The 57,671-nt window shown below is 33.3% G+C and carries 55 protein-coding genes and 1 tRNA gene (2 of these 56 running past the window's edge); 35 read left to right on the forward strand and 21 right to left on the reverse strand.

Annotation, left to right across the window (positions count from 1 at the left end; all coding sequences use genetic code 11):
* The 15 genes from H6622_03365 to H6622_03435 form a co-directional block, all read left to right on the forward strand.
* A protein-coding gene (locus tag H6622_03365; protein MCB9060543.1) for a membrane protein insertase YidC crosses the window boundary here: on the forward strand, nucleotides 1-373 show its end. 1,112 nt of this gene lie to the left of the window's left edge; the window shows 373 of its 1,485 coding nt (coding positions 1,113-1,485); its start codon lies off the left edge, out of view; the stop codon is at nucleotides 371-373.
* A 1-nt stretch (nucleotide 374) separates the two neighbouring features.
* Complete coding sequence (locus H6622_03370) at nucleotides 375-1,826, forward strand: 50S ribosome-binding GTPase (GenBank protein ID MCB9060544.1); 1,452 nt, start codon at nucleotides 375-377, stop codon at nucleotides 1,824-1,826.
* Between the two features lie 87 nt (nucleotides 1,827-1,913).
* On the forward strand, nucleotides 1,914-3,731 hold the full coding sequence (gene mnmG, locus H6622_03375; protein MCB9060545.1) for a tRNA uridine-5-carboxymethylaminomethyl(34) synthesis enzyme MnmG: 1,818 nt from the start codon (nucleotides 1,914-1,916) through the stop codon (nucleotides 3,729-3,731).
* Nucleotides 3,728-4,363, forward strand: coding sequence for a class I SAM-dependent methyltransferase (locus H6622_03380; GenBank protein ID MCB9060546.1), 636 nt, complete (start codon nucleotides 3,728-3,730; stop codon nucleotides 4,361-4,363). The genes mnmG and H6622_03380 overlap by 4 nt, the downstream gene beginning before the upstream one ends.
* 197 nt (nucleotides 4,364-4,560) lie before the next feature.
* A complete protein-coding gene (locus H6622_03385) occupies nucleotides 4,561-5,370 on the forward strand; it encodes a ParA family protein (protein ID MCB9060547.1) in 810 nt (269 codons plus the stop codon).
* Nucleotides 5,371-5,384: 14 nt separating this feature from the next.
* On the forward strand, nucleotides 5,385-6,326 hold the full coding sequence (locus H6622_03390) for a ParB/RepB/Spo0J family partition protein (GenBank protein ID MCB9060548.1): 942 nt from the start codon (nucleotides 5,385-5,387) through the stop codon (nucleotides 6,324-6,326).
* Nucleotides 6,326-6,670 carry a polymer-forming cytoskeletal protein gene (locus tag H6622_03395; GenBank protein MCB9060549.1) on the forward strand — a complete coding sequence of 115 codons (345 nt, stop codon included), beginning with the start codon at nucleotides 6,326-6,328 and terminating at the stop codon, nucleotides 6,668-6,670. The genes H6622_03390 and H6622_03395 overlap by 1 nt, the downstream gene beginning before the upstream one ends.
* Before the next feature lie 156 nt (nucleotides 6,671-6,826).
* Nucleotides 6,827-7,273 (forward strand): hypothetical protein, encoded by a 447-nt coding sequence (locus H6622_03400; GenBank protein MCB9060550.1) that lies wholly within the window; start codon nucleotides 6,827-6,829, stop codon nucleotides 7,271-7,273.
* Between the two features lie 15 nt (nucleotides 7,274-7,288).
* Entirely contained in the window at nucleotides 7,289-7,822 is a 534-nt protein-coding gene (locus tag H6622_03405; protein MCB9060551.1) for a hypothetical protein, read from the forward strand.
* A gap of 10 nt (nucleotides 7,823-7,832) precedes the next feature.
* Complete coding sequence (locus H6622_03410) at nucleotides 7,833-8,372, forward strand: F0F1 ATP synthase subunit delta (GenBank protein ID MCB9060552.1); 540 nt, start codon at nucleotides 7,833-7,835, stop codon at nucleotides 8,370-8,372.
* A 21-nt stretch (nucleotides 8,373-8,393) separates the two neighbouring features.
* Nucleotides 8,394-9,902, forward strand: a complete 1,509-nt coding sequence (locus tag H6622_03415; GenBank protein ID MCB9060553.1) for a F0F1 ATP synthase subunit alpha — start codon at nucleotides 8,394-8,396, stop codon at nucleotides 9,900-9,902.
* A gap of 11 nt (nucleotides 9,903-9,913) precedes the next feature.
* Entirely contained in the window at nucleotides 9,914-10,783 is an 870-nt protein-coding gene (gene atpG / locus H6622_03420) for an ATP synthase F1 subunit gamma (GenBank protein MCB9060554.1), read from the forward strand.
* Nucleotides 10,784-10,793: 10 nt separating this feature from the next.
* Entirely contained in the window at nucleotides 10,794-12,209 is a 1,416-nt protein-coding gene (gene atpD, locus H6622_03425) for a F0F1 ATP synthase subunit beta (GenBank protein MCB9060555.1), read from the forward strand.
* A complete protein-coding gene (atpC, locus tag H6622_03430; GenBank protein MCB9060556.1) occupies nucleotides 12,210-12,632 on the forward strand; it encodes an ATP synthase F1 subunit epsilon in 423 nt (140 codons plus the stop codon). It begins immediately after the preceding gene.
* 198 nt (nucleotides 12,633-12,830) lie between these two features.
* Nucleotides 12,831-14,951: a hypothetical protein gene (locus H6622_03435; protein ID MCB9060557.1), complete on the forward strand. Its 2,121-nt coding sequence runs from the start codon at nucleotides 12,831-12,833 to the stop codon at nucleotides 14,949-14,951.
* Here the strand turns inward: H6622_03435 and H6622_03440 are convergent.
* From H6622_03440 to H6622_03450, 3 genes are read right to left on the reverse strand one after another with little or no spacing between them, the layout of a single operon-like run.
* On the reverse strand, nucleotides 14,948-16,141 hold the full coding sequence (locus H6622_03440; protein MCB9060558.1) for a hypothetical protein: 1,194 nt from the start codon (nucleotides 16,139-16,141) through the stop codon (nucleotides 14,948-14,950). The genes H6622_03435 and H6622_03440 overlap by 4 nt on opposite strands.
* A gap of 60 nt (nucleotides 16,142-16,201) precedes the next feature.
* Nucleotides 16,202-17,527 (reverse strand): lytic transglycosylase domain-containing protein, encoded by a 1,326-nt coding sequence (locus H6622_03445; protein ID MCB9060559.1) that lies wholly within the window; start codon nucleotides 17,525-17,527, stop codon nucleotides 16,202-16,204.
* Nucleotides 17,515-18,696: a patatin-like phospholipase family protein gene (locus H6622_03450; GenBank protein ID MCB9060560.1), complete on the reverse strand. Its 1,182-nt coding sequence runs from the start codon at nucleotides 18,694-18,696 to the stop codon at nucleotides 17,515-17,517. The genes H6622_03445 and H6622_03450 overlap by 13 nt, the downstream gene beginning before the upstream one ends.
* A gap of 130 nt (nucleotides 18,697-18,826) precedes the next feature.
* Here H6622_03450 and H6622_03455 point away from each other — a divergent pair, with 130 nt between their 5' ends.
* The 3 genes from H6622_03455 to ligA are packed head-to-tail and all read left to right on the forward strand — an operon-like array spanning nucleotide 18,827 to nucleotide 22,543.
* Nucleotides 18,827-19,183, forward strand: a complete 357-nt coding sequence (locus H6622_03455) for a hypothetical protein (protein MCB9060561.1) — start codon at nucleotides 18,827-18,829, stop codon at nucleotides 19,181-19,183.
* Nucleotides 19,183-20,649: a hypothetical protein gene (locus H6622_03460; protein ID MCB9060562.1), complete on the forward strand. Its 1,467-nt coding sequence runs from the start codon at nucleotides 19,183-19,185 to the stop codon at nucleotides 20,647-20,649. The genes H6622_03455 and H6622_03460 overlap by 1 nt, the downstream gene beginning before the upstream one ends.
* A gap of 7 nt (nucleotides 20,650-20,656) precedes the next feature.
* Nucleotides 20,657-22,543, forward strand: a complete 1,887-nt coding sequence (ligA, locus tag H6622_03465; GenBank protein ID MCB9060563.1) for an NAD-dependent DNA ligase LigA — start codon at nucleotides 20,657-20,659, stop codon at nucleotides 22,541-22,543.
* 75 nt (nucleotides 22,544-22,618) lie between these two features.
* Here ligA and glpK read toward each other — a convergent pair whose 3' ends face one another.
* A complete protein-coding gene (gene glpK / locus H6622_03470) occupies nucleotides 22,619-24,109 on the reverse strand; it encodes a glycerol kinase GlpK (protein MCB9060564.1) in 1,491 nt (496 codons plus the stop codon).
* A gap of 429 nt (nucleotides 24,110-24,538) precedes the next feature.
* On the opposite strand from glpK, the gene H6622_03475 reads away from it, so the two are divergent.
* The 3 genes from H6622_03475 to H6622_03485 are packed head-to-tail and all read left to right on the forward strand — an operon-like array spanning nucleotide 24,539 to nucleotide 26,194.
* The gene (locus H6622_03475; protein MCB9060565.1) at nucleotides 24,539-24,994 is read left to right on the forward strand and encodes a TlpA family protein disulfide reductase; all 456 of its coding nucleotides are present in this window, start codon (nucleotides 24,539-24,541) and stop codon (nucleotides 24,992-24,994) included.
* Nucleotides 24,995-25,037: 43 nt separating this feature from the next.
* Entirely contained in the window at nucleotides 25,038-25,439 is a 402-nt protein-coding gene (locus tag H6622_03480) for a response regulator (protein MCB9060566.1), read from the forward strand.
* A 41-nt stretch (nucleotides 25,440-25,480) separates the two neighbouring features.
* Entirely contained in the window at nucleotides 25,481-26,194 is a 714-nt protein-coding gene (locus H6622_03485) for a transporter substrate-binding domain-containing protein (GenBank protein MCB9060567.1), read from the forward strand.
* Here the strand turns inward: H6622_03485 and hutI are convergent.
* The 9 genes from hutI to H6622_03530 are packed head-to-tail and all read right to left on the reverse strand — an operon-like array spanning nucleotide 26,191 to nucleotide 35,606.
* Nucleotides 26,191-27,402, reverse strand: a complete 1,212-nt coding sequence (gene hutI, locus H6622_03490) for an imidazolonepropionase (protein ID MCB9060568.1) — start codon at nucleotides 27,400-27,402, stop codon at nucleotides 26,191-26,193. The two genes, H6622_03485 and hutI, sit on opposite strands and share 4 nt — an antisense overlap.
* Nucleotides 27,402-29,066, reverse strand: coding sequence for a urocanate hydratase (hutU, locus tag H6622_03495; protein MCB9060569.1), 1,665 nt, complete (start codon nucleotides 29,064-29,066; stop codon nucleotides 27,402-27,404). Before hutU ends, hutI begins: the two co-directional genes overlap by 1 nt.
* Nucleotides 29,063-30,601, reverse strand: coding sequence for a histidine ammonia-lyase (gene hutH / locus H6622_03500; GenBank protein MCB9060570.1), 1,539 nt, complete (start codon nucleotides 30,599-30,601; stop codon nucleotides 29,063-29,065). The genes hutU and hutH overlap by 4 nt, the downstream gene beginning before the upstream one ends.
* A 4-nt stretch (nucleotides 30,602-30,605) precedes the next feature.
* Nucleotides 30,606-31,268 (reverse strand): ribulose-phosphate 3-epimerase, encoded by a 663-nt coding sequence (gene rpe / locus H6622_03505; protein MCB9060571.1) that lies wholly within the window; start codon nucleotides 31,266-31,268, stop codon nucleotides 30,606-30,608.
* 23 nt (nucleotides 31,269-31,291) lie between these two features.
* Nucleotides 31,292-32,242, reverse strand: a complete 951-nt coding sequence (locus H6622_03510) for a methionyl-tRNA formyltransferase (protein MCB9060572.1) — start codon at nucleotides 32,240-32,242, stop codon at nucleotides 31,292-31,294.
* Entirely contained in the window at nucleotides 32,229-32,828 is a 600-nt protein-coding gene (def, locus tag H6622_03515) for a peptide deformylase (GenBank protein ID MCB9060573.1), read from the reverse strand. The genes H6622_03510 and def overlap by 14 nt, the downstream gene beginning before the upstream one ends.
* Before the next feature lie 33 nt (nucleotides 32,829-32,861).
* Nucleotides 32,862-33,968 (reverse strand): LptF/LptG family permease, encoded by a 1,107-nt coding sequence (locus H6622_03520; GenBank protein ID MCB9060574.1) that lies wholly within the window; start codon nucleotides 33,966-33,968, stop codon nucleotides 32,862-32,864.
* Entirely contained in the window at nucleotides 33,965-34,681 is a 717-nt protein-coding gene (locus tag H6622_03525) for a hypothetical protein (GenBank protein ID MCB9060575.1), read from the reverse strand. The genes H6622_03520 and H6622_03525 overlap by 4 nt, the downstream gene beginning before the upstream one ends.
* A 49-nt stretch (nucleotides 34,682-34,730) precedes the next feature.
* Nucleotides 34,731-35,606, reverse strand: a complete 876-nt coding sequence (locus H6622_03530; GenBank protein ID MCB9060576.1) for a hypothetical protein — start codon at nucleotides 35,604-35,606, stop codon at nucleotides 34,731-34,733.
* 50 nt (nucleotides 35,607-35,656) lie between these two features.
* Between H6622_03530 and galU the strand changes: the two genes are divergently transcribed.
* The 3 genes from galU (at nucleotide 35,657) to H6622_03545 (ending at nucleotide 40,007) form a co-directional block, all read left to right on the forward strand.
* Nucleotides 35,657-36,535 carry a UTP--glucose-1-phosphate uridylyltransferase GalU gene (galU, locus tag H6622_03535; protein MCB9060577.1) on the forward strand — a complete coding sequence of 293 codons (879 nt, stop codon included), beginning with the start codon at nucleotides 35,657-35,659 and terminating at the stop codon, nucleotides 36,533-36,535.
* Entirely contained in the window at nucleotides 36,532-37,557 is a 1,026-nt protein-coding gene (locus H6622_03540; protein MCB9060578.1) for a hypothetical protein, read from the forward strand. The genes galU and H6622_03540 overlap by 4 nt, the downstream gene beginning before the upstream one ends.
* 104 nt (nucleotides 37,558-37,661) lie before the next feature.
* Nucleotides 37,662-40,007, forward strand: a complete 2,346-nt coding sequence (locus tag H6622_03545; GenBank protein MCB9060579.1) for a hypothetical protein — start codon at nucleotides 37,662-37,664, stop codon at nucleotides 40,005-40,007.
* Here the strand turns inward: H6622_03545 and H6622_03550 are convergent.
* On the reverse strand, nucleotides 40,004-41,491 hold the full coding sequence (locus H6622_03550) for a hypothetical protein (GenBank protein ID MCB9060580.1): 1,488 nt from the start codon (nucleotides 41,489-41,491) through the stop codon (nucleotides 40,004-40,006). The genes H6622_03545 and H6622_03550 overlap by 4 nt on opposite strands.
* A 110-nt stretch (nucleotides 41,492-41,601) precedes the next feature.
* Between H6622_03550 and H6622_03555 the strand changes: the two genes are divergently transcribed.
* The 5 genes from H6622_03555 to ychF all read left to right on the forward strand — a co-directional run bounded on the left by H6622_03555 (nucleotide 41,602) and on the right by ychF (nucleotide 46,269).
* The gene (locus H6622_03555; protein ID MCB9060581.1) at nucleotides 41,602-43,464 is read left to right on the forward strand and encodes a penicillin-binding protein; all 1,863 of its coding nucleotides are present in this window, start codon (nucleotides 41,602-41,604) and stop codon (nucleotides 43,462-43,464) included.
* Nucleotides 43,465-43,538: 74 nt separating this feature from the next.
* Nucleotides 43,539-43,613, forward strand: a tRNA-Gln gene (locus H6622_03560).
* Nucleotides 43,614-43,634: 21 nt separating this feature from the next.
* On the forward strand, nucleotides 43,635-44,579 hold the full coding sequence (locus H6622_03565; protein ID MCB9060582.1) for a ribose-phosphate pyrophosphokinase: 945 nt from the start codon (nucleotides 43,635-43,637) through the stop codon (nucleotides 44,577-44,579).
* Between the two features lie 3 nt (nucleotides 44,580-44,582).
* Nucleotides 44,583-45,149 (forward strand): aminoacyl-tRNA hydrolase, encoded by a 567-nt coding sequence (locus H6622_03570; protein MCB9060583.1) that lies wholly within the window; start codon nucleotides 44,583-44,585, stop codon nucleotides 45,147-45,149.
* A 10-nt stretch (nucleotides 45,150-45,159) separates the two neighbouring features.
* A complete protein-coding gene (gene ychF, locus H6622_03575) occupies nucleotides 45,160-46,269 on the forward strand; it encodes a redox-regulated ATPase YchF (protein MCB9060584.1) in 1,110 nt (369 codons plus the stop codon).
* Here ychF and H6622_03580 read toward each other — a convergent pair.
* A complete protein-coding gene (locus H6622_03580; GenBank protein ID MCB9060585.1) occupies nucleotides 46,259-48,286 on the reverse strand; it encodes a lytic transglycosylase domain-containing protein in 2,028 nt (675 codons plus the stop codon). The two genes, ychF and H6622_03580, sit on opposite strands and share 11 nt — an antisense overlap.
* A 32-nt stretch (nucleotides 48,287-48,318) precedes the next feature.
* Nucleotides 48,319-48,732 (reverse strand): hypothetical protein, encoded by a 414-nt coding sequence (locus H6622_03585; GenBank protein ID MCB9060586.1) that lies wholly within the window; start codon nucleotides 48,730-48,732, stop codon nucleotides 48,319-48,321.
* Between the two features lie 294 nt (nucleotides 48,733-49,026).
* Here H6622_03585 and H6622_03590 point away from each other — a divergent pair, with 294 nt between their 5' ends.
* The 6 genes from H6622_03590 (at nucleotide 49,027) to H6622_03615 (ending at nucleotide 54,139) form a co-directional block, all read left to right on the forward strand.
* On the forward strand, nucleotides 49,027-50,124 hold the full coding sequence (locus H6622_03590; protein MCB9060587.1) for a P-loop NTPase: 1,098 nt from the start codon (nucleotides 49,027-49,029) through the stop codon (nucleotides 50,122-50,124).
* A gap of 9 nt (nucleotides 50,125-50,133) precedes the next feature.
* On the forward strand, nucleotides 50,134-50,664 hold the full coding sequence (locus H6622_03595) for a hypothetical protein (GenBank protein ID MCB9060588.1): 531 nt from the start codon (nucleotides 50,134-50,136) through the stop codon (nucleotides 50,662-50,664).
* Nucleotides 50,665-50,674: 10 nt separating this feature from the next.
* Nucleotides 50,675-50,866 carry a hypothetical protein gene (locus H6622_03600; protein MCB9060589.1) on the forward strand — a complete coding sequence of 64 codons (192 nt, stop codon included), beginning with the start codon at nucleotides 50,675-50,677 and terminating at the stop codon, nucleotides 50,864-50,866.
* 158 nt (nucleotides 50,867-51,024) lie between these two features.
* A complete protein-coding gene (locus H6622_03605; GenBank protein ID MCB9060590.1) occupies nucleotides 51,025-52,020 on the forward strand; it encodes a hypothetical protein in 996 nt (331 codons plus the stop codon).
* A 45-nt stretch (nucleotides 52,021-52,065) separates the two neighbouring features.
* Nucleotides 52,066-52,785, forward strand: coding sequence for a hypothetical protein (locus H6622_03610; GenBank protein ID MCB9060591.1), 720 nt, complete (start codon nucleotides 52,066-52,068; stop codon nucleotides 52,783-52,785).
* A 139-nt stretch (nucleotides 52,786-52,924) separates the two neighbouring features.
* Complete coding sequence (locus H6622_03615) at nucleotides 52,925-54,139, forward strand: hypothetical protein (GenBank protein ID MCB9060592.1); 1,215 nt, start codon at nucleotides 52,925-52,927, stop codon at nucleotides 54,137-54,139.
* A 49-nt stretch (nucleotides 54,140-54,188) separates the two neighbouring features.
* On the opposite strand, the gene H6622_03620 is transcribed toward H6622_03615, so the two are convergent.
* The 5 genes from H6622_03620 to H6622_03640 form a co-directional block, all read right to left on the reverse strand.
* Nucleotides 54,189-55,148, reverse strand: a complete 960-nt coding sequence (locus tag H6622_03620; GenBank protein MCB9060593.1) for an electron transfer flavoprotein subunit alpha/FixB family protein — start codon at nucleotides 55,146-55,148, stop codon at nucleotides 54,189-54,191.
* A 10-nt stretch (nucleotides 55,149-55,158) separates the two neighbouring features.
* Nucleotides 55,159-55,941, reverse strand: a complete 783-nt coding sequence (locus H6622_03625; protein ID MCB9060594.1) for an electron transfer flavoprotein subunit beta/FixA family protein — start codon at nucleotides 55,939-55,941, stop codon at nucleotides 55,159-55,161.
* An 11-nt stretch (nucleotides 55,942-55,952) separates the two neighbouring features.
* Nucleotides 55,953-57,113 carry an acyl-CoA dehydrogenase family protein gene (locus tag H6622_03630; protein ID MCB9060595.1) on the reverse strand — a complete coding sequence of 387 codons (1,161 nt, stop codon included), beginning with the start codon at nucleotides 57,111-57,113 and terminating at the stop codon, nucleotides 55,953-55,955.
* 88 nt (nucleotides 57,114-57,201) lie between these two features.
* Nucleotides 57,202-57,669 carry a 2-amino-4-hydroxy-6-hydroxymethyldihydropteridine diphosphokinase gene (gene folK / locus H6622_03635; protein ID MCB9060596.1) on the reverse strand — a complete coding sequence of 156 codons (468 nt, stop codon included), beginning with the start codon at nucleotides 57,667-57,669 and terminating at the stop codon, nucleotides 57,202-57,204.
* A protein-coding gene (locus H6622_03640) for a hypothetical protein (protein ID MCB9060597.1) crosses the window boundary here: on the reverse strand, nucleotides 57,666-57,671 show its end. 159 nt of this gene lie beyond the right edge of the window; only the last 6 of its 165 coding nucleotides appear in the window; the start codon falls outside the window, past its right edge; it ends in the stop codon at nucleotides 57,666-57,668. Before H6622_03640 ends, folK begins: the two co-directional genes overlap by 4 nt.

Raw genomic sequence — 57,671 nt, forward strand, 5'->3', positions numbered from 1 at the left:
AAAAACAGGTGCAAACCCTATCGGAGGTTGTCTTCCTTTAATTCTACAGATGCCTGTATTCTTTGCATTCTACAAGGTTCTTTACGCTGCAGTAGAGTTGGTTGGAGCTCCGTTTATTTTTTGGATTCACGATTTAAGTATAAAAGATCCATACTATATTTTACCTGTTCTTATGGGAATTGCTTTCTTTGTTCAACAACGAGTAACACCATCAACAACAACTGATCCTACACAGAAAAAGATTATGATGTTTATGCCAATAATATTCTGCTTTTTCATGGTGAACTTACCGGCCGGTTTAGTACTCTATATTTTTGTTTCAACTTTATTTGGTATTGCTCAACAGATGATTGTCTACAGAGTAATAGATTGACATGGATGCGTTACTTAGTTCTGGGCCAATAATTGCTTGTAGTACTAGTAACGCAACAAATGCTGCGATCTCATTGATTAGAATTTCAGGTTTTGAAGACCTCTCAATTTTTGATCCTTATTTATCTATTGATATAAAAAAAATTGTTCCACGTTATGCGCATTTTTGTAATATACTTTCTAGTTCAAAAGAAGTTTTAGACGAAGTCGTTCTCACTTTTTATAAAGCACCTAACAGTTATAATGGTGAAAATATTTTAGAGCTTGCTGTTCATGGAAATATTTTGAATGTAGACAGAATAACAAGGGAGTTGAGTAGCGAGTTGAATATTTCTCTAGCTAAACCAGGTGAGTTTTCATTACGCGCTTACCTTAATAAAAAGCTCAGTCTTTCGCAAATAGAGGGACTAGACCTTTTACTTAACGCAAAATCTGAATACTCTCTCAAACATGGACTATCAATACTTAACGGGAAACTTCATAAAATATACAACGACTTATATGAAAAATTACTAGATCTTAAAAGCTCTGTAGAGCTTTCAATAGATTTCTTAGAGGATATTGGTGAACAGCAGGCAGAAGAGCTTTTTGAAGCAAGATTTTCAAATTTTTATAATTTAATTAAAAATTTGAATGAGAAATGTTTAAATAATGACCAAAATTTTTTAAATCCAAAAATCGGAATTTTTGGCCCTCCAAACGCCGGAAAAAGTACTCTCTTCAATAATATTTTAGAACAAGATCGCTCTATTGTGACCAATTTGCCAGGTACAACAAGAGACTTCATAAGTGAGTCTGTTAAACTCAATGGTTTGAGTTTTCAAATGATCGATACTGCAGGTGTTAGAGAGAGCAGTAATATTATTGAAAAAGAGGGGATTAATCGCTCGAAAAAACTTGTTGATGAGTGTTTCTTTAAAATTTTATTAATAAATTCAACAGAAGAATTTAGTGAAGCTAATTTTTTTGAGAAATTTGATTTTGACTATATTATTTTTACTCATGCTTCCAAGCTTAATAGCGAAGTTCATTTTTCAAAATATTTATTTCGATTGAATTTTAAAAAAATTATTTTAGCTGAGCAATTAGATGATATTGGTCCCATAGGACCAACAAGTGTATTTGAAAATTTTGGTCCTATAGGACCTAAGTTATTCAAAAATGGTCCCATAGGACCAATCGAGCTACGTAAAACAGTTCTTGATTCAATTAGTCGGAAATATGATGAGCTTACAAAAAATGACCCCATGCTTATCGAAAGGCATAAGTTGTTGATATTACAGTGTTTTAAACAGGTTTTGTCTCTAAAAGAGTTTATTAAATACGAAAGAGATATTGCAATTATCTCACATAAAATAGAGGAGATTGCTCATTCAACAGAAGAGCTTATAGGATTAGTAACTCCAGATGATGTTCTAAATAATATTTTTAGCAATTTCTGCATTGGGAAATAATTATATTAACGCTGGATAATAAAAGCAATTTCACTAAATATTTTATAAAAGAATATATGTTCCACGTGGAACTTTTTTGGATAATGTATGAAAAATTTTGATATATCGATAATAGGTGGCGGGCACGCAGGAGTTGAAGCCGCTTGGATTGCATCACAATTTGATTTGCAAATTTCAGTTTTTATCATTCCTGGTGTTTCTCTAGCATCTGCACCATGTAATCCCGCAATCGGTGGAGTCGGTAAAGGGCAAGTCGTAAGAGAACTTGATGCTCTTGGTGGTCTTATGGGGAAATTGGCAGACCTATCAGCAATTCAATATAGAACACTAAATGATTCCAAGGGATATGCAGTACGCTCAACTAGAGCACAGATTGACAAAGAAATCTATTCATCGATGGCCGAAAAAATAATCAATAATAAACAAAATATTTCAGTTATTCGCCATAAAGTTATTTCCGTAAAAAAACAGTTGAATGGTTTTGAGATTTATACTGAGTCTGGGGAGTTGTTCACTTCTTCGAAAGTAATAGTTACTACAGGAACATTTCTAGATGGAAAACTTCACTGTGGTGAAGAAATATCAGCTGGAGGCAGATTTGGTAATCAGTCTGCTCCATCTTTGAATGATATCTTTTCTAATGTTAAAACATTAGGAGTTCGTTTTAAAACAGGAACTCCGCCTAGACTATTGAAGGAAACAATAGACTTTACTAAAATGGAAGAGCAACCATCTGATAAAAGTGCCAGAAATTTTCATGCACTTAGAGATCCTTTTGAAAGAGAGCAAGAGCAGCGGAGTTGTTTTTTAACAAGAACAGCACCTGAAACTTTAAAAATCATAAGAGAAAACAGAGATAAATCTCCAATTTTCAATGGACAAATTAAAGGTATAGGTCCTAGATATTGTCCAAGTATTGAGGATAAGGCCTATCGGTATCCTGATAGAGATTCTCATCACGTGTTTATTGAACCAGAAGGTCTAAGTCTAGATACATTTTATCCAAATGGCGTTTCAACATCTTTACCAAAATCTGTTCAGAAAGAGTTTTTACAAACAATGCCTGGGTTAGAAAACGTTGAAATTGCTATTTATGGTTATGCTGTAGAATACGATGTCGTTGATACATCTCAACTTAATGAAACTCTCGAATATGCAGATATTTCCGGATTATATTTTGCCGGACAAGTTAATGGTACTTCTGGGTACGAAGAAGCAGCAGGGCAAGGTTTTGTTGCTGGATTAAATGCGTCCCTTTCGGCGCAAGGAAGAGATGCATTTGTTTTGGATCGAAATGATTCTTATATTGGTGTTATGGTTGAAGACTTAATAACTTCCCAAAGAGATGAGCCTTACAGACTTTTTACTGCAAGATCAGAAAATAGACTAAAGATACGGGAAGATAACGTATTCGATAGGATGTTTAAGTATAGACAGTCTTTAAAATTGAAAAGTGAGATTGATGATTTTTATGGCGTATATATGCTTGAAAAAAAAATACTAGAAAAAATAATCAAAGAGTATTCATTTGATGGTCAAAATTGTTTTAATGTACTCAAAAACACAAAACTAGAAGAAGTATTAAAAAGACCGGACTTAGATCCTGTTGATGTGTTGGAGAAGATCCTAAAAAATGAAAATTTAGCTTTCAATCACCATGTAGTATATAGTGTTGCAATTTCAGCTAAATATGACGGATACATTAAAAGGGGAGAAACTGCAAATAGTAAGTTGAGTCGATATGATAAACGATCTATTGATTGGGAAAAAATCTGTAGTAGTAAAAATATTTCAAATGAATGTAAGCAAAGAATTCAGAAAATTCGACCAACAACTTTTTTGCAACTTAAAAAAATTGAAGGACTTAGACCAGCAACTCTTGTTTACGTGGCAGGACAGCTATGAATTTAGAAGAATTTTCGTTGGACTATTTGAATATTTTAAAAACTGATTTTTCTGGCATAAATCTCACTCGAATTCTTGATGATAACGAATTTTACAATAAGCAAATTCTTGATTCCATCGCACCTTTTGAACAGATTAAAATGTTTAAAGATGAACTGTGTAATTCTGAAGTGTGTATAGATATTGGCTTCGGTGGAGGATTTCCACTTTTACCACTGGCCTTAATAAATCCTCATAAAAAATTTTTAGGCCTTGAGGCCAGAAACAAAAAGTCTCTGGCCGTTCAAAAGATTGCAAACCTTCTTAAAATAACTAATGTTAAAACGTTTCATCAAAGAGTAGAGTCTATAGAATTCGATAGTGAAGCATTCATCACATTAAAAGCAGTTGGAAAAACACAAGATTTTTTACCTAAAATAAATTGCACAAAAAGGGTCATTGTTGCTTTTTACAAGGGCCCTTCCTTTGAACAGGAAGATGAAATTAATAATATTCCAAAAGGATGGAAGTTTCTTGGAGCAAAACCAGTATTTGTTATGAACGAAATTACGAGATATATTCTATTTTTTGAATTTGTTCCACATGGAACAAATTCAAAAAAAATATTGAAAAAAATTTCTACGTTATTGTAAATTCTAGACAAAAAAACTCAATTAATATGCGGTCCTATGGGACCACAATATTTTGTACATTTTGGTCCCATAGGACCGCATAAAGTCGAATGAATTTTCTTGTCAAATAAAGTGATTTTTTGATAATTTTGTACGTGTTTTCTACCTACGAAAAAAAGATTCAAAGCTCTGAAATTTAAGGGATAAAGTGAGGATATATGGCCCGTATTATTGCAATGGCAAACCAAAAAGGTGGAGTTGGCAAAACGACTTCATCAGTAAACCTTGCAGCTTGCTTAGCAGTCGCTGAAAAGAAAACACTCATAGTCGACCTTGATCCTCAGGGAAATGCATCTTCTGCAATCGGTTTAGATCAGTCAGCTCATATAAATAGTAATATCTACCATGCGCTTATTGGTGTGAAGAAAATTAAAGAGTGTATCTACAAAACTGAATTACCCTTTTTGGATATTTGCCCTTCTGATAATTCACTTGTTGGAGCAGAAATAGAGCTTGTAAGTGTATTTGCACGAGAGGCCAAGTTGAAACATTCATTAGCAGAAGTTTCAGATATCTATGATTATATTATAATAGATTGTCCACCTTCTCTTGGACTATTAACTGTTAATTCATTTAATGCTGCAGGTAGTTATATAGTCCCCTTGCAAACTGAATATTTTGCAATGGAAGGACTTGCACAATTACTAAACACTATCAGACTTATACGTTCTTCCTTAAATCCAAATTTAGAAATGGATGGAATCTTATTAACTATGTTTGATGGAAGAAATAATCTTCATAAACAAGTATCAAGTGAAATTAGAAAACATTTTGCAGGGAAAGTATTCGAATCAGTTATTCCTAGAAATGTGAAATTATCTGAATGTCCTAGTTTTGGAAAACCTATTATTTTATATGACATTGAATCCAAGGGGAGTGAGGCCTACTTAAACCTTGCAAAAGAATTGATTGCAAGACATTCAATAAGAGATAGTCAAAAATCTACATCTATAGAATCTAATGCTTAAATATTGAGGTTGATATGGCAAAAAAAGTTGCACTCGGAAAAGGAATTGCATCATTAATTGGAACTCCTACTTCTCAAGAAGTAATTGATAATTCACTTGAAAATTTAAATAGAGAAGATAATCAGCAGAAAGAAGTTATTAGAGAGATCATTAAAGAAAAAGTCGTTATTGAAAATACGCCTTTAATGGTATCTGTTGAATCTATTACTGCTAATACCGATCAACCTAGAAAAATATTTAAAGAAAAAGAATTAGAGGAATTAAGTGATTCTATTAAAGAAAACGGTATAATTCAGCCTCTCATTGTTATTGAAAAAGAAATGGGTCTCTTTGAATTGATTGCCGGCGAAAGAAGATTAAGGGCCGCTAAGTTGGCCGGTCTTGAACAAGTTCCAGTTTTTGTAAAAAGAGCAACTGACCGAGAAAAAATGATTTATGCCATCATTGAAAACGTGCAAAGATCAGATTTGAATTGTGTTGAGGAGGCACTAGCTTATTTCCAATTAATGGAAGACTATAAATTAACTCAAGACGAAGTTGCTAAAAAACTTGGAAAAGAAAGATCTACGGTTGCCAACTTTTTAAGGATATTAAAACTTCCAAGAAAAGTATTAGACATGGCCCAAAAAGAAACAATTTCATTTGGACATGCAAAAATTTTAGCGAGCGTTAAGGATAGAGATTTATGTTTTAGATATGCAAACCAAGTTATCTCACAAAATCTGTCTGTAAGAGAACTTGAAAAACTAATTAAGACAAATCCAAAAAGTATTAACAAAGAAAGAGAAAATCCATTTTATGAAGATAAAATGGAACAATTTAAAGAACAGTTAGAAAGAAAAACAGGTTTTCATTTTGCTATTAAATCAAAGGAAAATGGTTCAGGTCACCTTATTCTGAAATTTTCTAACGAAGCAGAATTTAACGATATATTTGAATATTTAGTCGAGAGGTAATTTTGGTTAAAAAAAGTGATATATCTGCCATCATTGAGGAAGGTTGTAAATTCGAAGGAAATCTTTCTTTTAACGGAGTGTCTAGAATTGCAGGTATTGTCAACGGCAGTATTTTTTCAAATGATACTGTAATAATCTCTGAAGGTGCAGTTATAAATGCTGATATAAATGCTAACATTATTTTAATTTCAGGAACTGTAAAGGGTAATATAAATGCAAGTTCTCGTGTTGAAATTATAAAACCTGCTCGTTTTGAAGGAACTATTGCGACTCCAAGTTTAGTTGTAGAAGAAGGTGTTATCTTTCATGGAACAACTAAAATGAGTGAAAATGATATCGAGTAGTTTTTTTTCTTAAATCAAATGTAAAGTGTTTTTGTGCATAGCAATTCATGAAGTGAATATTTCTTTTCTGTGTTGTTTCAACTTGACTAATTTCTCTACAAAGAATATTCATAAACGGCCTATTTTGAAATTTTATTTTGAAGGAAAGTTCGACTTATGGAAGCTATAGCTGCTATTTTCAAAAGACTTGAAATTGATAATTCTTTCTATTTTCAATTTGCAATTTTTATTATTTTATTTTTCGTTTTGGATTTTCTGTTATTTTCAAAGTTGAAATTTGTTTTAGAGCAAAGAGAGGCCAAGACGACAAAACTTAAATCAAAGGCCGAGAATAAATTCAACTTAGCAGATGAAATTGCAATCAAATATAAGGATAAGTTGGATGTAGTTCATAAAAGAGTTCAAGACTCTCAGACAAAAGCTAAAGCTGATTTTCTTAAAGAAATTGATCAAAAAATTAAAAATGAACAAGATCAAATAAATTCCGAGATAAACACTAAACGTAAAGAACTTATTGCAGAATTAGATACGAAAAAAACAGAAGTATTTAAAGAAATTGGACCTCTAGGTACAGAGTTAATAAATAAACTAGAGAATGCTTAAAAAGGGTAATATTACATGATTAAATTTATAAGTATGTTATTTCTGACTACAAGTTTATACTCAAGTGCAGGAGCACCACATGAACCATCTATAAAGGATTTGATCTATCCTTCAATCAACGCTGTAATATTTTTTAGTGTTGTTATTTTTTCTCTAAAGGGTGCACTTAGAAATCTATTTAACAAAATGTCACTTGAGGTTTCTGCACTGATTGATGAAGCTGCTGTGAAAGACAAAGAAGCTGATATTAAACTTAAAAAGTATCAAGAGAAATTAGACAATTTTGATAATGAAGTTATTAAAATTGAAAAAGAGTCTGCGGATCAAATCGTTACTTTTAAAAATAAAACATCAAATGAGGCAGAAGAATCAATTTTGAGATATAAAAAGGATTCAATGGCCAGACTCGATGGCGAGATTCAATCTTTGGAAAATGAATTTGCAGAGCAATTTGTAGATAAACTTATTGATGTTGCAAAAGAAAAAGTTTCTAGCAACAAAGACATCGGTTCATCTGTAACAAAAAATCTCGTAAGCAGTTTAAATTAGGGGTTAAGAAGTGAAAGTTGAAAATGTAACGAAGGCCTATGCAAAGTCTTTGTACGAATTGGGAAAGGAAGCAACCATCGATGTTGCAAAAGAACTGACAGAGCTTACAGAAATCATTAATGAAAATAATGATCTTGAAACTGCTTTATTTCTAGATTTATTTACAATCGAAGAAAAATCTGGCGTCTTAAATGACGTTTGCAAAAAACTGAATTTATCTACACTTACTACTAATTTTCTGAGCTTTCTCAATCAAGAAAAACGACTTGGTATTTTACCAATGATCTATAAAAATCTCATCGTGATAGATGATCATCACCGAGGATTTTTAAAGGGTGTTATAGAAGGCAATTCAGAGGGTGTCGAATCTGAGTTTCAGCAAAAAATAACTTCTTATCTCTCTAAAGAATTAGGAAAATCAATTGAATTAAGTTATCAAAAATCAGACAAAATTACTGCTGGCTATAGGGTGACAGTTGAAGATCTTCAATTAGATGCTTCTATAGATAATCAATTAAAACAATTTAAGAAAACAGTATTGAATTCGTAATAAAACAATATGAGGTAGAGGATGTCGATAAGACCTGAAGAAATTACAAGTATTATAAAACAAAGAATTTCTAACTTTGAATCGAAGCTCCAAGTTGATGAAGTTGGAACCGTTTTAACAATTGGAGATGGTGTTGCTAGAGTTTTCGGTTTGAAAAATGCAATGGCCGGAGAGCTCGTTGAATTTGATACAGGTACAAAGGGAATGGTTCTAAACCTTGAAACAAGTAACGTAGGTGTTGCTGTACTTGCAGATGATCATAAAATTAAAGAAGGTTCTACTGTTAAAAGAACTAATGAAATTGTTTCTGTTCCAGTTGGTGATGCATTACTTGGTAGAACAGTTAATGCTATTGGTGAGCCGATTGATGGTCTTGGTGAAATTAAATCAGACAAATCTGCACAAGTTGAAGTTAAGGCCCCGGGAATTATTGCTAGAAAATCAGTTCACGAACCCTTACAAACAGGTATTAAGGCAATCGATTCTATGATTCCGATTGGTAGAGGACAGCGTGAACTTATCATCGGGGATAGAAAAACTGGAAAAACAGCAATTGCAATAGATACAATTATTAATCAAAAAGGCAAAGATGTCGTTTGCGTATACGTTGCTGTTGGACAGAAAAACTCCACAGTTAGACTCGTTCAGCAAAGATTGAAAGAGGCCGGAGCTTTAGATTATACGATAATTGTAAATGCTTCAGCATCTCAACCTGCTCCTCTTCAGTTTATAGCTCCCTATACAGGTTGTGCAATGGCAGAATATTATAGAGATAACGGTAAACACGCATTGATAATCTATGATGACTTAACAAAACAGGCCCAGGCCTATAGACAGATGTCACTTCTTCTTAGAAGACCTCCAGGTCGTGAAGCATTCCCTGGTGACGTATTTTACCTTCACTCTAGACTACTGGAAAGAGCGGCTAAACTTTCTGATAAACTCGGAGCTGGTTCACTCACTGCTCTGCCAGTAATTGAAACTCAAGAAGGCGATGTTTCCGCTTATATACCTACAAACGTTATCTCAATTACTGATGGACAAATTTTCCTTGAGTCAGATTTATTTTATTCTGGTATTCGACCAGCTGTAAACGTTGGTCTTTCTGTTTCAAGAGTTGGTGGTTCTGCACAAATTAAAGCAATGAAAAAAGTAGCTGGTACTCTCAGACTAGATCTTGCTCAATATAGAGAGCTTCAAGCATTTGCTGCATTTGGTTCAGATTTAGATGATGCTACTCGAAAAACTTTGGCCAGAGGAGAGAGACTTGTTGAATTGCTAAAACAAGGTCAGTACAAACCAGTTGATGTTATTGATCAAGTTGTTGCAATTTTTGCAGCTACTAATGGTTTCTTTGATATTGTTCCTACTTCTGAAATCAGAAAAGTGGAAGCAGATCTGTTAGAATTACTCAACAGTAAACATTCTTCGCTAATGGAAGTTCTACGTGCAGAGAAAGCAATATCAGATACTACAAAAGCTCAGCTAGAAGAAGTAATTAAGAATTTTCTTGCAACGAAATCATTTTAGTGAGGCCGTAGATGGCAAATATTAAGGAACTAAAAAAGAAAATAAAGAGTACGAAAGGCACGCTTAAAATTACAATGGCCATGAAACTTGTTTCTGGTGCAAAACTTAATCGGGCCCAACATGCTATTACAAGCTCAAGGCCATACGCTAATGAGTTAGAAGATTTGATAAAGACTGTTTCTGCACTTGTGCAAAATTATCGGCATGACTACCTTGAAGAAAATGAAGAAAATAAAAGATCTGCTCTTTTAGTTGTTTCTTCGGATAAAGGCCTGTGTGGTTCTTATAACTCTGGCCTTATAAAAAAAGTAAAGGCCTTCATAAACGAAATTGATGAGGATTTTAAAGTCTATTTTATTGGAAAAAAGGCAAAAGATATCCTTGGCAAAGATGTTAATACCGGTAAGTATTTTACTTTTGAAAAAAATGAAGCCTCTTTTCTTGAAATACAAAAAGTAGGTCAAGAGCTTGGAAATTTATTCAAAACAGGTGAATTCGGAAAAGTATATGTCGCGTATAATATTTTTCATTCTGCAATTAGTTTTGAATCAACTGTGAAGAAAATATTACCTATGACTGTAAATTTGGATGAAAAAATCAAATTAAAAGAAAAATTTCCATTTGATTTTAAATATGAACCAAATCCAAAAACTATCCTTGATCACCTCATACCAGAAACCTTCATCAGTACACTTTGGACATGTGTTCTGGATGCACGTGCAGCTGAACATGGTTCTAGAATGACGGCCATGGATAGTGCTTCTGGTAATTGTAAAGAAGCTATACGAACTTTAACTTTAAAAATGAATAAATTGAGACAGGCCGCAATTACTACTGAGTTGATAGAAGTAGTTTCAGGCGCGGAATCTCTCAATGGATAAGGAGTCAAAAATGTCACAAAACGTAGGAGTTATCCGTCAGGTTATGGGACCTGTTGTTGATGTTGAGTTTGAAAACGGTGTTTTGCCGGAGATATACAATGCACTCACAGTTACCAACAAAGTTATATCTGATGAAGAGGGAAATCTGGTCCTTGAGGTTGCTCAACACTTAGGGGATAACATTGTTAGAACAATTGCAATGGACTCATCTGAAGGGTTAAGCCGAGGTCAAAAAGTTATCGATACAGGAGATTCAATTAAGGCCCCTGTTGGTGCAGAGGCTTTAGGTAGAATTATCAACGTTGTAGGAAAACCTGTTGATGAAGCAGGGCCAGTGAATGCAAAAAAATATTATCCTATTCATAGAGAACCCCCAAAGTTTGAAAAACAATCAACTAAACTTGAGCCTTTCTACACAGGGATTAAGGTTATTGACCTACTTGCACCCTATTTGAAAGGTGGAAAAATTGGTTTATTCGGTGGGGCCGGTGTTGGGAAGACAGTTCTCATTATGGAGCTCATTAACAATATTGCTACTCACCATGGTGGATATTCAGTTTTTGCTGGAGTAGGTGAACGTACACGTGAAGGAAATGACCTTTATTATGAAATGAAAGAGTCTGGCGTTCTCGAGAAAACTGCACTTGTTTATGGGCAGATGAATGAACCTCCGGGCGCTCGTGCTAGAGTTGCTCTCACAGGACTTTCAATTGCTGAATATTTTAGAGATGAAGAAAACAGAGATGTTCTTTTCTTTGTTGATAATATTTTTAGATTTACTCAAGCTGGTTCTGAAGTTTCGGCCCTTCTTGGTCGTATTCCTTCTGCCGTTGGTTATCAGCCAACACTCGGTACAGAAATGGGTGCCATGCAAGAAAGAATTACATCTACAAGTGATGGCTCAATTACTTCTATTCAAGCAGTTTACGTTCCAGCAGATGACTATACTGACCCAGCGCCTGCAACAACATTCGCGCACCTTGATGCTACGACTGAGCTATCAAGATCTATTGCTGAGCTTGGTATTTATCCAGCGGTTGATCCACTTTCTTCATCTTCAACAATCTTATCTCCTGATATTCTCGGACAGGATCACTACGATGTTGCTCGAGGAGTTCAGGCCATACTTCAAAAATATAAGGAATTACAAGATATTATTGCAATTCTAGGTATGGATGAATTATCTGAAGAAGATAAAGTCGTTGTGGCCAGGGCCAGAAAGGTTCAAAAGTTTTTATCACAACCATTCTTTGTTGCTGAGCAGTTCACTGGTATTGCTGGTCAGTTCGTAAAAGTAGAAGATACTATTGCCTCGTTTAAGGCCATTCTTGATGGAGAGGTAGATGATCTACCTGAACAAGCTTTTTATCTTGTTGGTGATTTAGAGATGGTTAAAGAGAAGGCAAAATCTATGCAGGAGTCATAAATGTCTTATTATACTGTTGATCTACTTACACCTTCTGAAGTTTTGGCTAAAGATGTTCCGGCCGATGAACTTTTGATTCCAACCGTTAGAGGTCAAATCAATGTTCTAAATGATCACACTCATATCATTACTGAGCTTGATACCGGAATTTTAACTTTGAAGGCCCCAAATGGTGTTAGAAAGTTTCATGTCACTCATGGTGTTTGTAAGGTACTTGAGCACAAAGTCACAGTCTTGGCCGGTGTAAGTGAAGAGGACCGGTCAATAGATATTACTAGGGCACAAGAAGCACTCAAGAGAGCAAAGGAAAAACTTTCTGGCATGGATCCATTGACTGATCACGAGTTCAAAAAGTTCTATATGAAAATAAGACGTGCCGAAAATAGAATTGAGCTTGCTAAAAACGGGAAAAAAGTTCCATAATTTTTTTAAACTTATTCATATGAGTGGCCAATTGAATGGCCACTAAAAAAGGCCTCTTTTTTAAGAGGCCTTTTTTATTTTTTGACTATTCAAAAAATGAGCTACGGAATGTTTTGACCATTGAATTAACTATACTGACTTCAATTATAATAATAAATAGATTGCAGCTTGTTTGCTTTAAAAAAGGGTTAAACAAACGTGAAGAATAAATTCTTCTTTATTCTTTTTTGTATGATGTTCCATTCATGTGGAAATGGCCCTGTGGTAGTTTCTCTAGATAAAAAAATTTCTCCCAAAAGAGGTAATGTTCAAAAGTCTCAAATTAAAATTGAAGACTCTGCAAAAAAATTAATAGAAGCAAAAAAGAAAATTCAAATTGTTAAGAATTCAATTTTATTAGGTCATATTGTTACTGATAAAGTTATGACAGAAGATTCAAAATTACTCAATATCCCAATAGTTGCCAAAGTGGAAATAATTGAAAAAGATTATGGTGAATTATCTATTGCGGCAGAAAATGTTATTGCAGTAAAGGATGATCTAAAAGTTGAAAATCCTAATACGACACTATCAAGTGGGATGAGTGAAGTGATTTCTGGAATGCAATTTTCTTTTATGAATCAAGGAAGAAAATATGCCTCAGTTACTCAAGTTAAACAGACTGAAGTTGAAAAGGAAGATTCAAACAACAAACTTTCTGGTCCTATAGGGGCACTTCCCAAGTTCGATTCTTTTGAACAAATCGAAAATGAAAACGATGTGATTAAAATTGCGATGAGTGCTTCACAGAAAAATGTTCTAAGTGAGAGTTCTACTGACTATGAAATAAAACCGTTATTTGAAATCAATTCAACTGTCACTAAAGATAAAGATGAATTAAGTTTTGATGACTATTCACAGGATAAAGACATAAGTCTCAAAGTGACTACTCTTGACAAGAAGGTTGTAGATTTTGACAAGAATAAACCCGTAGAGATGGCCGTTCAAGTAAGTGAATTAGATAAACCTATTTCACAAAATGTTTTAAACGCTGTTCAAAGAGAAATGAATGATCAGAAAATGAATACTCAAAATCTTCAAAAGTTAAGCTCAAATCAAAAAAGACCCTCTCAAATGTTAAATCATGATGTGAGTATTCAAAGAAGCTCTGTGATAGAAAATGCGGAGTTTGAGTATTCAATAAGCACTGTAAAACTTAACCAAGTTTCATTATTAGAAAAAGGCGAAGCTTATTTGTCTAGCTATTCTTTTGTTCCTCTTTATGATGAGAATACTGAACTTTTTGATACTGATGGAGAAATAGAGTATAAATTTAATTTAAAAGATGGGCATGGAACCTTAAATGGTTCATTTCATCATAAGGATATTTATACTGTAAATACAGATTTGTATCTTGAAGACGACGTCCTTTATGAAATACCAGTATTTGCAAGAAATGAGTTTGATGATTTTTTAACTAATTTAGAATATGAGGGAGAGGGTGGATATTTATTACTTGAACTCGATAGTACTTATATAAGTTCTGATATAGATGTTGAGTATTCAAAAAAAGTTTACCTTACAAAAGATTTTAAGTTAATTGATGACCCAAAGCAGATGTATTATGCTCTGTATTTAGGAGTACGGCCAGGCAATGTTATGCTTACTGTTCAGAATCAATTAAGTGGAAATGATGCAAAAAAATTGGTTTTAGTCAGAAATGAAGAAATCACGTTTGAAATTGTCGATTTTAAAGCGCCGGCCTTAGAAAAAATACTAATAAGTACTGACAATGTCTTTGCGAAAAAGAAAATTGAATCAGATTTAACAGAAGATGAAATTGGATATTATGCGCAAAACATAAAGTTTAAAACTGCTGGGAATCAGTATATTTTTAAAAGACCAAGTTCCTTTTACACTTTCAAGGATTATTTTGAAATAATTGAAGGTGATGGAACTATTTATGTTGGTAATAATTCAAAAAAAGAAATTATTTATCCTTCAGTGGATTTTATGAATTCTATACTAAAAGAAATGCAGCTCGAGGATCTTACTCAAAATTGCTTGATTCAAATCAACCTAGACAAAAATCAGCTACAAGATTTTAAATTCACTGCTGAAGGAAGTAATGGCCTGATCAATCTGGAATTGCTGGCCCTTTACGAAGACGGGACAATAGGGAGTGAGGTTTCTGCTGATACAAGAAAAATCTTTCTTTTAGGTGATGTTGCTAAAAATCAAGATGCATATGTCGGAATAAAAATAGAAAATGCAAAGAACGAAATTACTTTTGCAAATTCCTTTTGTTCAAATGGCGTTTACTTAGTAGAGCAGTTTTAAATTTGTAAATTAAACTCTTTTTTTAAAGCATTTATCAAAGAATAATTTATTGTTTGGATATCTAAATCTTCACCAGGCATAATCCTACGTAAATAATAGAAATGAACTTCATATGTAATCGCCTTAAAGACTTTGCTCAGGATCATATCTGGAGGTAAGGTACTTTTCATTAAAATTTGATGATAGAGAAATCTTCTTGTATTAGAGAGTATTCCGTGAGGGTTATTGACATCAATAGAAACATTTTCTTCTTCAGGGAGTGAAAAATCTCTTTGTCTAAATTTATTTATTTTTAAAAGTTCATGTTTGATAACAGAGCTTTGAGCAGATACAGGTTGAACTTGAAGATTTATTTTAGACGGGAAAATTGCTTTGCTTATTGCCAATGGATCAGAAAAGAGTACGACTGGAACTAGATCTGCAAATAATTCATCATATATCCGATAGGTACTTGTAAGTCTTTCAATTTCACTGAGGTCAATCGTTGAGAGGTTGTAAAGCAGTTCGGTATAAATCAACCAGCTATTGTTGAAATTTCTGCGATTCAAAAAGCGTTTAACGATTCCTTCTCTCTGTGATTCTTTAGCATTTTTAGGGGAAATATTTAAGCCATGGTAAGATATCAAAAAACGATCAATTTTTGTAAATGGATCGATGTCAAATGGAAAATTTGAAAACACATTTTTAAAAAGAGGGTGTTGAGAAATATTATGGAAGAAAATAATATGAGAAAGTTCATGCGCCCAAATCGATAAAATACTTTCTGATTTCATATTTCTTTGCATTTGATGTGGTAAGACTAAAAAATTATAATACGGGACTGCCATAGCATGAATTGCATTGTTATTTGGGAAAAATTTAAGGTTGTTTGGAAGTTCGAAATGATCATGCATAAGCGCAAAGATTGAATTTGTTAAAGTTTCTAATTGCTCGAGGTCGTTTTCTTGCCAACCTGTAGATTTAATTAATTCAACTTGTTCGGGATGCAAATCATGAATTAATGAAGATTTTTTTAAACCATAATTTAGTATTAAAAGCTTATTGACTCGTTTTTTGAGTGGACTTAGTTTTTTATCACTAAAAAGAGAAGGTGGGGAAAATTTATTTTGACAATAAATCAGGCCCTTTTTAGAAACTGGAAAAAGAGAGTGACTCGTTAATAAAAGGATGAAAATAATCAAAATACGCATGGGATATATTATGCTTGTTTCAACGAATTTGGGATTGCTATTGAAAACATTACATAGAGTTTACAATAATTGATGGTAGTTCTTTGGATAATGACGAATGAGGGCCTTAGGGGTAATTTTCTTATAATTTTGAGAATTTAGATCTTCTGAAGAAATGACCACCGTACCTACAGGATAGATTTTATTTAAAAGTAGATGATTATTGAGGGTTTTGTGCTCAAATTGCATTTTAAAAAAATCTTTTCTATGAAAACTCTTTTTCGCAATATAGACATAAATGGGCCTTTCATCAGGCATAAGATTTAAATGTGGAAATAGCCTCGTCTTATTTGCCAAAGTGTACGTAAGCGCCAAAAAAGAAGCATAAAAGTTTTTTGAAGCAAACCCTATATGATCTGAATCATATTCAGTTATATAGCGTTCTAGTGGAAAAGTGATACTTTTGAACTTTTTCCTAGCACGAATTAAATGTTTAGTTCCTGAATTATAGGCCGTTATGGCCAGGTCCCACTGTCTGAGAATCTTAAAATTTTGCTTCATTAAATGCAATGCTGAAATTGTACTAAGTATAGGATTTAATCTATCATCTCTTTCGTTATTTATAACCATAAACTTTTTTCCAATAAATTTCATAAACTGCCAAGGTCCACTGGCCCCAACTTTTGATTTAGCTTTTGTATTAAAGCTAGATTCTAGAAATGGAGTGCTTAGTACTTCCTGCGGAAGCTCAAATATATTTATGTAGTTTCTAAAAAGTAATTCAAAGCGTTTATAATTGAGTAAACCTCTCTCAATTGCATCTTTTTGACCAGTTTGAATGCGAATATTAAAAGATCGTTCTGTGAAGAATATTTCACGTTTTTTAATATCAGTTGGAAGAGAAATATTTGATTTTTTTAAGACATCTAATATTCTATTACAAATTTTAGTAAGACAACTTCCCTTTGCAAGGGTCATAAAAGCAATTTTATACTTTTTAATTCTTTTTAAACCCATTGAGTTTTGAATGAGAGCTTGAGTTATGGAATTAATATTAGAATTTTTTAATTCAGTAAAGTTGATCGTTTCATATACTATGGAGAGATCTTCTTTATCATGAAGAACTATGGTGTTTCTATCGTGAAGAGAATAAATATGAAACCAAAAATTTACACTAGAATTGTAAAAGTTATCTATGGAAAACCGATCATCTACATTTCCTAATTTATCTTCTCTAATTTCAGAAAAAAGTTCTTCATGTCTTAGCCCTACTAATGAATCGAGTTTTAGACCTCGATAGAGTTCTTGTTCCTTTATAATCGTTTCAAGATTATCATCCACTATATAAGGGGAAATACATAGAGCATAATTATGCAAAAAATATAAAAATAATATTAACTTTCCCATTCGTGATTATTAAATACTTCGATTGTTCTTTGGTAGGCTGCAGAAACAATTGATGAAGTTGATTTTGGATCTAATGAAAAGTTATTTCTGAAAAAAAGATTGTAGTTCTCATGTTTAGGATAAATATCAATATAATGAACATTTTTATTATATTCTAGTTTTGTTTCTAAGATAGATAATATATTGCGAATATCTTTTTCGGGAAATCTTTGATTTTTCATATATTCATGAATTGTTTTTATGACATCAGCAGCAGTACTATTTTGTGCTCTGGCGGTGACAATTTTCTTCTGAATCATGAGCAATATAGACTGGAGACATATGGCCGGTAGCCCATAATTAACCAGAGAACCAATTTCTTCATGGTAGTGATATGGCGTATGTGTCCACGAGCTGATGATAAAGTCACACTTGTTATCCTTTGCAACATGTGTAGATAATGTATCTCTAATTTCCCCATCGATATAATACTCAGTGTGTCCAGTAACTGGATTATTTATGGGATAGGGTGAGTAAAGAGGGGGAACACTCATGGAAGCGGCCACAGCATCGGCCACAGGAGTGTGTTTATAATAAAAAGCAGTTAAATCATGGCCAGGATTTGGATAATTGTATTTACTAAAAACGACTTTTCGAGAGTGATCTAATTGGGTAGCGACAATAAACAGATCTGCAACGAAATCTTCAAAGTGAACTAGCTCCTGAAGCAGATACTTTTTGATGTAATTATAGAGGCCTTTGGTTGTGAAAAGCCCTGAAACCGAGAAAAAAATATTAAAGGCCTGCTTGAAAATAAAAGGAACTCCTTCAAGAGGATGTACATCAGCAGATCTTGGCGGCTTTTTTTTTACGTTACTAAAGCTAAGCATATCAGTATAAGAAATTGGCCTTAACACTGAATCATTGCGTTCTATAGAAGACTGAATAATGTCTATAGGTCTATAACCACAGGCAAGGTATAGAGAAACGAGTGATCCTGCACTTGAGCCGACATATGTTGAAATATTTAAATCAGTCTTAGTTGGAGTTTTATTACTAATAAAACTTAGACCTAAATCATCCAGAGCTTGTGCCACACCAAGATGCCATGCTGCTGCTTTAACCACTCCACCTGAAAGCACAAGTGCAATTTTTTTATTTTTTAAGCGATCAATATCTACTCGTTGCATAATCTTTCCTAGCTTTCTAGATTCTATCGGCCAGATTGTTTAAAGACTAGCTTTATAAGAAAAATCAAATTCATTCTCAAATGATTGGAAATTAGATTTTTAAAAATGTATAATCTTCTTAGGAGGGAGCATGGCCAGTGAAGGACAGTGGTTGTCAATACTTGACTATTCAAGATTAAGAAATATTTCAGTTTCGACAGTTAGAAGAAACATAAAGGGAAATAGGGTCAAATATAAAAAAGTTGATGGGAAATATTTAATTTTTGTTTCTGCTGAAAGATTAAATGCTTGTTCTAACCATGATCAAGAATTTTTAGATTTGAAGTTGAAAATTGAACAACTAGAGCTAGAATTAAGAAATGTTCATGAAGAAAATGCTGATTTGAAAACGCTAATTCTTTTTTACGAGAGTAAATTCAACAAAATTGAATCTTCACGAAATATAAACCAAGTTCCAGATTATTTACCAGAGTTGCCAGTATCATGATGAAGTTGTGTTTTACAATATTTATCTTTTTAGGAATTACAAATCTCTATGCAGACTCATTATCAATGCGCAGATGTATGTTGCTTCCTGTTGATGATAGTTTAAAGGATTCAATCTCCTTTAAAGTATATGAAGAAGTAGAGATGTATTTAAAAGAATCTAACTGGTGTTATTTTAGATCTAATTCAGGAATATTAAATATACTGGATAAATATAAAAGTAATCTAAACACACATCTTAAAAATCCCAAAATTCTAAATTTATTGGCGAAAAAAATGGGGGTAGGATCACTCATCAAGATTTCCATGACACCAGAGGTAAAAGGCGTTGAATTGCTGTTAGAGATAATAGGTGAGGATGGGGAAGATAAATATTTTATTAAGAAATCTCTTATTGATTCGCCAACTGCGCAATTACTGGCCCAAAATGTTAAAAAATGGCTTGAAGAGTATGAAAAAGTTATTCCTTATAATGCAAGAATTATTGGAGTCATTGGAGATCAGTTTACCATTGATATGGGTAAAGATATCGGAATTTTACCTGGCGATGAAGTCATTATAAAGAGACCAGTTAAAAAGAAAAAACATCCCTTACTTAAAGAAATAGTTGATTGGGAAACAAGAAAGATTGGGCAGGGAAAAATTTTTCACTCAGATAGAACACAGTCCCACGGAAAAGTTTATGAGTACTCTAGTAACAGTTCATTGCAAAATTTTGATTGGATAGAGTTAATTAAAAAGCGTGAAGTAAATCAAAAATTTATTGAATCTCCTGAAGATGATGAATATAAATTTGGTAGAGTAGGAACAGTTTCAGCACTTTTAGATTTGGGAAGTGGATCAGTAACAACAACAACTTCGGGTAGTACTGCAGCAAAATTAGGTGGTTTTTCATACGGAATTGATTTAAAGTCTCAACTTTGGATTACTAGAAACATTTTTCTGGGACTGGATTATAACACAAAAATCTCAACTTATTCCTTAAAAAGTGGAAACGCTACGAACCAAGAGAGTGATATAAGTACAGGGCAAGTTAAAATGAAGTTTGGTTACAAATATCTCCCATTGGGATTTTTTTATGGGCCTCAAGTTGACATTATTTTGGGTTATGGGCGCTATTCCTATGGACTTGATGATGTTGCCGATTCAATTGTATCTTGTACATTTTCAGGCCTTTTGATGGGGGTAGGAGCGTCTTTACCAATAAATAATTATTTTAAGGCATTTTTAAATATCGATTTTATGTTTAACCCTGGATACACAGAAGATATCACATTATACGGTGAGGCCGACTCTGCTACTAATTTTAATATAGAACTTGGTGGAAGCTTTAAATTTTCTCAGAATATCTGGATTGATGGAGTAATAGGTGCAAATAATTCAAAGGCGAAGTTTGTAAGCCCATCTGAGCGTTCTATAAGTTATCAGGATTCTTCATTTAAATTGGGAGCAACTTTCTCATTTTAGGTTGGCAATGAATAGAGTTAAAGAATTAGAAGTACTTATTAAGAAGCATAAAACATTATATTACGCAGGAAAACCTGAAATTTCTGACCATGAGTATGATAAATTAGAAGATGAGCTCAAAAAATTAGATCCTAGTAATTATTCTCTCATACTTGTAGGCAGTGACGAAACTTCACTAGACAGAGTTAAGCACGATAAGAAAATGCTCTCCCTAGGCAAGACTTACGATACAGAAGAACTCCTGAAGTGGATCGGAAATCATAAAGTAATTTCTATGTTTAAAATTGATGGAGTCAGTTGTTCGTTAATATACGAAAATGGAGAATTGATTCAATCGAAAACAAGAGGTAATGGAATTTACGGGGAAAATATTACGAGTAAAGTTCAATGGATTGAAGGAATTCCGAAGGCCATCTCAATTAAAGAAAGAATTGAAATCAGAGGAGAGCTTTATTGTGATGAGTCCCATTTTTTTCATTTGAGTGATGAGATGGGATATCGTGAGCTTGAAAGACCTACTTCTCAAAGAAATATTGTAGCAGGTTTGATTTCAAGGAAAGAAAATATTGATTTATGTCGTTATATCCAGTTCAAAAGTTTTGATATTCTTTATAATGAATATTCTCCTAAAGAAGAAATTGAAAAATTTAAAACGCTTAAAAAAATCGGATTTGATATCACTGAGTGTTCAATTATTAAGGATAAAAATGATTTAGAAACTGTTATTAATGAAGCACGTAGTTTTATATCAGAGGGAGATTATCAGATTGATGGTTTAGTTTTTACGTATAATGACATAAAACTTCATGAAGAGTTGGGAGAAACCGCTCATCATCCTCGGTATAAACTGGCCTTTAAATTTCCCGGTGAATCAAAAACAACATCACTTAAAGATATTGAATGGTCTGTCTCAAGAAATGGGGTTCTCACTCCAGTAGGTATAGTAAAACCGATAGAACTTAGTGGTGCAAAAATTTCTCGAGTTACTCTTCATAATTACGGTTTAGTAAGACAATATAATCTAAAAATTGGTGATGAAATTGAAATCATACGCTCAGGAGAGGTTATTCCTAAGTTTTTATCTGTTGTCAGTCCCTCAAAAGGAAAATTTGCTATTCCTACAAATTGCCCAATCTGTGAATCGTTACTTGAAATAGAGGACATTCGTCTGCTTTGCCTGAATAAAAACTGTCCTGGCAAAAATAAAGAATCTATCTTGTATTTCATCCAAAAAATTGGAATTGAAACAATTTCAAAAAGTAGAATTGATGAAATGATAAAATCAGGATTAGTTCAGAAAGTTCAAGATCTCTACAGATTAAGTGAAGATGATTTTTTAGTACTTGATAAAGTTAAGGAAAAATTATCTAAAAAATTTGTTGCTGAAATTGAAAAGTCGAAAAAGACAACGTTACCGATTTTTCTAAGTGCTCTTGGTATTCAAGGCGGAGGAATTAATAGTTGTGAAAAAATCGTTCACCACGGATTTAATACTATTGATAAAATATTAAACCTTACTGTAGATCAACTCGAAGAAATCGAAGGATTTGCCAAGAAGTCATCCACAGACTTTATCAATTCACTTAGTGATAAAAAACCATTAATCAAAGATCTGATGAAAATTGGTTTCAAATTTGAGTTTGAAGAAATTGTTGAAAGTGCAATTTCAGGGAAAAAAATCTGTATCACTGGAACATTAAGTTCTAAAAGAAGTGTAGTCCAAGATAAAATTAAAAAAGGAGGCGGTATAGTCGTCTCTTCTGTCTCAAACAATACAGATTATCTTGTTACAAATGATACCGATTCCAATTCTAGTAAATTTAAAAAAGCTAAAGAATTTAAAATCCCTATTATTACAGAGGAAAAGCTCAACACTCTATTAGGAATCCATTAAAAAAATATAAATGATAAAATATATTTTCAACTGTAAAATTCTATTTTGTTATTAGCTAGTTTTATTCATCGCTCATTACAAATAAATCTTTTGAATCCAATCTTTCCATTGACCTTTTTTCATATCATAGTAATCTTTCTTTTTTTCATTCGGCAAAAATTCTCTGTCCTGCTGCCATAGGGTGCTTATTTCATCAATCCTTAACTTATCAACACCTATCGCTGCTGCCAGTGCAGCTCCATAAGCAGTTGTCTCAATTACTTTTGGACGAATAATTTTCATTTGTGAACAAGTTGCTTGATTTTCCATCAAAAGATTATTAGCAGCTGCTCCACCATCAACATTCATTGCATTAATTGTTAATTTTGAATCGATTACCATCGACTGATACAAATCATTAATAGATAAGTTAATCCCATCAAGGCAGGCCAGGGCCAAATGTTTTTTTGAAGTATCTCTCGTAAGCCCAATAATACTCGCCTTGGCCTGTGAAATCCAATATGGTGTTCCAAGGCCTGTGAAAAATGGAAAAAAGATTAAATTCTTCATCTCTTTGAGATTTGTTACTTCACTGGCCAGGCCTTCAACTTTAGGACTAGAATCTATAAAACTTAAATTATCCCTAATCCACTGTACTGCTGCTCCAGCTATATATGCTGCACCTTCTAAAGCATAAAATTGCTTTCCATTGGCCCTGTAGGCCACTGTTGTAATGAGTCCATTTTGTGAAACAATTGGTTCTTCTCCTGTATTGAGAAGCATAAAAGCACCTGTTCCGTAAGTACATTTGATATCTCCACTTTTAAGCCCTGCTTGTCCAAATAGTGCAGATTGTTGATCGCCTAAAATTCCTGAAATTGGAATTCCGTCTGGAAGAAAACTCAATCCTTTAGTTTTTCCAAAAATTCCAAACGAATCACAGATAACAGGGAGTGTGCTTTTTGGAATATGAAATGTATCTAGTAGCTCATCATCCCACTGACCATTTTTAAGTGACATAAGTAAAGTTCTCGAAGCGTTTGACGCTTCTGTTTTGTGTTCAATATTGCCAGAAAGCTTATAAAGCAAAAATGTGTCAATGGTACCAAATAATAAGTTCTTTTGCTCGTGAGCGTCTTTAACTTTTTTTACATTTTCAAGCATCCATTTCATTTTTGTTGCCGAAAAATACGGATCAACTGGTAGTCCGGTTTTTGTGGTAATTTCTTGCGCTTTCTTATTCAATTTAAGTTCTTCACAAAAATCATTCGTTCTTCGATCTTGCCAGACAATTGCGTTTGTCAAAGGCCGTCCATCTTTATCAAAAGCGCAGGTTGTCTCTCTTTGGTTAGTGATTCCAATTGCGATAATTTCATCAGGATCAACATTATTTTTTTCAAGAACATTTTTTATTGTAGCTTCACATGTATTCCATATGTCATTTAGATTGTGCTCAACAAGACCTGGAGAAGGGTATATTTGTGGAAATTCTTTGTTTACTTTATCAATTAACTCAAATGTCTCAGCATTAATAATGACACTTGTTGTCCCCGTTGTCCCTTGGTCAATGGCCAGATACACTTTCATAAAAACCTCCAATAAAACAGAAGATTAAACGAAAAAAATCTAAAAGCAAAGATTTAGAAAAATTACTCAGTTAATTTTAAGCTAAAATCATGAGTGATTATTTGTGCAGTTGTTTCCCACTTCTGAGCTAGGAAATAATTGACCCCTCTATAAAAAAAGATACTTATAAAAACAAGTGAGGTCATGAGTAAAAGAAACTCTATAAGTGTTTGACCCCTGTTATTCCTGATAGACTCTAACTTATGCATATGGTAAATTGTATTGTCTTTATTTCGTTTAGACTAGGAGTAAGACATTAAAAAATTTTTCCCACTCTATATTTTTGGACTTTTTTTCTGTGTAACTCTTTCGCTACAGTTTTTATCTGAAAATATAGATCTTTTTGCAGTCCTATTTTCTGCTGAAGCTAAAAAGAGTAAATTATACGAAATGGCATATAAAAAGACTCAATTTAAGGGAAAGCTTTTTTCCTTCAAAGAAAAAGAAATGACTTCAGAAGATGTGAATTTTGTTGATTCTGAATTGAGTAACAAAACAGTCATTCTCAATTTTTGGGGCCATTGGTGTGGGCCATGTTTAGAAGAGTTTCCCTCACTGGTGAAGTTAAATAGTCTAATCTCTAAAGATAGCCTTAAAATAATCGCCATAAATACTGATGAATTAGATCAGTTAAAAAAAGTTTCAAAGGTAATTAGAAATTTTAAATTAGATTTTCCGATTGTTTTTGATCAAGATTCAAAAATAACAGAAATGTTTGAAATTTCAGCAATACCAGTTTCGATTCTCATGCATAAAGGGAAATATGTTGAGAGTTTTGAAGGTGGTGTGGATTTTTCCTCTATCGAATTTATCAATAAAATCAAAGAGCTAACAAAGACAAACTAAAATTGCCTTGCCTTGATGCCCGGTTAGGGAATAGACTGGAAGTATGAAGGTAAGTTCTAATCTCAAGATTTTAATACTTGATGACTGTCTTGATACAAGAAATTATATCAAACTAATTCTCTCTAAGAAGGGTTTTAAAAGACTAGTGAGTGCGCATAATGGTCGCGAGGCCCTAGAAATATTAGATAAGGCCGAAAAAGAATTTGATCCAATAAAAGTCATCTTGGCCGACTGGCAAATGCCTGAAATGGATGGATTTACATTTTTAACAAAAGTGAAAGAAGATAATCGATTTTCAAAAATTCCTTTCATCATGATAACTTCTGATAACGATCGAGATCATGTTATAGAGGCCATTGAACATGGTGTGAATGACTATGTTATTAAACCTGTCAAAGGTGATGTATTGATTGAGAAGTTATCAAGAGTTTTTGGTCACGGGTAATGTTTAAAAATCCTACAAAAATTTATTTCATGATATCGTTAATGATTTTTTTTATGCGAGCTCAATCAAAAGAAAAGATTCGTTTTGTATCTTATTCCATACCACAGTATGTCATAAGTGAGTCTAAGGGTGAGTTTATAGACTTAATAAAAAAAATTGCTAGTGAAATAGATGTTGATATTGAAATAAAAATTTATCCACCTAGACGCGCGATACTTGCCTTTCAAAATGGAGAATTTGATGCTTATTTTCCAGGACTGGACATTTTAAATACATTACCTTTTTTTAATACTGTTCCGTATTATTTTAAAAAAGACTATTTATTTTTTAGAACAGGTGAAGAAATTAAAAGTATTTCAAATCAAAAAATTTGCATAACGAGGGGATATCCTTATGATCAAAAAATTCTTTTAAAAAAAGATATTAACTTTACGACAGCTGAAAGTGATGAAGCATGTATAAAAATGCTAAAAGCAAAACGAGTAAATGGATTTCTTTGTGAGATGATAACCGGAACCATTGCTATCGCTTCACTAGGGTATAAAAATATTTCAGTTGATCCAACAAATGTACTATCTTCTGCTCCTGTGTATATTACCTTTTCTCGAAATAAAAAAGGTAAAAAATATTCAGAAATTTTTTCTAAAAAGATTTCTGAGTATATTGAAAATAAATATTTAGAAAAATTGTTTAGGCCATCGATTGATAAAGTGACAAAAACTTTTGGGCCAGGACATAATCCCTTTATTCCTTAATCTCTGAGATCAACATAAAGGTTTTTTCCCCAATTATAGGTAATTTCATCAATTGTGTTACATTTAAAAACACTAAAACGTGGTTTCATTCCTTCTATTAATACCCCTTGATCTATAAGTCCAAGTGAGTGAGAAGCATTTAAGGTAATCGCCGACCACAATTGAGCAATATTCATTTTGAAAGTTGGAGCACTTATAGAGGCCAGCAAAAGTAAATTATCACAATGACAAGAACCAGGATTAAAGTCAGTTGCGATTGAAACTTTTAGTCCCTCTTTTAACATGCTTTCAACCGGAGCAAGTGGTTTGCCTAAAAAAAGTCCTGTACCAGGAAGTACTGTTGCAACAGTATTTGAATTTTTAAGTGCATTTATACCTTTTTGAGAAATTTTTAAAAGATGATCACAACTTAAAGCACCTTGTTGGTGTGCAAGAAATGCACCATTATTGTCATTAAATTCATCTGCATGAATTTTAAGTTTAAGACCTAAATCTCTCGATAAATTAAAAAGTATTTCTACATCTTCGGTGGAGAAGTATCCCTGTTCATGAAATATATCGACAATATCAATATGTTGATGAATATCTTTTAAGAGAGGGATGACTACTTTTTCTAAATATTCTGCAGAATTTATATAATCTTTAGGAACAGCATGAGCTGCCAGATATGTATTTAGAATTTGAATTTTAGGAGCAAATTTTTGTTTAAGTTTGTGAATAATCTTAGAAAGCAATTTTTCTCCATCATAAGTAAGGGCGTAACCACTTTTTATTTCGATAGTTTTTACTCCAAAACCTGCAATTCGTTCAATTCTTTCACATCCTAAATCGAAGAGTTCATCTTCACTGGCCTGTTGAGTTTGCTTCATAGAAGATAGTATTCCCCCACCGGCCTTAGCAATAGTCTCATAGTCAGCTCCATTTAATCTCATTGTATATTCTTTAGAGCGATTTCCTGAAAAAACTAAGTGTGTATGTGAATCAACAAGTTCAGGTGTGAGCACATGGCCAGCAAGATCTTGAGTTTGAGTAGAATGATATTCTTTGGGAAGATCTTTGGATCTTCCTATCCACAAAATTTGGTTTTTATCAAAAACGATAGCGCCATTTTCAATTATTGAAATATCTTCTGGTATTAAGTTTCTACCATCTTTTTGATAGGCATTTTCTAAGGTTAAAATTTGGTTTATATTTTTAAAACATTTCACTAAAGTTCCTCGGAAGGGAATTTGATATTTGTTTGTTTTGCCATTTCACGTGCTTCTTCATATCCAGCATCAAGATGTCTCATAACACCCATTCCTGGGTCAGAATTTAAAACTAAAGAAAGTCTTTGATCCATTTCTTTCGTACCATCACAAACGATAACCATACCTGAATGTTGAGAATATCCCATACCCACTCCCCCGCCATGATGGAAACTTGTCCATGAAGCACCATTCATTGTGTTGATCATCAGATTTAACAATGGCCAGTCACTCACGGCATCTGTTCCATCTTTCATCCCTTCAGTTTCTCTAAATGGTGAGGCAACAGATCCGCAATCTAGATGATCTCTACCAATTACAATTGGTGCCTTAACTTTATTTTCTCTGACTAGTTGATTAAATAAGAGCCCAGCTTTTTCTCGATCACCATATTGTAGCCAGCAAATGCGTGAGGGTAATCCTTGAAAAGAAATCATCTCTCTAGCTTTATTAAGCCAATTATGGAGTTTTTTGTTTTCAGGAAATAATTTTTTTAACTCTAAGTCAGTTGTATAAATATCTTCTGGATCCCCAGAAAGTGCGACCCAGCGAAAGGGGCCTGAACCTTTGCAAAAGAGTGGTCTAATATAGGCAGGAACAAAACCAGGAAAATCAAATGCATTTTTGAGTCCATGTTTAAGGGCATTCCCTCTTAGGTTATTTCCGTAGTCAAATACATGAGAGCCTTTTTGCTTGAAAGCGATCATGGCCTTCACGTGTTCAACCATGGTGTCTAATGACAATTGAGTATATTTCTTTGGGTCACTAGATCTTAAAGAAATGGCCTCATCAAGGGTAAGTCCATTGGGAACATATCCATTGAGAGGATCATGTGCTGAAGTTTGGTCTGTAACAATATCAATATTCAAATTTTTTTCAAGTAAATAATTGAAAAAATCAACGGCATTGCCCACCACTCCGATACTACAAGGTGTTTTTGTTGCAATTTTTTCCTTTGCAAGAGAGATTGCCTCTTCATTACTATTGGCCAGAATATCAATATATTTTGATTTTAATCTTTTTTTAATCCTTTCAATATCAACATCACATCCAATGAAAACTCCGTTGGCCATTTTGACGGCCAGTGGTTGAGCTCCTCCCATTCCTCCTAAACCAGCAGAAAGAACGAGCTTACCTGATAGATCAGAACCCTTACCATAATGTGTTTCAGCTGCGGCCATAAAAGTTTCATATGTACCTTGGAGTATTCCTTGTGATCCGATATAAATCCATGAACCAGCTGTCATTTGGCCATACATCATCTTATTTTCTTCTTTCAACTTATTGAAATGATCCCAATTCGCCCAATTGGGAACAAGATTCGAATTGGCAATAAGAACTCTCGGCCCATTCGGATTACTTGGAAAAACTCCAACTGGTTTTCCAGATTGAATCAGCAAAGTTTGGTTATATTCAAGTTCCTTCAAAGTACGAATAATATCGTTTAGTGCTTTATGATTTCTTGCGGCCTGCCCATTCCCACCATAAACAATTAAATGATCTCTATCTTCAGCAACATCAGGATGAAGATTATTGAGTAGACAACGTAATGCGGCCTCTTGGTGCCAACCTTTACATGTTAAACTTGATCCAGTTGGGGGAAGTGGGATATTATTATGGTTCATTTTAATTCTCCTAAAATTTTCTCAATTTCAAAAACTAATTTTCGAGACTTAATCAATTTTGAAATTTTCTCAATGTCTTTGTGAAGCGTACGGTCTTCTACAATTGGTGGAACTTTTTTTCTAATCAATGAATATATTTTTTCCAAAGCAGGTGAAGTCTTTAATGGTCTTTGAAACTCTAAGGCCTGAGTGTTACATAGGAGTTCAATTGACAAGACATTTTTTGTATTTTCTAAAACTTCTTGAAGTTTTCTACCTGCAGTCAGTCCCATAGAGACATGGTCTTCTTTATCTGTTGAAGTAGGAATTGAATCAACTGAAGCAGGATGAGAAAGGTATTTATTTTCAGAAGTCAATGCTGCCGCAGTGACTTGAGCTATCATTAATCCAGAGTTGAGGCCAGATTCTTTAACGAGAAAAGCTGGAAGATCTGAGAATGTTGGATTCATCATTTTTTCAATTCTTCTTTCTGAAATACTACATATTTCAGAAAGTCCCATGGCCAGATAGTCCATACATAGGGCAATTGCTTCTCCATGAAAGTTTCCTCCAGAAATAACTTTATTTTCATCTGGAAAGATTAGGGGATTATCTGTGACTGAATTAATTTCAGTTTTGATGACATGTTCAGCATGATAAAAAGTTTGTCTACAAGCACCGTGAACTTGGGGGACGCATCTTAATGAATAAGGATCTTGTACTTTTTGACAGTCGTCATGGGAATCTTTAATTTGCGAATCTTTCAAGAGTGTATTTAAGTTAATACATGTTTCATTTTGACCCAAATGAGGTTTAAGTTTAGATATAGATGGGTCGTATGCCTTGGTTGTACCTTTGACAGCATCAAGTGTGAGAGCAGCTGAAATATCAGCGATTTTCATGATTGATTTTGCCTCATAAACAGCAATGCAACCTAGTGCGGCCATGACAGCAGTACCATTTATAAGGGCGAGTCCGTCTTTGGGCCCAAGCTTTATGGGTTGAATATTTAATCTTTCAAGAACACTTTGAGTACTTTGACGTTTTTTTTCAAAATAAACTTCTCCTTCGCCGATGAGTGCCAGGGCCATATGTGACAATGGGGCCAAGTCTCCAGATGCTCCAACGGATCCTTTTTGTGGAATAACTGGCAGTATGTTTTTATTTAAAAACGTAATGAGGAGTTGTACGATTTGAGGGTTGATTCCTGAATAACCAGAACAAAGACAATTGGCCCTCAGAAGCATGATGGCCCTTGTGATTTCGTCATTGAAAGGTTTTCCAACACCAGTACAGTGTGAGCGAATGAGATTATATTGTAATTGCTCTAGGTCTTTTTTCTGGATAAATTTGTTAGAAAGTGCACCAAAACCAGTGTTGATTCCATAGACTGGTTTTTCTTTCTCAACTAAATCTAGAACGAATTTTCTAGATTTATCCATTTTCGAAAGTGAATCTTTTGAAATTTCAACTTGTACTGTCGCATTTTCACAGGTTGCAACATGAAAAACATCTTCAATTGAGAGGTTTTCACCGTTAATAATTAATTTTTCAATCATGTTATGCTCTTAAACTTTTAATTTTATCTAAGTAATCTTGTGGAGAACTGTTAAATATATATGACCCGGCAACTAAGTTGTCAGCTCCAGCGGATAAACAGTGTTTTGCTGTTTCATCATTAATACCGCCATCAACTTGAATGATATATTTATATCCATTTTTTTGTCTTAAATCATGAAGAATACTAATTTTATCAACGGCATTGTAAAGAAAGCTCTGTCCGCCAAATCCAGGTTCAACAGACATAACTAAAAAAAGGTCAACTAGGGACAATATGTCTGAATCTATTTCAGCTACGGGGGTATTGGGTTTTATTGAAATTCCTACTGAAGGATAAAATTGTTTACATTCATAGATAAGATTTTTTAGTGAATTTTTTTCAACAGATTCCAAATGAATAGTGAAATTGAATATATGGTGATCCTTCATTGCTTTAATGTAAAACTCAGGATTTGAGACCATAAAATGGGCATCAAGCTTATGTGAAGTAATCTTGTGGAGGTTTTTAATTATAGGAGGGCCAAATGTTAAGTTCGGGACGAAGTGTCCATCCATTATATCCAAGTGAAACCATAGATCATCTATATTATCAAAGTGTTTAATTTCACTTTCAATATTTAAAAAATCGCATGAAAGAATGCTAGGGGATATGATTGTTTTCAATTTAACTCCAATCAAATGGAGAATTAGCTAAAAGTAATTTGCTCTCCATTTTTTAAGTAATTCTGTAATCCATTAAGCAGCTCAGTATCTGAGGATTTCTTTTTTCCTTCAAGTTGCACAGTGCCAATTCGAAATGTTTCATCAAGACATCCAACCAATAGTTGTCCTGAAGAAATATCAATTTCGCCAGGACTAAGTTTTTGGGCAGAAATTTCTAATTCAAAGATTTTCAATCTCTTTCCATTCATTAAGACAAAAATTCCTGGCCATGGATGGAATGCCTTTAATTTGCCTGTTATTTCAAAGTAATTCATTGAATTAAAAAAAATGTGTCCATCATCTTTTTTAATAGAAGGAGCATAGCTTACATTTTGCTCGATCTGTTTTTCATAATGGAGTGAATTATTCAAGAGTAAATCTAAAAAATGGAAAAGACTGACAGCGCTGAGGTACTTTAGTCTGGTGTATAATGAGTGTCCATGTTCATTTTCAAAAATAGGTGTTTCAAGTGAATAAGCAATATCTCCAGCATCCATTTTTTTTACCATTTTCTGAATGGAAACACCTGTTTTTTTGTCATGGTTTAAGAGAGCGTACTGAATAGGTGCAGCACCTCGATACTTTGGTAATAAAGAAGTATGAATGTTAAAGGCGCCAAAAAGGGGTATGTCTAAAAGTTCATTTTTGAGAAATTGCGCAAATGCGAGGACAATAAAAAGATCAACTTTATCTTTTTTAATTTGTTCTATAAAATCAGTTTCTTGATTAATATTTTCAGTTTGTAGGAATGGTATTTTATTATTTTTACAATAATCGATAATAGGGGGAGAGTGTAGAAGCTTTCCTCTGCCAGAGGGTCTATCTGGCATACTGATGACTTTTGTAATCTCAACGTTTGGATGAGAAAAAAGAGTTTCTAATGCAGGAATTGAGAAATCAGGCGTTCCAAAAAAGATGGTTTTAAGTTTCTTCATTCTTTGATTGCTTCTTTTGTTTGATTAATTTTTTTTGAATGAGGTTTCTTTTAACAAAAGAAATTCTATCTATAAAAACGATTCCATCGAGGTGATCATTTTCATGTTGAAGACAAACGGCAAGTAATCCTTCTGCTTCTAAAGTATGAAAATGTCCATCTGTATCTTGAAATTCGACAGTGACTTCAGCTGCCCGAGTAACCTCTTCATACATTCCTGGAACGCTTAGACAGCCTTCTTCATATACTTGCTGTCCTTCTTTTCGAATAAATTTCGGATTTATTAAAATTCTTGGATTAAAATTTGAAAGAGTATATTCCTCTCTTCCATCAGGAAATTCTTCAACATCTCTTTTGTAGTCGATATCCATGACAAATATACGTTTGCTAACACCAATTTGTGGTGCTGCTAGTCCAATTCCCGGAGCTTTGTACATTGTAAACAACATATTTTGGCATAACTCTTTTAATGCAGCGTCAAACTCAGTGACAGGTTCTGCCACTTTTTTAAGAATTGCTGAAGGATAAGTATGAATCTTAAGCAGCTCACCTTCTAGATTAAATTTATTTTGTTCAATTGTGCTCATTCTTTTCTATATCATGACTTGTTATAGAAATCATCAGCTTAATTTACGCTTTTTGAACATGATAAAACCAATAAAAGCAGTGAGAATCAGGTGAGGAATAAAAACAGCATAAAAAGGGTTTATTTTTGAATTCTTTCCAAGTTCGAGAAAATATGAATTTCCAAGCCAGTAAAGAATTACAAGCACAAATGTATAAAAAATTAGTTTACCCAAGTGAGAACCTCGTCTATTTGGTGAATAGAGCGACAATGCTCCAAGAATAGTAAAGAATACACATATAAGTGAAGTGCCAATTTTTTCTAAGAATATAATTTGATATTCGTCTGTGTTTATCGTTGATTTTTTTAACTTTCGAATATACTCAAAGAGATCAATTATATTCAAAGTAGTTATATCTGATTCAATTTCAGAAAGATCCTCTGGAGTTTCCTCTATAAAGATTGAATATTTTTTTTCTTGGGTAGTTTTAGGAAAATTGAGTTCCTTAGAGTTATCTATGATTGTTGCATCATGTAGTTCCCATTCTTTATTTTGTAAATGGATGGCCTTCTTTGCACTAATGACTTTTTCAATAATCTTAAAACTTTTAAAAAAATAGATTTTAAAATCATATATAGTATTTTTTTCTAAATCAAAATTGACCAGGGAGAAAAAATAATTTTTTCCTTTGTACCACATTTTACCACTATTGAGAGTATTTGTTCTTAATCCAACACTCTTTTGATTGCTAAAATGATCAACCTTATCCTTCAATATATTATGCCGTTCAGATTTGGAATATGGATAAACAAAACCTAAGAATATAAAAAGAATTAGAGAGACCAAAACAGAGGCACTTAATAAGATACTTAAATATTTTTTAAAAGATAGACCGCTAGCAAATATTGCGACAAGTTCATTTTTACTTCTTTGCTTTTCAATAGCAAAAATAGACGCAAATATACAAGATATAGGAATAACGCGTCCAAGTAGATTGGGTAACTCAATAATGTAATTTTTTATAACATCTAAAGCGGTAACATTAGATCGCAAAAAGCCAGCAACAAGATTTCCTGCGGTCAATAAGAGAAGAAGAAAGAAAATGCTGCCCATTAAGGTTTTAAACCAATTTTTAAGAATATAGATGCGAAGTATTGTCATTTGGGCATTATAATTTTTTCAATGATAAAAGAAAAGAGACTTAAAGTAGGACGAATGATTAAATTAGTAATGAAAAAGTTTAAAGCGTTATGACGTAGCAGAAATTTTACGAGATGCGGAGAATAAATATAGTACAAGTCTACGAAATATTTTCCAGATTGCCTTTTTAAAAGCGATAATTTGAATTTTCTCAGGGTGTTTGTGTGTGGATGATTTTCACCGAAACATAGTGTTGCAATATAACATGCTTTGGAATTTACTCTTATTTTTTCCAGTGCATCTTTGAAAGCTTTTTGATTATAGGCCTGACCCTTTTTAACAAATTTACTAAGCATTTGGTAATTGATGTACTGATATTTAAAACCTATGGTAAAGGTTACAAATTGTTCAAGGCATCTAGCAGATTCATTATGAAGTCTCGGGTTACGGTCATAAGCTTTTGATAAATCCCAATATACTTGACTGATCATAAGGAGTTCAGGAACATCTTTTTGCAAATCAAAGTGCTTAGGTCTCAGTTTTTCTTCTGAAGTATTATGAAATCGAGCTAAAGAATTAAGGTAGATAAGATAATGTTTTACGGCCAGTGCAACATTGTCTTGCTGATAGTATTCTCTGGCCTGTTTAAGCATGCTTAATCGATCCCGATAACGTTTGATGATTTCAGGATGCTTTTTTTCTTCTTCTTGTCCTTTTTCCTTTTTTTGTGCCATGAGTGCTCTTCGGCATGTATAGAAATAACTTTAGGGAAATAGTCGGGTATTAAAAACGGTATGAGACAGAAAAAGAGGTTTCCTTCTGATTATAGATATTACCTTGGCTCGTTGGCTCGATATTTTTTGATTGGTTAATTGAAAATCCAAACGAAAGTTTAGGTTGTGCCCATAAGATACCAATTCCATTTCCCTTTTTGTTTTCACCTTGGTCTTTAAAAGTTCCAAATTTCAAAAAGAAATCAGAAAAAATTTTGAACTGAATAGCTGCAGCATAAAGAAAATTTTTATCTAGCTCCATTCGATACTTTGTTCCAATATCTAGCATAAGTGTAATGAAGCTAAGATAAAAATACTGAAATCCTACTTTTATAGATTGTTCTTCTTTTCTCTTAGAAAAAGGGTTAACAATGACAGCTCCAGAAGTGAGATTTTCTGTGATGACATGTGTAACACCAAAAGTTAAAGTGTTTTGATCTTTTACATCAATTCCCTCAAACTGAGTTTTGAGATAAGAAACACCAAAAGAGGAGACCTTTCCTATTGCTGAAGAAATTGATCCTCCAATTGATCTTCGTGATAGATTATTGTGCTTGAAGTCAGAATACAATGCCGACCCCTTTAATGTTCCTGAAGCATCTGTTAAAACAAAAAGGTTTGAGTAATCAGCATCATTTCTTAATTGATTTACTTCATCCATTTTCAGCTCACTTGAGCTTCTTTGATAGTAGATATTTGTGATATTGAAAAAGGTTAATGCTGCAGGGTTTAAAATGGTGGCCTCATCCAGAAGGAGTGAGCCAATACCTGCACCACCAGTTGATTGAAGTCTGGTCGTTGTGAGTTGCCTTTGGCCTAAGGCATCGATCTCATCCGCAAATGCAGGGTTTAAAATGAATAATAAGATGATAATATACAACCTCATGAATTCATTGTAGCACTATTTTTTAGTGAATTGAATCAAGGGAAGGTTAAATGTCTGTAAAAAAAATAGTTATTCCTGTAGCTGGCAGAGGGACTCGGTTTTTGCCTGCAACGAAACAGATACCTAAGGAAATGATACCGATTATCAATATTCCAATGATTAATTATGTTGTTGATGAGGCCGTAAATTCAGGAGTTGAGCAAATTATTTTTGTTACGAGTTATGGCAAGAATATGATTGAAGATTTTTTTGATCGAAATACGGCATTAGAGCAGTTTTTAAGAGATAACGGAAAAAATGAAATTGCCAGTAATATTGAGAGAATTGGAAGTAAAATTGAGGTTCTATCTGTTAGGCAAAAGCAGCAGCTAGGTCTTGGACATGCAATTAATTGTGCAGCTCCGTTAATTGGGAATGAAACCTTTGGAGTTATACTTGGAGATGACCTCATTCTTTCTGAAAAACCGGCCATTTCTCAGTTGATTGATGTTTCAAAAAAACAAAAGTTAAAATCTGTTATAGGGGTTATGGAAGTTAATAGGGAAGAGACTTCAAAATATGGAATTGTTGATGGCCATTTTTTAGATTCTGATAAAAAAACATTAAAAATGAATAAAATGGTAGAAAAACCCAAACCAGAAAATGCTCCTAGTCATTTGGCCACACCAGGAAGATATGTTCTAACGCCTGAGATCTTTGATTGTCTAAATGAAATTCCACGTGGAGCGGGTGGAGAGTATCAATTGACTGATGCAATTAACTTGCTTTGTCAAAAGGATGATGTTTATGCACATCTCTATGATGGAGACCGGTTTGATACAGGAAGTATTGAAGGGTACCTTAATGCAACTATTGAATTTGCATTAAGAAGACAAGATACTTGTGAATATATGAAATCTATAATTAAGCAAAAGGCCAAAAATTTATGAAATCATTTATTATTTTATTTTTTATATATTTATCGGCTTTTGGGATGACGACTCCTGAAGGTTTATTTCGAAATCCAGGAAGTGCAGTTATAAATGGAAATATGGTCGCTATAAGAATGTCTTTTGATGAAATAAGAGGACAGGATGCTCAAAAGGTTGGAGATTTAAATTCTAATGTTCAGGCAGCAGTGGTTAATGATGAAAAAGATTTGAGGGTTAAAAATTTTGTAAAATTTATTTTTTCTTCTCATCAAGAGGGAAGAATTGATTTAATTCAAATTTTTTATACTGATGCTAGTTTTGATAATAGTAGTGTTTATAAGGTAAATTATTTTAATAACCTGGAACAAAAAATATTAGCAGATAAGGATCCTTTAAGAGAGCTACTTTATGGATTAATTGTTAGTTATAGTTTAAATTCTTCAGTTGCAATGAACCATATAATGAAAAAATATGTCCCTGATTATAAGACAAATTTAGAATTAATTAATGTTGAAAAAAAGGTTTTATATGACAAATACAAGCAGTATTTATTTGCAGTTAAGGATGATAAAGACCTTAAAGAAAGTTTACCTTCACCCATGCGTCCTGCAGAAGTCGAAGATAAAGAAAGAGTTAAAGAACTACTAAAAAAATCTATGTTTTTGGATTCTAAAAATATCTCTTTAGAAAGAACGAGTAGAGGGCATTTTCAAATAAAAATGGAATACCCTAATTTTAAAGCATTATTTGAAAATGACACACACAGATTAAGGGAGTTAGTATTAACTAAGGATGAAATTCCTTATGAGATTAAGGTTAATCAGTATATTTCACTAAATGGAGTTCAGACCCTACCACAGTATATTCAGGTTAATCGTAGTGGATTAGAAGTTAAGGCTAACCTAATTGATTATTCAGCTTTTATTAATAATGCGAAATCGATTAGCGAAAGATACATTGAGTATAAGGAAACTGTAGAAAAAAATAAGAAAGAAAAATTGAGTAAATTTGTAGAGAAAAAAACAGATCTTTTTTATTAAAATCAATGATTTAACCTTTTATTCACTGATAATTTAATGATTTTGTAAAGTTTTAGAGCAATATTTCCGTTAAGTCTTCGAGTTTAATGAGTCTCGGAGAACTTATGCTTAAAGCATATAAAATATTTATCAAAACAAGTGCACTTATCTTTTGGATGATGTTTTCTTTTAAGGCCTTTGCAGTTAGTGATCAAGAGGTATTACAACTTCTGGTAAGTATGGCCGCGCAACAACCTTCTGCACAGATTGAAGAATTTGATATAACAGATATTATCCCGATACAGACATCTACTACTGCAGATTTATCGGAAGAGTACGATAGAGGTGTGGATTGTTCCCTTACTTCAACTCGTCCAGAAGGTTATGTAAATATTGAAAAGTTACTTTCTAAAATGAACGTTAAAGCTGCTGATAGAAATAATAAATTTTATATTGAAGGTGATACTCAGAACGGTAATATGGTTATGAAAATCAGTGGATTTTATGGCCTATGCTTTAAGGGCAATGTGAGTACGAGACTCGAGAAAAAGGAAATTAATGGAAATCAGGTTCTAGTTACATCGGTAATGACAAATACTAAAGATCAGGTAACAGATTCTAATAGTTTCATGAGATGTGTTGAAAAAAATATTGCTAAGAATTTTAATGATCCTGCGGAAGGTAGTAGATTTCTCAACTTATTAAGTGAATTGAAGTCAGTTCCAGATATGGCATCTGCTCAAACCATACTTTCTGATCAGAACAATCAAGCAATCTTAGGAAAGCTTAGTCCTATTGTAAAAAAATTATATAAGAAATCACATTTAGTTTTTAAAATGCCAGATTATGACAAGTCGCGTTCTTTACAATATTTTATGGAAGGTTATATTTCAGATGAAATACGTGGATTAAAAAATAAATTTGTAGATCCAAATAATGCTTGTCGATTTTTTTATGGTACATCTAACAATCTAATTCACAGTGCTCAAGATGCATCTTTGCATTCTTTACGCTTGCAATGTGCTAGTCGAGATCCATTAGATGTGGTTAAGATTTTAGAACCTTACAAAGCAGATTTATTGAATTTAACAATGGATGAACTGGTTAAAATATTTACAAATACTGCAAATAATAGATTTGAAGAACTTGTGAATAAGGCGAAAGAAGAAAAAATGGAATTTAAAGATTTCAAAAAGCTTATCGATGAGTTTGATAAAATTATTGATGAGACTCGAGGGATTGAATATTTCAAGGATTCTGGTAATAAAAAAGAGTTGATGGAATTTTTAGCACAGGCCAAACAATATAGGGTTAAATTGATGGAGGCCTATTTTGAGAAATCTGATATTGAAAGTGAACTTAATAAACATAAAGCAGAATTAGCTGATTTACTTAAAGAGCTGGCCGAAAAAAGAAAAATTGCAGAGTCTTCTGGGATAAAAGAAGAAGATAAAGCAGATGCTTTTACAGATGTTGAAGAGATACAGGCCCAGATAAAAAGTGTCTATCAAGAAAAGCTTCGTCATTTGGTTGATTTTATCAATGAAGAATATATGGAAGATGCTAAAAATGTGGTTGAGACAATTTCAGATAAAGATCCGAAAAAAAGAAAAGAAAAACCAATTAATGAAAATGATTTATTGACTAGTATTGGTAAGAGAATGGAGGCATTTAATAGTGGGCAGTTATTTAAAACTGATTTCATTAAGAAAGTAGCACGAGTAGCTGGTCTTAATTCGCAATCTAATGATCTTGGGAAAGTTTATCTTAATGCTAGAGAAGTAAAAGAATTTACAGATAAAGCAAAAAATAGATCAAGGAGTTTTGCTACGACAAGAAGAAAAATTGATAGAGATGTTAAAAAATATGCAGATCAAACACTTCGAGATAGAAAAATTTATGACAGTTATAATACAGATTCTTTAGATTATTTATCAGAAAGGGAAAAGTTTAAAAATCTACAATGGCAATATCAGACCATGAATCAGCTTTATCAACAAAACACACTAACACCGGCCTATCAAAAACTTCAGCAGGCCTGTAGTAGAGGCATGACAAACTCTTGTATGTCAGCTCAACAACAATTCAATAATGCTCAGATGATGATGCAGCAGTTTAATGTTCAGGGTTCGAATCAGCTTTCACAGCAAGGCTCATTTATGAATCAACTAGGGCAAGGGAGAAATTCTTATCTTCAAAATAGACAATTGCAATGGCAAAGAAATCTAGATGGACTATGGAATTTTTCTTCAAATCAAAATGGATATGATCCGCTCCTTGGCCTGCAGATGACAAACAACAATATGTATAATTTTAACAATCAGTTTAGACTGCCAGCAATGAATTCAAATTATAGCAGCAGCATGTATGACCCAAGAAGATATTCATATACTTATGGGTCACAACCCTATAGTTTTCAGCAACAACAATTTAGCTTCCAACAACAAAATCCTTATTCCTTAGGATTTTAGAAAGAGACAGATGTTCTGGCCTGTAAGATGAAGCTGTTTTCAGCTTTCAAAGTCGTAGTGGCATGATTTATAAATGTATAATAATCTCCAACAAAATGATATCCAGCTAGAACGCCAATCTTAACATCACTATTCCAGTGATAGTCAGCATCAAAGTCTATTTCTAACCCTAAATCATCACTTTGGTCAGCGACTGCAGTAAATACCTTATTTCGTTCATGGTTATAAGAGCTTCTTCCGGACTTCGCTGTTTCATTTGCTTTAGCATAGATCACAGAAGCATTAAGGGTCCAGTGTTCTGTTTCATATTTAGTTCTTATAAGGGCGTATTTTGCGTTATGGACAGAGCCATCAAAGAGGCTTAAATTACTATTTGCTACAGCATTAAAATTGAAATTAAACATTAAGTGAGCAATTTTGTAGTTTGGGTTTAGGTAAAGAGCTTCAAATTTGTTATTTGTACCTGCAAAACCTGAGACGTGTCCAAAATTGGCACCTAGTTCAAAGCTCTCATTGAATTCATAATTAGTCTCAAAAATAAATCCTTTTGCATCATACCGGTCAAAGATGGAACCAATATTTCCATCGATTAATGGAATTTCAACTGCAAAATTGAAACGACCAAAACTCTTTCTAAAATAAACGTCTAAGAGTTGAGTATCTGACTTTAAAGAATATTCAGGTGTTCCGTCATTATTTGTATCAGCAGAAATGAATGTTGCAGTTGTATTGGCCGACCTTTTTTGCATTAGTAGTCCAATCGCAAAATCACTTTCTAAGTTATCATAGAGAAATGAGAAACCATAATCTTCAACATTCGTTGAACGGGTTATTGAATCACCTCTCGCAATTTTACCGTAGAAGGGTTCAATATTAAAATTACCAAATTTTAATTTCATAGAAAGACCATCTCTAACATTGTACAATCGGTCCCAAGCTTTTTCTCCATTGTTCATCATTGCACCAAGTGCCCAATGGCTTGAATGACGTCCGATTGTATACGTCGCTAGATTTGAGTATAACTCTAAATGAAACTGGTTAAGTGATAAAGTGTTTGTAGAGTCAGATGTAGTAAAGTGATAGAGAGTGTTTCCAAATGGCCCATTCTCAGGTGCAGTCGCACTTGCAGTTGTAGACTTTTTGCTAGTTAAATGGTCTCCAAGAAATCCACCACGACCGTATCCATTTGAAATTTCGGCCTTAAATGTAACCGAATCATTAATTATTAATACAGGATTAAGCCGAAAAATATATGATTGATAAGAGGCCCTATGACGTTTCCCACTTGCTTGATTTGGTACAAGTCTTCCAGGATCGTCTTCATTTACATCTGTGTTTTCTTTAACACGGGCATAATTGTCTATCATTGTGGTGTCAAAGCCAATCACCCCATTCCAGGACATTGGAAGATTTTTTCCTGCATAAGTTGTCATAGGCAAAGTTGCTAAAATAAGAATTACAATTTTTGCTTTGGTTAAATTCACATTCGCTCCTTAAAAGATTCTCGCAAGTTGACCAAGCTACTGATAAAATGAGTTGGTATAATATATTGAATGGTCATCAAACTGTCCACTTGGACGTCGGTTAAAATGAAGTGAAAACGAAGATGTTTATAAAATGGTGCGCAATTTATGTTCTTGTTGGAGCGATAATACTGAGCGTTTATGTGACAAGTGTCATTTTAAGAACGCCTCTAGTATTAAATGCAGGTGATTTGTCCAATCAAACACTTCAATTGACCACTGATGTTATGAATATCTGGGAAAAAGGATCTTTGGCACAAAAGGATCAACTTAGAACATATCAACTTTTCGCTGAAGTGCAAAATGAAGTCGTTGAAACGATTGAGTTAGAGGAAGATCTTGTAGAATTTACAAAAGATTTTTCAATTCCACTTCTTTTGAAAAACGATTGTCTGGAAATTTATTGCTATCAACACAGGACTTCTTTTTCAAAAGTACCATCAAGTATCTGGAAAAGCTTAATTGGGGTAGAGGATACCCGGTTTATTCAACACCAAGGTGTTGATCCTAAGGCAATCTTGAGGGCCATTGTTGCTGATTTAAAGGCCATGAGTTTTGTTCAAGGAGGGTCGACCTTAACACAACAGTTAGTTAAGAATGTATTGCTTTCAAATGAAAAATCAATTGAGAGAAAACTAAAAGAAATGATTTTATCCATTTTTATTGAACTTAAATTTTCAAAACAAGAAATTTTAGAAATTTATTTGAACGAAGTCTATTGGGGGGCAATTCAAGGAATACGTATAAAAGGTATTTACGCTGCATCACTCTTTTACTTTGATAAAAAAATTGAAGAAGTAGACTTTTATGAGTCGATAATACTGATTTCGATGTTAAGGGGACCTCATTTTTATTCACCGTTGAAGGATTTTTCAAGATTGCGAGATAGGGTCAATACTGTTAAAGGGCGCATTTTACAAGCGGGAATTGCAGTGGAAAGTGAACTAAAAGAATGGAGTGAAATTGATTGGGCAAAGTGGCAAAAAAAGTTGCAAATAAAAAGTGAAAATCATGAACTTTACGATATTTGGCGAGTTACAAAAATGGGAAGCACTTTTTTTAATCATTTTGAGAATTTTGTTTTTCAATACTCTGTTTCGAAAATACTTAAATCTCAGAAGATTCAAAAACTAAAAAAAGATTTCGCAGTAAAGTCTATCATTTTAGATCTCAAGGATAGAAATAGGTATTTTGAATATTATAGTAAATATGAAAGACCTGAGTATAAGGCCATTTACGAAGAAGTACATCAAGTTGGTAGCGTTCTCAAACCAATTATTTTTTTCGTTTTAAAAAAAAATGGCGTTTCATTAGATGAAATTGTTTCAACTGCTCCTTTTGAGCTCGATCTCCTATCAGGAAAATGGATTCCGAAAGAACCATATGCTGTTTTGCCGGAAGAAATAAGTTTGAAAGAAGCATTAAGAATGTCTTTAAATGGGCCTTTAGTGCGAAAGGTATTCGAACATGGGATTGAAAAAGTTGAAAGTGAGTTAAAGAAGTTAATTCCAGAATTAGAACTTCCATTAAAAGAGTTTCCTGCCCAACTTTTAGGTACTATTGAACTCACTCCAAAAAGATTACTTGAAATTTACTCTGTATTTATTAAACAGGCCTGTGAAGATAACGATGGTGAGTTTTTGAACATATTAAACGATCCTCTAAAAACAACGATTAAGAAATCCGTAGATCACTATCTCAGAGAAATGTCCTTTTTCGGAAAGACAGGTACTTCAAATGGGTCATATGATAACTGGTTTGTCTTTTTTGAGGGAAGAATGATTGGTGTTATATGGCTAGGTGTCGAAACCGGCCGAGACGGTTCTTCACTTGGTCTCTCAGGTAGTTCTACTTCATTTAAAATATTTCAGACATTTATGCGAACTCGTGCAAAGAGATTTAATGAATTTGGGTGTGAATTATTAAACAATTAAACTATACAAATCTCTTGCATCTTATTTCTTGCTAAATTTGATTAGAATTTGTATATTGCCTTCACGAATTTTGCTGGGGTATCGACAAGTGGTAAGTCAACAGATTTTGATTCTGTCATGCGTAGGTTCGAGTCCTACTACCCCAGCCATCTTTTGCTAAGGCCTGCCTAATGAAAAGACTTGTCCTTGTTTCTGGAACATCAAATCCAAAACTGTCCCAAAAAATCTCTGAATATTTGGATGTTCCTCTAGTAGATCCACAGATCGTTCGATTTGCAAACGGAGAAATATTTTGTGAGATCGAAAAAAATGTACGAGGCGCCGATGTCTTTGTCATTCAATCAACTTGTACACCTGCGAATGATAATTTGATGGAACTTCTCATTACGATGGATGCTCTTAAAAGAGCTTCTGCGAGCTCGATTACTGCAGTTATTCCTCATTATGGATATTCTAGGCAAGATAGAAAAGTTAGTCCAAGAACACCAATTTCTGCGAAGCTTGTTGCTGATTTATTAACTTCTGCAGGGGCCACTAGAGTTATTACAATGGATTTACACGCTGGACAGATCCAAGGGTTTTTCAATATTCCATTTGATAACATATATGCTTCTCCTGTTGTTCTAAAATATGTCCAGGATAATATATATGCTGAAAATACAATTTGTATTTCGCCTGATTCTGGAGGGGTTGAGAGGGTTCGTTATTTTGCTAAAAAACTTAAATGTGATTTAGCAATGATAGATAAAAGACGTACCGGCAGAAATATTGCAAAAGCAATGAATATTGTTGGAGATGTTTCAGGCAAAGAATGTATTATATTTGATGACATGATTGATACTGCAGGTACATTAGTTGAAGCATGCAAGGCCCTTAGAGATAATGGTGCTACAAAAGTGTTTGCTTGTGCAACTCACCCCATTTTTTCCGATCCGGCCATTGAGAGAATCTCTGGTTGTGAAGAATTGACCGAAGTTATTGTCACAGACACAATCCGACTATCAAAAGAGGCCCATGCTTGTAAAAAAATTAAAGTACTTAGCATTGCCGATATCCTATCTAAAGCAATTCATAGAACATTTAATAATGATTCTGTGAGTTCTTTGTTCATATAAATTATGTCAGCAAATCTAATCGTTGCCCTAGGAAATCCTGGAAAAGAATACGAATTCACTCGCCACAATATTGGATGGTTATGCTTAGATCAGTGGAAAGATTCCTTGAATTGGAAGAATAAATTTAAAGGGGAGTATGATCAAAAAGATTACTTTGGAAATAAAGTCTATTTTTTAAAACCACAGACCTATATGAATCTTAGCGGGGAGAGTGTTGCTCCAGTAAAGAACTTCTTCAAGATTGAGATTCAAGATATCCTTGTCATCCATGATGAAATAGATTTGCCTTATGGTTGTATTTCTTTTAAAAAGGGTGGTGGTCTCGCAGGGCACAATGGACTAAAATCGATTGCTTCTTCCCTTGGCACTAATTCTTTTAACCGCCTTAGAATGGGGGTTGGTCGACCCGCCAAAGGTTCAGTAAGCAATTATGTATTGTCTTCATTTGATAAAGAAGAAGAAATTGCTTTAGGCCCATATTTAGTCAAATCTATTGAGGCCATTGAGTTTTATTTGAAGAGTGGTATTGATAAAAGTGCAAATCAGTATAATAAAAAAAATTTAATTTAGAGAGGTTGTTATGTCATTAAACTGTGGAATTGTAGGTTTGCCAAATGTAGGGAAATCGACGATATTTCAGGCCCTAACTTCTGCTCCAGCTGAAGCTGCAAATTATCCTTTTTGTACGATTGAGCCAAATGTGGGTATAGTAAATATAAATGATGACCGACTTAGTAAAATATCTCAATATATTACTCCCAATAAAATAATCCCAACTACTGTCGAAATCGTAGACATTGCTGGACTTGTTAAAGGTGCTTCAAAAGGTGAAGGGCTTGGAAATCAGTTTTTGGGCCATATTCGTCAAGTAAATGCAATAATTCAGGTTGTAAGATGTTTTGATGACGGTGATGTTGTACATGTCCATGGTGAAGTAGATCCTGTTTCAGATATAGAAACGATTAATTTAGAATTGGCCTTAGCAGATCTTGAAACTGTTGAAAAAAAAATATCTAATCTACCCAAATTAATAAAAAATCAGAATAAAGAAATTTCAAAAAATGCAAAAATACTTGAACCTCTCTTAGATAATTTAAAGAAACATCTAGAAGATGGAAAACCAGCAAGGTCTTTAGTTCTCGAAAAAGAAGATGCTCTTTTATTAAGAGATTTGCATTTAATAACTTTAAAACCAATTTTATACGCTTGTAATATAGATGAAGAAACTATTAATGAAGATAATGAATATGTAAAATCTGTGAGAGAGTTTGCTGAGAATGAAGGTTCTCAAGTTGTAAAGATATGCGGAAAGTTAGAGGCCGAAATTGCTTCTTTGGAAACAGATGAAGAGAAAGAAGAATTTATGGAAGCTGCGGGTATTAGTATTTCAGGTCTAGACCATCTCGTTAGCGCTGCTTATAAATTATTAGGTCTAAGAACTTATTTTACAGCGGGGGAAAAAGAAGTACGGGCCTGGACATTTAAGGAAGGAGATAAGGCGCCGCAAGCTGCAGGTGTCATCCACTCTGATTTTGAAAGAGGCTTTATTAAAGCTGAAGTTTATCATTGTAATGATCTTTTTGAGTTTAAGAGTGAACAAAAAGTAAAAGAAAATGGTAAATTTCGTATTGAAGGTAAAGAATATTTAGTTCAAGACGGGGATATCATCCATTTTCGTTTTAACGTTTAAAAGTAACTTTAAAAGTGTTTTCAATATTTTCAGGGCGTATTTTTTCTTTGAATAAAATTTTATAGTAGAAAATATTCCTGTAAATGAGCTTTACGTATTTTCTTGTTTCATCAAATGGTATTGACTCAATTTGAAGTAATGGATCTTTTGGTGTGAGTAAACTCTTTTTCCACTCTTTAATTCTGTTTTCTCCTGCATTATACGCAGCAAGTGCAAAAATTAAATTGCCATTATAGTTTCTAATTAATTTTTCAAGGTACTTAATTCCTATTTTGAGATTAATGTTTGGGTTTTTTAAGTGATTGTCCTTGACTCTTTTTTGAAACATTCTGGCCGTTGCTGGCATAAGTTGCATTAGACCTCTTGCTCCTACATGCGAAATCGCATCCGGGTTAAAGGCCGATTCTTGTCTGATTAAGCTAAGAATGACAATAGGATCTAAAGACTTATTATATTCCTTTATTTTTTTTAGATAATCGTCTGGAAATAAATATGAAACAATTTCCTCATCAAAAGGTAAACCCTTTTCAAGATTTGAATAGATTAGTTTGAAACTATTCAAAAAGCTTTTTTTATCAGATAAAAGTTTCCCAATATAAAATATGTGAGAAATATATTTATTCTCGGAAAATTTTTGCGCCAAACTAACATTATATTTAATTTCTTCTTCAGTAAAAGTATCATTTTTCTGTTCTGTCCATAAGTTTACTCTTTTTAGAGATTTTTGAATCTCAAGTTCTTTCAAAGAATTTATACTAAGTTTGAGAGGAATATAATTTTCGATGATATTATTTTGAGCGTAGTGATTTATGTCTATTCTTTTATGTAGAGAAAGCTTCTTTAGGGCCAAAATTGAATAATAATTCATAGGTGATTTTTCTATAAGCTCTTTATAGATTGCTAGAGATTTCTCGACTTGATTATTTTTTTCATAAATATGTGCAATCCAAAACAATAGTTTTAAAGTAATATTTTCTTTCTTCTTAAAAAAATCTTCAGTCTCAATATATGCTAATGCCTGTTGATATTCGTCATTAATTAAATGACCCCATAAACTATAAAAATGAACTTCATTAACTTCATTCGTTTTTACTTTTTCTTTCAGATAATTTAAAAAAGTTCGTCCTTCTTTTTCTTTGTTATTGAGTAATAAGTGTTTTGCACCATGGATGAGATATGTGTGTATGAGTGATTTGTTTATATATTTGGAATTGCTTTCATAAAAATTCTTTATACTTTTGAGAACGGTGAGAGACTTTTCGATTTCTTCATCTAATATACTGACTTTAAAATCATTATACATCTTTCTTATCTCAGAAGTGAAATAACTTTTATCTGCATTTTCTATTGAATGAAATGCTTGAACATAATCTAAAAAATTATCGTCAAGTCTCATCTCTTCCAAAATATCTTTATCTGGCATTAAATCATTTCTTTCGTAGTAGTTTTTTAAAAGTTCACCTAATTTCCTGTGAGAATTGGAATTTTTAAATTTTATCTTCAACAAGTTTTTTATTTGAGTTTTAATTTGAGGATTGCTGAGTTTAGAGATAATTGTATCAAAATATTTAAATTGTTGATCATTTAATTGAGTTATATCCGATACATTTTTAAGTATTTCTAAGAATTCGTTATCGCAAATTTTCGTAAAATATTCAATTATCTTTGTCAAATGTGGCCTTTCGATATTTTTATTATCAAAAGTACATTTATCTATAAAATTGTTAATTGTTATTTTTTTAGAAATTATTTCTGAAAGTTTTTTCTGAATGGGGACTTCATCTTGAAATAAAGGTGTTTTTTTTGAAAAACTTATAAGTCCATTCAGCGTAGACTTTAACGGCTTGCCTCTTTTTGACTCATAATATAGTTGATCATAATATTTTGAAGTCTTTAAATCGTGTTTTGTATATTTATAAATATAGCCTAATTCATCATTTCCTTTTTGATGTTTTACAGGAAGTCCAAAAAGACTTTTGACCAAAAATGAAAATATAAAGAGGTATTTACTCTTCAAAATGACCTCCATATCATTTTGAAACGCACTAATTATGAATTCAAGTATCTCTCTTGAATTTCAGTGAGATTCTTGCTGATTTCATGGACAACCATTTTTTTATCATCTGGGAGTCCAACTGCTAAATTACTTAGATAAGTTGTCACTTCTGAAAGATAAGTAAAGTCCTCTCGTTGCTTTGTTGAAATATATTCCATTGTTTTATTATATTCTTCTGCTAGTTCCTCAAAATAGTCTGCTTTTCTAAAGGCCAATTTTGTAACAACCCCTTCTTCTCTTACCTTAACTAAAAATTTTCCCAATTTATATATTGGTCCTGCAATTTTATGACTGAAATAAATGCATAAGCAAAATATCAATCCAAACATTCCTAATTGCCATAAACCTAAGCTCCACACCACATTATCTTTTACTGCATGCCATTCCTTTGTTTTGCCTAGTGTCATTGACATGTCTCCAAGTAAATTAAAGATTATATTTACATAAGCACTGGTGCATAGAGTTACTAGTATGCAAACATATATACTAAATCTCAGCTGAAATCTGGGATTAATAAAATAAATCTTTCTTTGATTTTTGTTACTCACTTGTAATCTCCATTAATTATTCAACCATTTAATTTTAATACATCTCACCAATTCAAACTAGGTAAAAAGATTTCCCTAAATGATTATTGATACCTGTTTTTTTGCATTTTTTAATGTATATCTGACTAACAATTTAAAAATTAAGGTAAATGTATGAACCAATCTGAAATAGAAAACATAATAAACTCATTACAAAATCCGACCACAAAGAAAACATTTTCCGAGGAAAATCGTCTAGTAAAAGTATCCCTTAGCAATAGAGGTGTAGATATTGTTTATAATAGAGAAGGAATTGATACTCGAGCTAAAAGAGAAATTGAAGATCAAATAATTGAAGCTTTAATTCAAGAATATACTGAGGATCAAATTTTTGTAAAAACTGTATCTGAGGAAAAAACTAAAACACAACAAGAAGCGAGTTTAAAAATTGGCCATGGGCCTATGCCTGAAAAGAAAAAAATTCCAGGGGTTAAAAAAGTTATTGCTGTCTCCTCATGCAAAGGTGGTGTAGGAAAGTCTACTTTTGCAGTCAATTTAGCAATTTCTTTAAAGGCCCAAGGTCATAGTGTGGGTCTGTTGGATGCAGATATTTATGGGCCATCTTTACCTATTTTACTAAATCAAAGAAATGCAAAGCCTAAGGCCGCGGATAATAAAAAAATTATTCCAATTGAGACAAATGGGATTAAGTTTATAAGTTTCGGACTTTTTGTTAAGGAAGAAGATGCTGTTATATGGAGAGGGCCTATGCTTGGTGGAGTCCTCAATCAGTTTTTCTTTGAAGTAAATTGGGGTTCTTTAGATTATATGATTATCGATCTTCCGCCTGGAACTGGAGATGTACAATTATCACTCGTCCAGTCCATTGACGTCGATGGTTCGATAATTGTATCTACTCCTCAAGAAGTTGCATTGCTTGATACTGTAAAAGGTTTAAAAATGTTTGAGAAAGTCAATGTTCCTGTTCTTGGAATGGTTGAGAATATGAGCTCATTTGTCTGTGCCCATGGTGAGGAATATTATATATTTGGTAAAAATGGAGTTAAAGAAATTGCTGATGGGTTAAAAGTTGAGTTTTTAGGTAAGATACCTATTTCGATAGAATTAAGAGAAAGTTGTGACAAAGGGCAACCTTATATGGATAATGATTCTAATAGAGGGACTCAAATCTGGGAGTCTTATATGGAAATTGCTAAAGAAATTTCAAGGCCTACAAAGAAGGGAATTTTAGATAAAATTTTTAGGAAATAGGTTAGATAAGTGCAAATTTTTGAATTACTTGATGAACAATCTTCAATAAATTTTACTGGAAAAATTAACTTACTCAATAAGGACAGTGATCAATATATTGCAAGTGTTTATCTCATTGATGGAAATATTGTTCAATGTGATTTCAAGCAAAAAAAAGGCCTGAAAGCTCTTTTTAGAATTTTTAATTTTATGCATGAATCTAGCGCCCATATTAATTTAATTATAGAACCAGAAATCGTGCCAAGTGATTTGAAAAGTTTTTGTTTAACTTCTGTCCAATTAAAAAAACTGATTCAAGAGTTTAAGGAAAATGTAGAGTTTAATGAGAAATATAGACCAAGTTCAGATTTACGAATTGTTGTTGATCCGCAGTTTTTAAAAAAAGGAGTAAGGGTATCACCTGAAGAATTTGAAGTTCTTTGTATGCTTAGTGATACAGAAAGAGTTGATGAAGTGTATGTGAAAAGTGAATTAATCGATTTTGAAGTGACTAAGGCCTTCATAGATCTAAGAAAAAAAGGCGCTATTAAAGTTTTATAAAGAGGTTTTTATGAGATCGCAGGTACATAATAAAGGTGAATTAAAAGAATTGAATGTTAACATTGAAGCAGAGGTTGTTGATAAGATAAAAAGAATTTCAGAAAACACGGGAATGAGTCTAGATGAAATAGTGGTTATCGCTGTGAAAAGGTATATTACTGCACATACTGATTATTTGGGAGCTCAACCCAATACAGATTAAGTCTCAAAATTTCTAAACTGTTATCATATTCTGAAATGTTCATTTCTGCCAACTTACATAGTCAGATTTTGAAGTACTCTCAAATCGTAATATCTTGAAATTACAATAGTAGATAAAAATTTGCTCCAAAATGCCGTAAAATGCTATTGAGGAGTGATATGAACATAGGTTTTATTTATACAAATTTGTTATTCATATTATTGAGCGTTTCGTGTGTTGTTAATTCTCGTTTTGAGGGAGCAAATAAATCGACTCAAACAGATATTGAAGCAGTGCTGAGGGCCAATGAGAATACAACTATTTCTCTCAAAAGAGCAATGAATACAAGAGTCCCTGGAACATTATTAAGATTAGGAAATGTTGAGCTTGAAGTTGGTTTTACAGGTGAAACATGCAAAAGCTGGCTTTCTAGAAATGGTGTAGGCGGGATCTATAATTCCTATGTGTATCATGAGAAAGGAGATACTTATAATAGTGATTTTTGTCTATATGAGTCAGTTGGTATTGATAGTGATGGGAGTTGCCACTTAGTAAATTATTTAAATCCAAATAAAGATGTATCTAAAATGCAATGGAGACCAACTCAAAAATGTTTATCCGCAGAAAAGGGAAAGTTTGAACTTTATTTGGCACTTGAATATTTGGGACCTGTATATCCAACTACTTCTGTCTTAAGTCCTGAAGAGTGGGTTCAGTCCTGCGAGAAAATATACCAACTCTCTACATGTGCAACGGGTGTTAATCACAGACAAGCAGTTTCAAATACTCTCTTTGAACTACACACTTATTTTGATAGTTTTGATATTGACCCTACATCAGGTATTACAAATACTGAGTTCTTAGTCTATGCAATGGAGATATATGGAGGGATTAGTTCTGTACAAGAAAATCTAAAGCATATGCGAGGGAGATTTTGTCAGAAACTTAAATATGAAAAAATTCCAACTTGGTTTGAAGAGGCCACATCACAAGAGATTAGTGAACTTGAAATTGAAAAATACTGGTGTTATGTAGGAGAGCTTGGTTATGATGAAAACGGACTTAAAAATGAGGTCCTTTTGAATCCTGATCAATCATCTGTTCCTTTATGTTTAATGACTACTTATAATTGTTGTCATCCCTCAATTCCTGAAAATGAATGCAATCTGAACTAATATTGGCATAAAAATCGCATATATGGTCTTCAAAGGATGGAACTTATGAAGACTTTGAAGCTAATACTTGCAATTCTTGGCGTATTTATTACATCAATTGGGCTAACTTCTTTTGTTGTAATTGCATTTAATATTGAACTCACAAAACATGAAAAAATAAGCATTTCAAATAACGATATGATTTCAAGTGAAATAAAATCGGAGTATGAGTTAGCTAAACTTCTACATGGGGAACTTGATAAGTTAAAAAGTGAAAAGAATATTGACCAATTTCTATCAGATGTAAAAAACTTAGTCATTCAAGGTGCAAATCCATTCTATGAAACGGTGGTTTCAAATGGCAAAAAAAGTAGCAAGATCAGTTTCATGAAAAGGCTCTATAATCATTTTTCATTCATTGACGAAAATGGCGTCCCTTTAAGGTCAAAAGTGATCGAATTACTTGTTGAAAACGGTGTTTTAGACATTGAAATCAAGCTAAATTCATATAGAGATCTTTTGAATATGAGGGATCTCTTTTTTATGGATATTAACAGCATAAGAAACAAAGAAATTCTTCTATCCTATCTTCTAAGTAGTAGTGATTCTAAGATCATATCTCTCAGGGGAGTTCAAGATGTCAAAAACTACTATAGAGATCTAAGTTCAGTTTCAGCAATAAAACAGACACTTAACAAGCAATTTCTCGAAGGTGTATTAAAGTTCAACAAAAAGGAAATTGCTTATTTTTCTGATCCTAGTAAACTCAAGGCAAAAAAAATCTGAACATTCTTTGGCCGTATTTTTTTTATACACACGTTATCCTTTTTACAAAATCTTCACTCTTATTCATTCAATAAACAAATAGTTAACCTAGTTTATAACATGGCACGTTCATTGCAGTAATGAGAGCAATGGAGCTATTATGAAAAAACTATTCAAAACTTTTACATTATCTTTGTTCACTTTAATGGCATTGTACGCTGTGAGTGGAATTTTACAGGATAGAAAATATAATAATAGTGCTTTCATGGAGTTAGATAAAATAGATAACTCAGGCTTTGAGTTAGTTAACAAAAGAATTGTTGCAGCATCGATAGAAAATTCTCCGTCAGAATCTTTTGTAAAATGGCTTGTGCCTGTAAAGGTTATTAATAGTAGGGTGAATTCTCGAAAATTATCTGGAACGTGGAAAGTCATGGGGATTACTCTAAATAATGGAGAGTATGAAGATAGAAAAGGAAGGGAGGATAGTGTAACTTTAGAATTTATTGAAGATGGAGTTGTTGAATTGAAGTACGCAGGAGAGGCCAGGGGACATAAGGTTTTTTTTGCAAAGGATTTAACAGAAGGAAATACATTAGACTTAATGGATACTTACAAAAATTTTCATGATGATAAAGTACTAAAAAATCTATTCTTAAAAGGAATAGAGGAGAATTTGGTTGAAATTTTGCATTTAGAGAAATCAGGAAATCCCTCAAACAGAGAAATTCCAAGAAATTTGGCCATTAATAAAAAAGAACTAGATAAAATCGATTATGACTCGGTTCCTTCCTCAGGATTTGCCCAATTGAAGGATGGTATATATGAGCTCAAGTCTATGAGTGTTGCAAATATTGATGAAACAGAGAAGTATGATGTTTCGGGAAGCTTTGAGCTTAATGCAGGAGCAATTCAAGATTTTTCACTGAGAGCAAACAATCTTATAAAAAATGAAATTGTTGAACAGCTTAGAATTAATAGTGATGTTCGGATTCCAAATGGAGGAATGTTTCAAGTTCAACACGAGGATTTTGAAGATACAAATATTGTTGCAGTAAAGTTAGGTGATGATATTCATATAAAATACCCTAATATTGAGGGCGCTGGTTATATCGAGCTTGTGTTTACTCCATCAAATAAAGAAGAAATCAATAGTGAGTATGAGAGCTATACACACAAGGATGAAGAGATTAATGATGATGATGAAGATGAGAATCATAAAATTGAAACTAAGAAGAAGAAAAATGTTGAAATTGTAGAAAGTGATCAGGAAGACTCAGAGGAAGATGAAGTTGTTCAACAATTAAGCGATGAACAACAAGATGAATTAATGAACTCTAGAGATGTAGCTTCATTTGATTTTACAAAACCATAATCTTTTAAACAAAGTAATTAGGCCATCAATTTGATGGCCTAATTAAATATTAACCTAATAGGGCCTTAAATTCTTGCGTGAGTAATGGGACGACATCAAAAAGATCTCCAACGATTCCGTAATCGGCTTTTGTGAAAATAGGAGCTTCAGGATCTGTATTTATCGCAACGATACATTTAGAAGTTCTCATACCAGCTAAATGCTGGATGGCCCCTGAAATACCACAAGCTATATAAAGTGAAGGTGCGACTGTTTTTCCAGTTTGTCCAACTTGCATTGAATGGGGTGCATATCCAGAGTCAACGGCAGCTCGAGAAGCACCAACTGTCGCTCCTAATACATCGGCAAGTTCATTTAATATTTTAAAATTGGAAGCGTCCTTTATCGCCCTTCCCCCTGAAACAATGATATTTGCTTCAGTAAGATCAAGTTTCTCTGAGGCTCCCTTTATTATTTCTTTGATTGATGCTCTTACTTGATCAACGCTTACTGAGGCTTCAGATTTACTACCAGCTCCTGCAGAGGGAGATTCTGCGAGACCTAAAGCATTTGGTCGTACTGTTATAAAATGAGGTTTTGGCCCTGAAATTTCAACTTTTGCTAAGCATTTACCTGCAAATAGAGGTCTTGTTCCTGCAAACGTATCACCTTCAAAAATAAAATTTGTCACCTCTGAGGCCATACCAGCATCAAACATTCCAGCTAGTCTAGGAATTAAATCTTTTCCAATTGAAGTAGAGCCGGTGAAGACATAATCATATCCTTTTCCATCAATAAATGATTTTAAAGCTTGAGAATATCCTTCTGGAGTATAGTGTTCTAAGTGATTACCTTTCAATTGATGAATATTTCCGGCGCCGTATTTTGCCAATTCAGTGATCGAAGACTCACTTAAATTTGAAATAGAAACAACATCAACTTCATGGCCATTTAACTTACCAAGAATTTCTAAAGTGACAGTTTTAACATTGTCTCCAGTGGTTTCTGTAAATACTAAAATTTTTGCCATTGCTAACTCCCTAAATTACTTTTGCTTCATTTCTTAATAATCCAACTACTTCCTTCACAACTGAAGCAACATTATCTCCAGTCTCAAACTTTTTACCAGGAGGTTTTTCAGGTGGTAGTTGAAAATTTGAATATTTTACTCTCTGATCTTCGGCAGTAACCCCGACGTCGCTTAAACTTAGTTGAGTAAGTGGTTTTTTCTTGGCCTTCATAATTCCGGGCAGAGAAGCATATCTTGGTGTATTAAGACCTTTATTACATGCTACTACACAAGGAGTTTTTACTGAGTAAATTTCAATTGTTCCACCCTCAACTTCACGTTTGAGTGTTAATTCCTCTCCATTTTGTTCAAAACCAACAACGACTGAGACCGAGGGAAGATTAAGCATTTGAGCAAGTAACTGAGGAACTTGTAGACTATCAGAGTCTATTGCTTGTTTTCCAGAAAGAATGAGATCAGGATTTTTACCAGACTTTTCAATGGCACCTTTTAGGGCCTTTGCAGTCCTGTAAGAATCTAAATTGTCATCTGCTTCAACCAAGTAAGATTCATCTGCTCCCATGGCCATTGCTGTTCTAAGGGCTTCAGTGTCTTTTATTCCGCCAACTCTTAAAACAGTTACAGTCGAACCAGAGTTTGCGGCCTTAATTAAAAGTGCTTGTTCTACAGCAAATTCATCATAAGGATTCATAATCCATTTGATAGAATTAGTTTCAATAAAACTCCCATCTGAATTGGGTGTTATTTTTGTTTCTGTATCTGGAACTTGTTTTACACATACAAAAATGTTCATTTTTTTGCTCCTTATATTTCACTTTGAGATGAAAATTCTTCTCTTGCAATTACCATTCTCTGTATTTGAGATGTCCCTTCATAAATTTGAATGAGCTTAGCGTCTCTCATTAATTTTTCGACAGGGTATTCAGTACTATAACCGTATCCGCCAAATATTTGTACCGCATCTGTTGCGATTTGCATAAAGCTATCAGCTGCAAAAGCTTTGGCCATAGATGCCATTTTGGTGTTTTTAATATCATTATCTAACATCCAAGCTGCTTTATGGGTGAGTAGTCGCGCTGCTTCAACCTTTGTGGCCATTTCTGAAATCATAAATTGGATGGCCTGATGTTTTGAAATTGGGACTCCAAATTGATTTCGTTCTAGGGCATATTTTTTTGAATGATCTAAAGCACATTGTGCTCCTCCGACAGCAGAAGCTGCAATAAGTGGACGGGAGTGATCAAGTGTTTTCATGGCGATTTTCCAACCATCTCCAGGTTTACCCAGCATATTTTCTTTTGGCACTCTTAAATTGTTAAAGCTTACACTTCTTGTATCTGAGCAACGATGCCCCATTTTTTCTTCTTTTTTACCTAGCTCCAGACCGTTTTTAATTTTATCTTTTTCGATAACAATTGCTGATAAACCTTTATGTTTGAGAGAAGGATCAATTGTTCCGTAAACAACAAACAAATCAGCATGTCCAGCATTTGTGATCCACATTTTTTCGCCATTAATAACCCAATCGTTTCCATCTTCTTTAAAATGAGTTTTTATGCCAGCTGCGTCAGAACCATTGCCTGGTTCAGTAAGACAGAAAGCTGCTTTCAAATATTTTTGCGTAAAGGGTGTGAGAAATTTTTCTTTTTGTTCACTGCTGCCACCGATTACGATAGGAAGTAGTGCGAGATCGTTGGACATAATGGAGGTGTTCATTCCTAAACAACCATAGGCCAAACATTCCGTTATGATTACAGAGTCAAGAGTTGAAAAACCAGTGCCACCAAACTCAGTAGGAATACATGTATTTAGAAAACCCAAATCCCATGCCTTCTGCAAAATTTGGATGGGGAATTGTTGAGATTTGTCATATTCACTGCTTTTAGGCATCATTTCTTGTTTTGCAAATTTCAATGCCGTTTCTTTTATTTCTTTTTGTTCAGTAGAAAGCTCGAAACTACTCATATAATGCCTCTTGATGAATTAGATGTAATATTTGAGGATTATAGAAACTACGAAGTGAATGCTCAAGTAAAATCGCTGAAGTAGGTCCTTATTGAATTGGAGAAGCTTCAATTTTGAAATGACTTGGGAAGTCGTATTTCCCCTTAATTTTTTCATAAAAAGGCAATTCCATAAGTGGTCTAACAACGAAAGATCTTTTTAAAAACTCAGGATGGGGAATTTGAAGATTTTCGGTGTTAATAATTTTGTCTTCCATGAAAAGAAAGTCAATGTCTAATGTTCGAGGTCCTTTGTCGATAATACGCTCTCGACTATTTTCATCTTCTATAGATTGAATGATTTTTAAAATCTTATAAGGATCATAGGAATTAAAATCTGAAAATTGTAATACTTGATTGTAGAAGTCTGGTTGGTTTAAATAATCCACGGCCTGAGAAAGATAAATCTGACTTTCATAATCAAAAGTAAAATATTTTGAAAGAGATGTTTTAGCAAACTTCAAGTAAGATACCGAGTCGCCAAGATTTGAACCTGTTGCGAATACTAAAGTCGTCATTT

The sequence above is a fragment of the Halobacteriovoraceae bacterium genome, from assembly GCA_020635115.1.
Classification (GTDB): domain Bacteria; phylum Bdellovibrionota; class Bacteriovoracia; order Bacteriovoracales; family Bacteriovoracaceae; genus JACKAK01.

Coding starts and splice junctions, on each gene's coding strand:
- H6622_03370 (MCB9060544.1), top strand. CDS start 375: ATGGATGCGTTACTTAGTTCTGGGCCAATAATTGCTTGTAGTACTAGT.
- mnmG (MCB9060545.1), top strand. CDS start 1,914: ATGAAAAATTTTGATATATCGATAATAGGTGGCGGGCACGCAGGAGTT.
- H6622_03380 (MCB9060546.1), top strand. CDS start 3,728: ATGAATTTAGAAGAATTTTCGTTGGACTATTTGAATATTTTAAAAACT.
- H6622_03385 (MCB9060547.1), top strand. CDS start 4,561: ATGGCCCGTATTATTGCAATGGCAAACCAAAAAGGTGGAGTTGGCAAA.
- H6622_03390 (MCB9060548.1), top strand. CDS start 5,385: ATGGCAAAAAAAGTTGCACTCGGAAAAGGAATTGCATCATTAATTGGA.
- H6622_03400 (MCB9060550.1), top strand. CDS start 6,827: ATGGAAGCTATAGCTGCTATTTTCAAAAGACTTGAAATTGATAATTCT.
- H6622_03405 (MCB9060551.1), top strand. CDS start 7,289: ATGATTAAATTTATAAGTATGTTATTTCTGACTACAAGTTTATACTCA.
- H6622_03415 (MCB9060553.1), top strand. CDS start 8,394: ATGTCGATAAGACCTGAAGAAATTACAAGTATTATAAAACAAAGAATT.
- atpG (MCB9060554.1), top strand. CDS start 9,914: ATGGCAAATATTAAGGAACTAAAAAAGAAAATAAAGAGTACGAAAGGC.
- atpD (MCB9060555.1), top strand. CDS start 10,794: ATGTCACAAAACGTAGGAGTTATCCGTCAGGTTATGGGACCTGTTGTT.
- atpC (MCB9060556.1), top strand. CDS start 12,210: ATGTCTTATTATACTGTTGATCTACTTACACCTTCTGAAGTTTTGGCT.
- H6622_03440 (MCB9060558.1), bottom strand. CDS start 16,141: ATGCGTATTTTGATTATTTTCATCCTTTTATTAACGAGTCACTCTCTT.
- H6622_03445 (MCB9060559.1), bottom strand. CDS start 17,527: ATGGGAAAGTTAATATTATTTTTATATTTTTTGCATAATTATGCTCTA.
- H6622_03450 (MCB9060560.1), bottom strand. CDS start 18,696: ATGCAACGAGTAGATATTGATCGCTTAAAAAATAAAAAAATTGCACTT.
- H6622_03455 (MCB9060561.1), top strand. CDS start 18,827: ATGGCCAGTGAAGGACAGTGGTTGTCAATACTTGACTATTCAAGATTA.
- H6622_03460 (MCB9060562.1), top strand. CDS start 19,183: ATGAAGTTGTGTTTTACAATATTTATCTTTTTAGGAATTACAAATCTC.
- ligA (MCB9060563.1), top strand. CDS start 20,657: ATGAATAGAGTTAAAGAATTAGAAGTACTTATTAAGAAGCATAAAACA.
- glpK (MCB9060564.1), bottom strand. CDS start 24,109: ATGAAAGTGTATCTGGCCATTGACCAAGGGACAACGGGGACAACAAGT.
- H6622_03475 (MCB9060565.1), top strand. CDS start 24,539: ATGGCATATAAAAAGACTCAATTTAAGGGAAAGCTTTTTTCCTTCAAA.
- H6622_03480 (MCB9060566.1), top strand. CDS start 25,038: ATGAAGGTAAGTTCTAATCTCAAGATTTTAATACTTGATGACTGTCTT.
- H6622_03485 (MCB9060567.1), top strand. CDS start 25,481: ATGATTTTTTTTATGCGAGCTCAATCAAAAGAAAAGATTCGTTTTGTA.
- hutU (MCB9060569.1), bottom strand. CDS start 29,066: ATGAACCATAATAATATCCCACTTCCCCCAACTGGATCAAGTTTAACA.
- H6622_03510 (MCB9060572.1), bottom strand. CDS start 32,242: ATGAAGAAACTTAAAACCATCTTTTTTGGAACGCCTGATTTCTCAATT.
- def (MCB9060573.1), bottom strand. CDS start 32,828: ATGAGCACAATTGAACAAAATAAATTTAATCTAGAAGGTGAGCTGCTT.
- H6622_03520 (MCB9060574.1), bottom strand. CDS start 33,968: ATGACAATACTTCGCATCTATATTCTTAAAAATTGGTTTAAAACCTTA.
- H6622_03525 (MCB9060575.1), bottom strand. CDS start 34,681: ATGGCACAAAAAAAGGAAAAAGGACAAGAAGAAGAAAAAAAGCATCCT.
- H6622_03530 (MCB9060576.1), bottom strand. CDS start 35,606: ATGAGGTTGTATATTATCATCTTATTATTCATTTTAAACCCTGCATTT.
- galU (MCB9060577.1), top strand. CDS start 35,657: ATGTCTGTAAAAAAAATAGTTATTCCTGTAGCTGGCAGAGGGACTCGG.
- H6622_03540 (MCB9060578.1), top strand. CDS start 36,532: ATGAAATCATTTATTATTTTATTTTTTATATATTTATCGGCTTTTGGG.
- H6622_03545 (MCB9060579.1), top strand. CDS start 37,662: ATGCTTAAAGCATATAAAATATTTATCAAAACAAGTGCACTTATCTTT.
- H6622_03565 (MCB9060582.1), top strand. CDS start 43,635: ATGAAAAGACTTGTCCTTGTTTCTGGAACATCAAATCCAAAACTGTCC.
- H6622_03570 (MCB9060583.1), top strand. CDS start 44,583: ATGTCAGCAAATCTAATCGTTGCCCTAGGAAATCCTGGAAAAGAATAC.
- ychF (MCB9060584.1), top strand. CDS start 45,160: ATGTCATTAAACTGTGGAATTGTAGGTTTGCCAAATGTAGGGAAATCG.
- H6622_03585 (MCB9060586.1), bottom strand. CDS start 48,732: ATGACACTAGGCAAAACAAAGGAATGGCATGCAGTAAAAGATAATGTG.
- H6622_03590 (MCB9060587.1), top strand. CDS start 49,027: ATGAACCAATCTGAAATAGAAAACATAATAAACTCATTACAAAATCCG.
- H6622_03600 (MCB9060589.1), top strand. CDS start 50,675: ATGAGATCGCAGGTACATAATAAAGGTGAATTAAAAGAATTGAATGTT.
- H6622_03605 (MCB9060590.1), top strand. CDS start 51,025: ATGAACATAGGTTTTATTTATACAAATTTGTTATTCATATTATTGAGC.
- H6622_03610 (MCB9060591.1), top strand. CDS start 52,066: ATGAAGACTTTGAAGCTAATACTTGCAATTCTTGGCGTATTTATTACA.
- H6622_03615 (MCB9060592.1), top strand. CDS start 52,925: ATGAAAAAACTATTCAAAACTTTTACATTATCTTTGTTCACTTTAATG.
- H6622_03620 (MCB9060593.1), bottom strand. CDS start 55,148: ATGGCAAAAATTTTAGTATTTACAGAAACCACTGGAGACAATGTTAAA.
- H6622_03625 (MCB9060594.1), bottom strand. CDS start 55,941: ATGAACATTTTTGTATGTGTAAAACAAGTTCCAGATACAGAAACAAAA.
- H6622_03630 (MCB9060595.1), bottom strand. CDS start 57,113: ATGAGTAGTTTCGAGCTTTCTACTGAACAAAAAGAAATAAAAGAAACG.
- folK (MCB9060596.1), bottom strand. CDS start 57,669: ATGACGACTTTAGTATTCGCAACAGGTTCAAATCTTGGCGACTCGGTA.